Annotated in this window: 55 protein-coding genes (1 of these 55 cut by a window edge); 30 read left to right on the top strand and 25 right to left on the bottom strand. The window is 65.5% G+C overall.

The genetic code is table 11. From position 1 onward, the window contains the following. Nucleotides 1-121: 121 nt before the first annotated feature. The gene (gene ccrA / locus KTQ37_RS02245; RefSeq protein WP_218628831.1) at nt 122-1,414 is read right to left on the bottom strand and encodes a crotonyl-CoA carboxylase/reductase; all 1,293 of its coding nucleotides are present in this window, start codon (nt 1,412-1,414) and stop codon (nt 122-124) included. A 306-nt stretch (nt 1,415-1,720) separates the two neighbouring features. Here ccrA and KTQ37_RS02240 point away from each other — a divergent pair, with 306 nt between their 5' ends. The 3 genes from KTQ37_RS02240 to KTQ37_RS02230 all read left to right on the top strand — a co-directional run bounded on the left by KTQ37_RS02240 (nt 1,721) and on the right by KTQ37_RS02230 (nt 6,117). Further along, entirely contained in the window at nt 1,721-3,685 is a 1,965-nt protein-coding gene (locus tag KTQ37_RS02240; protein WP_218629003.1) for a protein meaA, read from the top strand. A gap of 159 nt (nt 3,686-3,844) precedes the next feature. Continuing rightward, on the top strand, nt 3,845-5,383 hold the full coding sequence (locus tag KTQ37_RS02235) for an ATP-dependent DNA helicase (protein WP_218628830.1): 1,539 nt from the start codon (nt 3,845-3,847) through the stop codon (nt 5,381-5,383). Nucleotides 5,384-5,385: 2 nt separating this feature from the next. Next, a complete protein-coding gene (locus KTQ37_RS02230; RefSeq protein WP_218628829.1) occupies nt 5,386-6,117 on the top strand; it encodes an SDR family oxidoreductase in 732 nt (243 codons plus the stop codon). Here the strand turns inward: KTQ37_RS02230 and KTQ37_RS02225 are convergent. The 12 genes from KTQ37_RS02225 to KTQ37_RS02170 all read right to left on the bottom strand — a co-directional run bounded on the left by KTQ37_RS02225 (nt 6,114) and on the right by KTQ37_RS02170 (nt 16,522). Continuing rightward, on the bottom strand, nt 6,114-6,872 hold the full coding sequence (locus KTQ37_RS02225) for a TIGR02186 family protein (RefSeq protein ID WP_218628828.1): 759 nt from the start codon (nt 6,870-6,872) through the stop codon (nt 6,114-6,116). The two genes, KTQ37_RS02230 and KTQ37_RS02225, sit on opposite strands and share 4 nt — an antisense overlap. Beyond that, nucleotides 6,869-7,786, bottom strand: coding sequence for a sulfite exporter TauE/SafE family protein (locus KTQ37_RS02220; protein ID WP_218628827.1), 918 nt, complete (start codon nt 7,784-7,786; stop codon nt 6,869-6,871). The genes KTQ37_RS02225 and KTQ37_RS02220 overlap by 4 nt, the downstream gene beginning before the upstream one ends. A gap of 79 nt (nt 7,787-7,865) precedes the next feature. Further along, nucleotides 7,866-8,666 (bottom strand): purine-nucleoside phosphorylase, encoded by an 801-nt coding sequence (locus tag KTQ37_RS02215; protein ID WP_218628826.1) that lies wholly within the window; start codon nt 8,664-8,666, stop codon nt 7,866-7,868. Beyond that, the gene (locus tag KTQ37_RS02210) at nt 8,650-9,618 is read right to left on the bottom strand and encodes an ABC transporter permease (protein ID WP_218628825.1); all 969 of its coding nucleotides are present in this window, start codon (nt 9,616-9,618) and stop codon (nt 8,650-8,652) included. The genes KTQ37_RS02215 and KTQ37_RS02210 overlap by 17 nt, the downstream gene beginning before the upstream one ends. Next, nucleotides 9,618-10,709, bottom strand: coding sequence for an ABC transporter permease (locus KTQ37_RS02205; RefSeq protein ID WP_218628824.1), 1,092 nt, complete (start codon nt 10,707-10,709; stop codon nt 9,618-9,620). The genes KTQ37_RS02210 and KTQ37_RS02205 overlap by 1 nt, the downstream gene beginning before the upstream one ends. Then, nucleotides 10,709-12,280 carry an ABC transporter ATP-binding protein gene (locus KTQ37_RS02200; RefSeq protein WP_218628823.1) on the bottom strand — a complete coding sequence of 524 codons (1,572 nt, stop codon included), beginning with the start codon at nt 12,278-12,280 and terminating at the stop codon, nt 10,709-10,711. Before KTQ37_RS02200 ends, KTQ37_RS02205 begins: the two co-directional genes overlap by 1 nt. Next, nucleotides 12,280-13,269 (bottom strand): BMP family lipoprotein, encoded by a 990-nt coding sequence (locus KTQ37_RS02195; RefSeq protein ID WP_218628822.1) that lies wholly within the window; start codon nt 13,267-13,269, stop codon nt 12,280-12,282. Before KTQ37_RS02195 ends, KTQ37_RS02200 begins: the two co-directional genes overlap by 1 nt. Before the next feature lie 155 nt (nt 13,270-13,424). Next, nucleotides 13,425-13,850, bottom strand: a complete 426-nt coding sequence (rimI, locus tag KTQ37_RS02190) for a ribosomal protein S18-alanine N-acetyltransferase (RefSeq protein WP_218628821.1) — start codon at nt 13,848-13,850, stop codon at nt 13,425-13,427. Continuing rightward, entirely contained in the window at nt 13,850-14,506 is a 657-nt protein-coding gene (tsaB, locus tag KTQ37_RS02185; RefSeq protein WP_218628820.1) for a tRNA (adenosine(37)-N6)-threonylcarbamoyltransferase complex dimerization subunit type 1 TsaB, read from the bottom strand. The genes rimI and tsaB overlap by 1 nt, the downstream gene beginning before the upstream one ends. Beyond that, nucleotides 14,496-15,062: a NifU family protein gene (locus KTQ37_RS02180; RefSeq protein WP_218628819.1), complete on the bottom strand. Its 567-nt coding sequence runs from the start codon at nt 15,060-15,062 to the stop codon at nt 14,496-14,498. The genes tsaB and KTQ37_RS02180 overlap by 11 nt, the downstream gene beginning before the upstream one ends. 76 nt (nt 15,063-15,138) lie before the next feature. Beyond that, nucleotides 15,139-15,594, bottom strand: a complete 456-nt coding sequence (locus KTQ37_RS02175; protein ID WP_218628818.1) for a universal stress protein — start codon at nt 15,592-15,594, stop codon at nt 15,139-15,141. A gap of 61 nt (nt 15,595-15,655) precedes the next feature. Beyond that, nucleotides 15,656-16,522 carry a branched-chain amino acid aminotransferase gene (locus KTQ37_RS02170; RefSeq protein ID WP_218628817.1) on the bottom strand — a complete coding sequence of 289 codons (867 nt, stop codon included), beginning with the start codon at nt 16,520-16,522 and terminating at the stop codon, nt 15,656-15,658. 157 nt (nt 16,523-16,679) lie between these two features. Here KTQ37_RS02170 and KTQ37_RS02165 point away from each other — a divergent pair, with 157 nt between their 5' ends. Together KTQ37_RS02165 and KTQ37_RS02160 are read left to right on the top strand one after the other, a co-directional pair. After that, complete coding sequence (locus KTQ37_RS02165) at nt 16,680-17,285, top strand: sugar transferase (protein ID WP_218628816.1); 606 nt, start codon at nt 16,680-16,682, stop codon at nt 17,283-17,285. 80 nt (nt 17,286-17,365) lie between these two features. Continuing rightward, nucleotides 17,366-18,946, top strand: coding sequence for a polysaccharide biosynthesis protein (locus KTQ37_RS02160; RefSeq protein ID WP_218628815.1), 1,581 nt, complete (start codon nt 17,366-17,368; stop codon nt 18,944-18,946). Here the strand turns inward: KTQ37_RS02160 and truA are convergent. Next, complete coding sequence (gene truA, locus KTQ37_RS02155; RefSeq protein ID WP_218628814.1) at nt 18,931-19,716, bottom strand: tRNA pseudouridine(38-40) synthase TruA; 786 nt, start codon at nt 19,714-19,716, stop codon at nt 18,931-18,933. The genes KTQ37_RS02160 and truA overlap by 16 nt on opposite strands. 116 nt (nt 19,717-19,832) lie before the next feature. Here truA and KTQ37_RS02150 point away from each other — a divergent pair, with 116 nt between their 5' ends. Both KTQ37_RS02150 and KTQ37_RS02145 read left to right on the top strand, forming a co-directional pair. Further along, complete coding sequence (locus tag KTQ37_RS02150; RefSeq protein ID WP_218628813.1) at nt 19,833-21,236, top strand: YcjX family GTP-binding protein; 1,404 nt, start codon at nt 19,833-19,835, stop codon at nt 21,234-21,236. After that, the gene (locus KTQ37_RS02145; protein ID WP_218628812.1) at nt 21,233-22,249 is read left to right on the top strand and encodes a YcjF family protein; all 1,017 of its coding nucleotides are present in this window, start codon (nt 21,233-21,235) and stop codon (nt 22,247-22,249) included. Before KTQ37_RS02150 ends, KTQ37_RS02145 begins: the two co-directional genes overlap by 4 nt. A gap of 1 nt (nt 22,250) precedes the next feature. Here KTQ37_RS02145 and KTQ37_RS02140 read toward each other — a convergent pair whose 3' ends face one another. The 4 genes from KTQ37_RS02140 to ruvC form a co-directional block, all read right to left on the bottom strand. Beyond that, nucleotides 22,251-22,658 carry a group III truncated hemoglobin gene (locus KTQ37_RS02140; protein ID WP_218628811.1) on the bottom strand — a complete coding sequence of 136 codons (408 nt, stop codon included), beginning with the start codon at nt 22,656-22,658 and terminating at the stop codon, nt 22,251-22,253. A 48-nt stretch (nt 22,659-22,706) separates the two neighbouring features. Beyond that, nucleotides 22,707-23,741: a Holliday junction branch migration DNA helicase RuvB gene (gene ruvB / locus KTQ37_RS02135; protein ID WP_218628810.1), complete on the bottom strand. Its 1,035-nt coding sequence runs from the start codon at nt 23,739-23,741 to the stop codon at nt 22,707-22,709. A gap of 85 nt (nt 23,742-23,826) precedes the next feature. Further along, nucleotides 23,827-24,495 (bottom strand): Holliday junction branch migration protein RuvA, encoded by a 669-nt coding sequence (gene ruvA / locus KTQ37_RS02130; protein ID WP_218628809.1) that lies wholly within the window; start codon nt 24,493-24,495, stop codon nt 23,827-23,829. After that, nucleotides 24,492-25,043: a crossover junction endodeoxyribonuclease RuvC gene (gene ruvC, locus KTQ37_RS02125; protein ID WP_218628808.1), complete on the bottom strand. Its 552-nt coding sequence runs from the start codon at nt 25,041-25,043 to the stop codon at nt 24,492-24,494. The genes ruvA and ruvC overlap by 4 nt, the downstream gene beginning before the upstream one ends. A gap of 319 nt (nt 25,044-25,362) precedes the next feature. Here ruvC and KTQ37_RS02120 point away from each other — a divergent pair, with 319 nt between their 5' ends. Further along, complete coding sequence (locus KTQ37_RS02120) at nt 25,363-25,551, top strand: DUF1127 domain-containing protein (protein ID WP_218628807.1); 189 nt, start codon at nt 25,363-25,365, stop codon at nt 25,549-25,551. Nucleotides 25,552-25,619: 68 nt separating this feature from the next. On the opposite strand, the gene KTQ37_RS02115 is transcribed toward KTQ37_RS02120, so the two are convergent. The 3 genes from KTQ37_RS02115 to msrA all read right to left on the bottom strand — a co-directional run bounded on the left by KTQ37_RS02115 (nt 25,620) and on the right by msrA (nt 27,628). Beyond that, a complete protein-coding gene (locus tag KTQ37_RS02115) occupies nt 25,620-25,967 on the bottom strand; it encodes a hypothetical protein (protein ID WP_218628806.1) in 348 nt (115 codons plus the stop codon). 89 nt (nt 25,968-26,056) lie between these two features. After that, on the bottom strand, nt 26,057-26,929 hold the full coding sequence (locus tag KTQ37_RS02110; protein ID WP_218628805.1) for a 50S ribosomal protein L11 methyltransferase: 873 nt from the start codon (nt 26,927-26,929) through the stop codon (nt 26,057-26,059). A gap of 63 nt (nt 26,930-26,992) precedes the next feature. Then, nucleotides 26,993-27,628, bottom strand: a complete 636-nt coding sequence (gene msrA / locus KTQ37_RS02105; protein WP_218628804.1) for a peptide-methionine (S)-S-oxide reductase MsrA — start codon at nt 27,626-27,628, stop codon at nt 26,993-26,995. Between the two features lie 120 nt (nt 27,629-27,748). Between msrA and KTQ37_RS02100 the strand changes: the two genes are divergently transcribed. Further along, nucleotides 27,749-28,810, top strand: coding sequence for a YeeE/YedE family protein (locus KTQ37_RS02100; RefSeq protein WP_218628803.1), 1,062 nt, complete (start codon nt 27,749-27,751; stop codon nt 28,808-28,810). Here the strand turns inward: KTQ37_RS02100 and KTQ37_RS02095 are convergent. Further along, nucleotides 28,807-30,996 (bottom strand): primosomal protein N', encoded by a 2,190-nt coding sequence (locus KTQ37_RS02095; protein WP_218628802.1) that lies wholly within the window; start codon nt 30,994-30,996, stop codon nt 28,807-28,809. The genes KTQ37_RS02100 and KTQ37_RS02095 overlap by 4 nt on opposite strands. Before the next feature lie 227 nt (nt 30,997-31,223). Between KTQ37_RS02095 and fsa the strand changes: the two genes are divergently transcribed. From fsa to KTQ37_RS02075, 4 genes are all read left to right on the top strand, one after another. Further along, entirely contained in the window at nt 31,224-31,877 is a 654-nt protein-coding gene (fsa, locus tag KTQ37_RS02090; protein WP_218628801.1) for a fructose-6-phosphate aldolase, read from the top strand. Between the two features lie 125 nt (nt 31,878-32,002). After that, a complete protein-coding gene (locus KTQ37_RS02085; protein ID WP_218628800.1) occupies nt 32,003-32,707 on the top strand; it encodes a DUF484 family protein in 705 nt (234 codons plus the stop codon). After that, nucleotides 32,707-33,630, top strand: a complete 924-nt coding sequence (locus KTQ37_RS02080; RefSeq protein WP_218628799.1) for a tyrosine recombinase XerC — start codon at nt 32,707-32,709, stop codon at nt 33,628-33,630. The genes KTQ37_RS02085 and KTQ37_RS02080 overlap by 1 nt, the downstream gene beginning before the upstream one ends. Nucleotides 33,631-33,672: 42 nt before the next feature. After that, a complete protein-coding gene (locus tag KTQ37_RS02075) occupies nt 33,673-34,377 on the top strand; it encodes a CDP-alcohol phosphatidyltransferase family protein (protein ID WP_218628798.1) in 705 nt (234 codons plus the stop codon). On the opposite strand, the gene KTQ37_RS02070 is transcribed toward KTQ37_RS02075, so the two are convergent. After that, nucleotides 34,364-35,200 carry a DMT family transporter gene (locus tag KTQ37_RS02070; RefSeq protein ID WP_218628797.1) on the bottom strand — a complete coding sequence of 279 codons (837 nt, stop codon included), beginning with the start codon at nt 35,198-35,200 and terminating at the stop codon, nt 34,364-34,366. The two genes, KTQ37_RS02075 and KTQ37_RS02070, sit on opposite strands and share 14 nt — an antisense overlap. A 137-nt stretch (nt 35,201-35,337) precedes the next feature. Continuing rightward, nucleotides 35,338-38,244: an isoleucine--tRNA ligase gene (gene ileS, locus KTQ37_RS02065; protein WP_218628796.1), complete on the bottom strand. Its 2,907-nt coding sequence runs from the start codon at nt 38,242-38,244 to the stop codon at nt 35,338-35,340. 375 nt (nt 38,245-38,619) lie between these two features. On the opposite strand from ileS, the gene KTQ37_RS02060 reads away from it, so the two are divergent. From KTQ37_RS02060 to KTQ37_RS01985, 16 genes are all read left to right on the top strand, one after another. Further along, nucleotides 38,620-39,261: a hypothetical protein gene (locus KTQ37_RS02060; RefSeq protein WP_375546097.1), complete on the top strand. Its 642-nt coding sequence runs from the start codon at nt 38,620-38,622 to the stop codon at nt 39,259-39,261. Then, entirely contained in the window at nt 39,258-39,659 is a 402-nt protein-coding gene (ybgC, locus tag KTQ37_RS02055; RefSeq protein WP_218628795.1) for a tol-pal system-associated acyl-CoA thioesterase, read from the top strand. The genes KTQ37_RS02060 and ybgC overlap by 4 nt, the downstream gene beginning before the upstream one ends. A 115-nt stretch (nt 39,660-39,774) precedes the next feature. After that, a complete protein-coding gene (gene tolQ / locus KTQ37_RS02050) occupies nt 39,775-40,470 on the top strand; it encodes a protein TolQ (RefSeq protein WP_218628794.1) in 696 nt (231 codons plus the stop codon). A gap of 3 nt (nt 40,471-40,473) precedes the next feature. Beyond that, the gene (locus KTQ37_RS02045; RefSeq protein ID WP_218628793.1) at nt 40,474-40,956 is read left to right on the top strand and encodes an ExbD/TolR family protein; all 483 of its coding nucleotides are present in this window, start codon (nt 40,474-40,476) and stop codon (nt 40,954-40,956) included. A gap of 22 nt (nt 40,957-40,978) precedes the next feature. After that, nucleotides 40,979-42,154, top strand: a complete 1,176-nt coding sequence (locus KTQ37_RS02040) for a cell envelope biogenesis protein TolA (RefSeq protein ID WP_218628792.1) — start codon at nt 40,979-40,981, stop codon at nt 42,152-42,154. Nucleotides 42,155-42,261: 107 nt separating this feature from the next. Then, nucleotides 42,262-43,581, top strand: coding sequence for a Tol-Pal system beta propeller repeat protein TolB (tolB, locus tag KTQ37_RS02035; RefSeq protein ID WP_236021004.1), 1,320 nt, complete (start codon nt 42,262-42,264; stop codon nt 43,579-43,581). A 62-nt stretch (nt 43,582-43,643) separates the two neighbouring features. After that, nucleotides 43,644-44,165 (top strand): peptidoglycan-associated lipoprotein Pal, encoded by a 522-nt coding sequence (gene pal, locus KTQ37_RS02030; protein WP_218628791.1) that lies wholly within the window; start codon nt 43,644-43,646, stop codon nt 44,163-44,165. A gap of 3 nt (nt 44,166-44,168) precedes the next feature. Next, entirely contained in the window at nt 44,169-45,002 is an 834-nt protein-coding gene (gene ybgF, locus KTQ37_RS02025) for a tol-pal system protein YbgF (protein ID WP_218628790.1), read from the top strand. 53 nt (nt 45,003-45,055) lie between these two features. Continuing rightward, nucleotides 45,056-46,294 (top strand): tRNA lysidine(34) synthetase TilS, encoded by a 1,239-nt coding sequence (gene tilS / locus KTQ37_RS02020; RefSeq protein WP_218628789.1) that lies wholly within the window; start codon nt 45,056-45,058, stop codon nt 46,292-46,294. Between the two features lie 77 nt (nt 46,295-46,371). Next, nucleotides 46,372-48,273, top strand: a complete 1,902-nt coding sequence (gene ftsH / locus KTQ37_RS02015) for an ATP-dependent zinc metalloprotease FtsH (RefSeq protein WP_218628788.1) — start codon at nt 46,372-46,374, stop codon at nt 48,271-48,273. A 60-nt stretch (nt 48,274-48,333) separates the two neighbouring features. Beyond that, nucleotides 48,334-49,146 carry a methyltransferase domain-containing protein gene (locus KTQ37_RS02010; protein ID WP_218628787.1) on the top strand — a complete coding sequence of 271 codons (813 nt, stop codon included), beginning with the start codon at nt 48,334-48,336 and terminating at the stop codon, nt 49,144-49,146. Nucleotides 49,147-49,212: 66 nt separating this feature from the next. Then, nucleotides 49,213-49,812, top strand: coding sequence for a hypothetical protein (locus KTQ37_RS02005; RefSeq protein ID WP_218628786.1), 600 nt, complete (start codon nt 49,213-49,215; stop codon nt 49,810-49,812). An 82-nt stretch (nt 49,813-49,894) separates the two neighbouring features. Beyond that, complete coding sequence (locus tag KTQ37_RS02000) at nt 49,895-51,562, top strand: formate--tetrahydrofolate ligase (RefSeq protein WP_218628785.1); 1,668 nt, start codon at nt 49,895-49,897, stop codon at nt 51,560-51,562. 63 nt (nt 51,563-51,625) lie between these two features. Continuing rightward, nucleotides 51,626-51,931, top strand: a complete 306-nt coding sequence (locus tag KTQ37_RS01995) for a chorismate mutase (protein ID WP_218628784.1) — start codon at nt 51,626-51,628, stop codon at nt 51,929-51,931. After that, complete coding sequence (folD, locus tag KTQ37_RS01990; protein ID WP_218628783.1) at nt 51,928-52,818, top strand: bifunctional methylenetetrahydrofolate dehydrogenase/methenyltetrahydrofolate cyclohydrolase FolD; 891 nt, start codon at nt 51,928-51,930, stop codon at nt 52,816-52,818. Before KTQ37_RS01995 ends, folD begins: the two co-directional genes overlap by 4 nt. 243 nt (nt 52,819-53,061) lie before the next feature. Beyond that, on the top strand, nt 53,062-53,754 hold the full coding sequence (locus KTQ37_RS01985) for a LytTR family DNA-binding domain-containing protein (protein WP_218628782.1): 693 nt from the start codon (nt 53,062-53,064) through the stop codon (nt 53,752-53,754). Between the two features lie 2 nt (nt 53,755-53,756). Here the strand turns inward: KTQ37_RS01985 and KTQ37_RS01980 are convergent, their stop codons facing one another. Continuing rightward, nucleotides 53,757-55,067, bottom strand: a complete 1,311-nt coding sequence (locus tag KTQ37_RS01980; RefSeq protein ID WP_218628781.1) for a P-loop NTPase family protein — start codon at nt 55,065-55,067, stop codon at nt 53,757-53,759. 139 nt (nt 55,068-55,206) lie between these two features. On the opposite strand from KTQ37_RS01980, the gene KTQ37_RS01975 reads away from it, so the two are divergent. Beyond that, nucleotides 55,207-55,575, top strand: the 5' portion of a protein-coding gene (locus KTQ37_RS01975; RefSeq protein ID WP_218628780.1) for a hypothetical protein. It continues 1,323 nt past the right edge of the window; the window shows 369 of its 1,692 coding nt (coding positions 1-369); it begins with the start codon at nt 55,207-55,209; its stop codon lies beyond the right edge, outside the window.

Below are 55,575 nucleotides of genomic sequence, written 5' to 3'. Positions count from 1 at the left end.
AAGCGGGGCAGCCCCGGATTCGGCGCTTCGGATCAGAGCGGAAAAGCACCGTCGTGCCCGCGCAAATGAAAAACCCGCGCCCTTGAGGGGCGCGGGTACTCACTGAAGACCAGGCGTAAAATCACGCCTTGGGGCCAGCCTCCAGCGCATCTTCGAAGGTCCGAAGACCGGTACGCGGCACCTGCACCAGCACAGCCATGTTGCCCGGCTTGTGCTCGTTGCGCATCATCTTCATGTGCGCTTGCGGGATCTCGTCCCAGGGGAAAACTTCCGACATGCAAGGATCAAGGCGGCGCTCAAGCATCATGCGGTTCGCCGATGCAGCCTGCTTGAGGTGGGCGAAGTGCGAACCCTGCAGGCGCTTCTGGTGCATCCACATGTAGCGCACGTCGAAGGTGCAGTTGAAGCCCGAGGTACCGGCGCAGATCACGACCATACCACCCTTCTTCACCACCAGAGCCGACACCGGGAAGGTCGCCTCGCCGGGGTGTTCGAAGACCATGTCCACGTTCACGCCCTTGCCGGTGATATCCCAGATCGCCTTGCCGAACTTGCGGGCTTCTTTCAGCCAGTCGTTATACTCGGGCGAGTTCACCTTGGGCAGCTGGCCCCAGCATTTGAAGTCTTTGCGGTTGATCACGCCCTTGGCGCCCAGCCCCATGACGAACTCGCGCTTGTCCTCTTCCGAGATCACGCCGATGGCATTGGCGCCCGCCGCGTTGATGAGCTGGATCGCATAGGAGCCAAGGCCGCCCGAGGCGCCCCAGACCAGAACGTTCTGTCCCGGCTTGAGGTCATGCGGCTCGTGACCGAAGAGCATGCGATAGGCAGTGGCCAGCGTCAGCGTGTAGCAGGCGCTTTCTTCCCAGGTCAGGTGCTTGGGACGGCGCATCAACTGTTGGGCCTGCACGCGGGTGAACTGCGCGAAGGAACCGTCATGGGTCTCGTAGCCCCAGATCCGCTGCGAGGGCGAGAACATCGGATCGCCGCCGTTGCATTCTTCGTCGTCGCCATCGTCCTGGTTACAGTGGATCACGACCTCGTCGCCCACTTTCCAGCTCTTCACCTTGTCGCCGACTTTCCACACGATGCCCGAAGCATCGGAGCCCGCGATGTGATAGGGCTGCTTGTGGCCATCGAAGGGCGAAATCGGAACCCCGAGGCCGGCCCAGACGCCGTTGTAGTTCACACCGGCGGCCATCACGAGCACGAGCACCTCGTGGCTGTCGATTTCCCAGGTCGGCACGACTTCCACCTGGAAGGATTTGTCCGGCTCGCCGTGACGCTCGCGACGGATCGACCAAGCGTACATGTTCTTCGGCACATAGCCGAGGGGCGGCATTTCGCCGATTTCGTAAAGGTCTTTTTCCGGTGCGTCGTATGGTGCGATACCGGTGTTCACGTCGAGGGCCATGAGCATCTCCTGTTTCGGTCGCCGCGCCGCAGAATCGGGCGGGGATTGCTGACCGGAATAATCTTGAGCGCGCAACAATGCAATGCCTGACGTTACGATTTTGTAATTTTGTGTCCCTTGAATATGTGGCGCTTGATGGATTCCTGCTTTGTTATAAAGCGCATATGCGATTTGCCGCCGCGGCGCAGCTTGTGCCGCGCCGCGGCGAATTGACAGGGACATATTCTTTCGCATATCAGGTTCCTGCCCGCAATTTTGTTGCGGGAACCAGAATCGACCGTGGACCCGGAGGCCGCCATGACCGAGATGACCAAACCCGCCAAGGACAAGCCCTGGCTGTTCCGTACCTATGCAGGCCATTCGACGGCGGAAAAGTCGAACGCGCTTTATCGCATGAACCTCTCGAAGGGGCAGACCGGCCTCTCGGTTGCGTTCGATCTGCCGACGCAGACGGGCTACGATTCGGACCATGTTCTCTCGCGCGGCGAAGTCGGCAAGGTGGGCGTTCCGGTTTGCCATCTGGGCGATATGCGCGCGCTGTTCGATCAGATTCCGCTGGAACAGATGAACACGTCGATGACGATCAACGCGACCGCACCCTGGCTGCTGTCGCTCTATATCGCCGTGGCCGAGGAGCAGGGCGCCGATGTCTCGCGACTGCAAGGCACGGTGCAGAACGATCTGGTCAAGGAGTACCTCTCGCGCGGCACTTACATCTGCCCGCCCAAGCCCTCGCTGGCCATGATCACCGACGTGGCCGCCTATACCGCCGAGCAGCTGCCGAAATGGAACCCGATGAACGTGTGTTCCTACCACCTGCAAGAGGCCGGTGCCACGCCCGAGCAGGAACTGGCCTTCGCGCTGGCGACCGGCATCGCGGTGCTCGACGACCTCAAGAAGAAAGTCCCGGCCGAGGGTTTCCCCGCGATGGTCGGCCGCATCTCGTTCTTCGTGAACGCGGGCATCCGCTTCGTGACCGAGCTGTGCAAGATGCGCGCCTTCACCGAGCTGTGGGACGAGATCTGCCTTGAGCGTTACGGCATCGAGGAAGAGAAATACCGCCGCTTCCGCTACGGCGTGCAGGTGAACTCGCTCGGCCTGACCGAGCAGCAGCCGGAAAACAACGTCTATCGCATCCTGATCGAGATGCTTGCCGTGACGCTTTCCAAGAACGCCCGCGCCCGCGCCGTGCAACTGCCCGCCTGGAACGAGGCCCTTGGCCTGCCGCGCCCGTGGGATCAGCAGTGGTCGCTGCGTATGCAGCAGATCATGGCCTATGAGACCGACCTGCTGGAATATGGCGATCTGTTCGATGGCAACCCCGCCGTGACCGCCAAGGTCGAGGATCTCAAGGCTGGCGCCCGCGCCGAGCTGGAGACGCTCGATTCCATGGGCGGCGCGATTGCGGCCATCGACTACATGAAGGGCCGTCTGGTCGAATCGAACGCCGAGCGGATCAACCGCATCGAGGCGAACGAAACCATCGTCGTCGGCGTGAACCGCTGGACCGAGGCCGAGCCCTCGCCGCTGACCGCGGGTGATGGCGGCATCATGGTTGTCGATCCGGCTGTCGAGACCGATCAGGTTTCCCGCCTCCAGCAGTGGCGCAATGGCCGAGACGCCGAGGCCGTCGCCAAGGCCATCGCGCAGCTCTCGGCTGATGCGAAAGCGGGCAAGAACATCATGCCCGCCTCGATCGCCGCGGCAAAAGCGGGCGTGACCACGGGCGAATGGGCCGGCGTGATGCGCGCGGTCCACGGCGAATACCGCGGCCCGACCGGTGTGTCGCGCTCGCCCTCGAACAAGACCGAGGGGCTGGACGACATCCGCGATGCGGTGGATGCGGTCTCGACGCAGCTTGGCCGCCGCCTGAAGTTCCTTGTGGGCAAGCCGGGCCTCGACGGGCATTCGAACGGCGCCGAGCAGATCGCCTTCCGCGCCCGGGATTGCGGCATGGATATCACCTACGAAGGTATCCGCATGACGCCCGAGCAGATCGTTGCGCGCGCGCTCGAGGATGATGCGCATGTCGTCGGTCTCTCGATCCTGTCGGGGTCGCACCTGCCGCTGATCGAGGAACTGATGGAGCGCATGCGCACCGCGGGCCTGAGCCACGTGCCGGTGGTTGTCGGCGGGATCATCCCCGACGAGGACGCGCTCAAGCTGAAATCCTACGGCGTCGCGCGGGTCTATACGCCCAAGGACTTCGAACTAAACCGCATCATGATGGATATCGTCGCGCTGGCCACCCCGGCCTCCGTCGCGGCCTGACCCCAGGCCGGGGGCTTCGCGCCCCCGGACCCCCGCGAGGTATTTGAACCAAGAAGAAACGCCGCCTTTCTTCTTGGCAAAAATACCTTCGCCGAAGGCATCCGCACCCGCCGATTTCGAGCCTTTCGGAGGGCGCGCCTGCCCTGTAAGGTCGCGCGCATGACGACCGCAGCGATCACTTTTTCCGACGATCAGGCTGAGGCCTGGGATGCCGTGGCCGAGGCGCTTGCTGCGGCTGGCGTTGACCTTGTCGAGGGGAGCCTTGCTCCGGATGGTGGCGGCAACCGGGTGTTGTCGGTGATCGGCAAGGCGGGCTCGGGAAAGACGATGCTGCTTGCCGCGCTTTACAAGGCGCTGGACGAGGCGGGCGTTGAGATCGTCTCGGGCGATTTCGAGGGCAAGCGGCGGAAGGAACGGCGGACGCTGGCAATTTTGGCGCCGACGAACAAGGCGGCCTCGGTTTTGCGCTCGCGCGGGGTGCCGGCGACGACGATCCACCGCATTCTCTATACGCCGGTCTATGACCCCGAATATGAGCGCATCGCTGAATGGCTTGCAGGGCAGGGCGAGCGGCCGAACCTTGATCTGTTGCGCATCGACGGGCTGACGGATGAGGCGCTTGATCGGGCCAAGGCCTTCTACGATCTGCACAAGTCTGTGCCGGGCGCGCTGGCGGCGGCGGGGTTGCGCGGGTCTGACTTCATCCAGGGCTGGAAGCGGCGCGAAGAGGGGCTCGATATTGGCTTCGTCGATGAGGCTTCGATGCTGGACGAGCGTCAGTTCGACGATCTGCGCGAGATTTTCCCGACACTCGTTTTGTTTGGCGATCCGGCGCAGCTCGCGCCGGTGAACCAGTCGGGCCATATGTGTTTCGAACGGCTGCCCGAGCCGAGCAAGCATGTGCTCCACCGCATCCACCGCCAGACCGAAGACAACCCGATCCTTGATCTCGCCCATGCCTTGGCCGACGAGAACCTGACCTTCGAGGCTTTCGAGCGGATGATCTCGCAGACCGCCGCGCGTGATCCGCGCGTCGTCTGGGCCGAGCGGGTCGAGAGTGATCTGATGGCGCGCAGCCCGGTTTTGGTCTGGCGTAACGCGACGCGCATTCGTCTGATCAACGCGTTCCGCGCCGCGCATAATGCCCCGGCGGATGCGCTTTTGCCCGGAGAGCCGCTGATCTGCGACGGGATCGAGCTGCCGCTCAAGCATCGCAAGAAGCGCATTGACCTTGAAGCGCGCGGCCTGATCAAGGGCGCACAGGTGATCTACCTTGGCCCCGGCAAGAAGACCGGCTTTTCGCGTCTGCACGTGTTGGGGGCCGAAGACCCGCGCCTTTCGGCGGCTTCGATCATCAAGATCGAACTGCCGGACGAGGAGGAGCCCTTCATCCCCTATGCCGCGCGGATGGGGGCCGCGTTCCTGCATGGGGCGGCGGTGACGATCCATAAGGCGCAGGGCAGTCAGTGGCCTGATGTGCAGGTCTTTGCCCCCGATATCTATGCGGCCTACCGCGCCGGTCGGACCGAGGCGGGCATTCCGCTGTGGAAGCGTCTGGCCTATGTCGCCATCACGCGGGCCGAGCATCGGCTATTGTGGGTAACGCGTGCGCGGCTGGCGCGGCCCTCGGGGCCGCTGTCGATCGAGGATCTGCCCTCGGGGCCCGCGCCCCTTCGGCTGGAACGCGAGGAGGTGTGAGCATGCCGGTGATGATCGTGACGGGGGCGAGTGCCGGGATCGGTCGCGCGGTTGCCGAGGCCGCGTTGCACGAAGGTTGGCAGGTCGCCTGCCTTGCGCGGCGGATTGAGCCGCTCGAAGATGTGGCTGCCCTTGGCGATGGGCTGGCGCTGGTCTGTGATGTCGCCGATCCCGTGGCCGTCGAGGCAGCCTTTGCCGCGACGGTGGCGCGGTTCGGACGCATCGATGTGCTCTTTAACAATGCCGGCGTCTTTCCCAAGGGCGCGCTGATCGACGAGATGGATCTGGCGGATTGGGACAGGGCGGTTTCAGTCAACCTCAACGGGATGATCTATTGCGCGCGGGCGGCCTTTGCACAGATGCGCGCCCAGTCCCCGCAGGGCGGGCGGATCATCAACAATGGCTCGATTGCGGGGCAGGTGCCGCGTCCGCGTTCGCTGGCCTATACGGTGACCAAGCACGCGATCAACGGGCTGACCAAGCAGCTTGCGCTGGACGGGCGCGGCTTTGATATCGCGGCGGGGCAGATCGACGTGGGCAATGCGCGCACCGAGCTTGCCGCGCGGATGGAGGCCGGGGTGCTTCAGGCCGACGGTTCGGTGCGCAGCGAGCCGATGATGGACGCGCGCGACGTCGCTAAGGCGGTGCTGCACATGGCCAGCCTGCCGCCGGGGGCCAATGTGCTGAATATGACGGTCATGGCGACGGAAATGCCCTTCGTCGGGCGGGGCTAGTTGCGGATCATCCGGAAGATCTCGGAGGCGGCCCAACCTGCCAGCACGGCAAGTGAGAGCGACAGCAACCCGTAAAGCGCCGCGTGTTCCTGCGAGAGGACGTAGAGCCAACGCTCCAGCCCGACACGGCGCACATAGATCGCGGCGCGGTGGCTGTCGACGATCTGCCCGCCGCGGGTCAGGAAGATGCGGGTCTTGTAGTCGCCCTCGATCAGGTTCGCGGGCAGCTTGAAATCGGCACGGAAAAGCGTGTTCTCGACCACCGTCACGGCGCCCTCATCCAGCCGGTAAAGCCCTTCCTTCTCGCGGATGCGCAAGAGCGCCTCGGTGAAGGGACGGGCGTCGGAAACCTCGATCGGCCCCGAGAAGGCGCGCACCGCAAGCGGGATGGTAATGCGGTGGGTGACGTCGGCAATCGGGTCGAGAATCCAGACCAAGCGGCCCGAGGTGGCGATGGCGTAATAGCTGGGCGCTGCCCCGATCCCGACCGACTCGGTGTTCACCCATATCCCCATCTCGCGCGATTTGCGGCGCACCGTCACCGGGCCAACCGGGCCTTCGAGCGTCACGATGACGCCAAGCTGCGCGCCCTCGGGTTCCGGCTCGGCGCGTTTCACCGCCCCATAGATCAGGATCTCGGAGCCGTCGAATGAGGTGGTGATGCTGATGCTGTCCTGGCTGAGGCCGGCCACGACCTCTTCGGCGCGGGCCGGGACTGTGCAAAGCGCAAGGATGAGAAGCAGCCAGCGGATCATGCCTTGCCCCCCATAGAAAGGGTGAACAGATCGGCCGGGCGGATCAGCAGATCCAGCCCCAGCTTGACCGCCACCGCGATGACCAGAAGCGCCAGCAGGATGCGCAACTGCTCGGCCTTGAGGCGCCCGCCGAGACGCGAGCCGAACTGCGCGCCGACGACCCCGCCAAGGATCAGCAAGAGCGCCAGCATCACATCGACCGACTGGTTCGTGATGGCGTGCATCAGTGTGGTGAAGGCCGATACGAACAGGATTTGAAACAGCGAGGTGCCGATCACGACCTTCGTGGGCATCCCCAGAAGGTAGATCATAGCGGGGACCATGATGAATCCGCCGCCCACGCCCATGATCGCGGCGAGAATACCGACCAGCACCCCAACCAGCATCGGCGGAATGACCGAGATATATAGCCCCGAGGAGCGGAACTTGAACTTCAGCGGCAGGTTATGCACCCAGGTGTGCTGATGGCGCTTGCCGCGTTTCGCTCCACTCCTGGCGCGGCGCATGGCGCGCAACGACTCCTGGAACATCAGAAGGCCGATCGAGCCGAGAAACACGACGTAGGACAGTTGCACCACAAGGTCGATCTGGCCAAGCCGGGAGAGCAGGTTGAAGACGTAAACACCAAAACCCGAGCCGATCAGGCCGCCGACCAGTAACACAAGGCCCATTGGCACATCGACCGCCTTGCGCTTGAACTGCGCCAGCACGCCCGAGACCGAAGACGCCACGACCTGATTGGCGCCGGTGGCCACCGCGACGGTGGGGGGAATACCGATGAAAAACAGAAGTGGCGTGATCAGGAACCCGCCGCCCACACCGAACAGCCCCGACAGAAGCCCGACCATTCCACCCAATCCCAAAAGGAGAAAGGCATTGACCGATACCTCGGCGATGGGGAGGTAAATCTGCATGGGCAGTCCGACAGGATTGGGATTTCAGTCTTGCCCCGCAGTGTGGGCGGTGTCAAACAACTTGCCCCTGCGATATCCGCTAAAGGCTGCGCAGATATCGTCGCAAGACCCGCTCCAGTTTCGCCGCGCCCAAGGGGGCCATCGCCTTGGTGTGCTCGTGGCTGATATTCTCGGCAGAAAGCCCCGCACCCATGTTGGTGATCACCGAGACCGCCGCCGCGCGCAGCCCCAGGAAACGCGCCAGGATGATCTCGGGGACCGTCGACATTCCGACCGCATCGGCGCCCAGTATCCGGGCAGCGCGGATCTCTGCCGGGGTCTCGAACGAGGGGCCGGAGAACCAGCAATAGACCCCTTCGGGCAGGGCCACGCCCTCGGCCTCGGCTGCGGCACGCAGGCCCGCGCGTATTTCCGTATCATGCGCGTCGGTCATCGGCACGAAGCGTGCATCGGTCGGCTCGCCGATCAGGGGGTTGGCGCCTGCAAAGGCGATATGGTCGCTCAGCAGCATCAGATCGCCCATCGGGATATCCGGCCGCAGGCTGCCCGCTGCATTGGTCAGCAAAAGGCTCTCGCAGCCAAGCTCTTTCAGAAGCTCAAGTGGCAGGCGCATCTCGGCTGGGTTGCCATGTTCGTAGTAATGCACCCGCCCGCCGAAAACGGCGACCCGCACGCCTTCGAGCGTGCCGATCACCAGCTTGGGGTTGTGTCCCGACACTCCGGCATGGGGAAAGCCCGGCAGATCGGCATAGGGGATCGCGACGCCCTCGATCTCTTCAGCCAGATGGCCAAGGCCCGACCCCAGGATCAGGCCGAACCGAGGTGCCTCTGTCCCCGCGCGGGCCTGTACAATGGCCGCAAGCTCAGCGCTCTTTGACATAGGGTTGTCCTCCTGCTCGGGGCGGGATGGCGCGTCCGACGACGCCCGCCAGAACGATGACGGTCAGGATATAGGGCAACGCGTCCAGCGCGGGGACCGGGATGGCGAGGCCGAAGCTGCGCTCGATCACGTCGGGGCGCAGGGCAAGCGCCTGCAGGAAGCCAAAGAGCAGCGTGGCCCAAAGCGCATACCACGGCCGCCACTTGGCAAAGATCAGCGCGGCAAGCGCGATATAGCCCCGGCCTGCAGTCATCTCGCGTCCGAAGCCCGCTTGCAGGCCGGTCGCCATATATGCGCCCGCAAGGCCGCACAGCAGCCCCGTGATCGCAACGGCGGTGTAGCGCAACCGGATGACCGAGACACCCGCGGTATCGACGGATTCCGGGTTTTCCCCCACCGCGCGCAGACGCAGGCCGAAGCGCGTACGGAAAAGCACCCACCAGGTGATCGGCACGGCCAGTAGCGCCGCATAGACCAGCGCCGAATGGCCGGAGAGCACATCGGCATAGAATGGCCCGACGAAGGGCACTGCCTTGATCGCCTCGGCGAAGGGCAATTCGATCGGGTTGAAGCGCGCCGCGCCCGACAGCGGCGGCGTACGCCCGCCCTGTCCGAAAAGCGACTGCGCGATCAGCACCGTCGCGCCAGAGGCCACGAAGTTCAGCGCCACACCCGAGATCAGCTGGTTGCCGCGGAAGGTGATCGAGGCCACGCCATGGATCGCCGCCAGCATCATCGAGGCGCCGATCCCCGCCATGAGGCCGATCCAGACCGACCCGCTCAGTGCGGCCGCCGCGCCCGAGGCCATGCCGGCGATCAGCATCTTGCCTTCAAGGCCGATGTCGAAAATCCCGGCCCGCTCTGAAAACAAGCCAGCCAGACAGGCCAGCAGAAGCGGCGTCGCCAGACGCAGGGTCGAGTCGAGAATCTGTAGAAGCGTTGCGTAATCCATCACGCAGCCTCCTTCGCCTTGGCGCGGAAAAAGACGCCCAGCATCATCCGCACCATGTTGTCGAGCGCGCCGGTGAACAGGATCACAAGGCCCTGCAATAGCAGCCGCAGCTCGATCGGGATGGTGGTCCAGAGGCCCATCTCGGCGCCGCCTTGGTAGAGGAAGCCGAACAAAAGCGCCGCGAGGAACACGCCGATCGGGTGGTTGCGCCCCATCAGCGCGACCGCGATGCCGATGAAACCCGCACCCTCGGCCGAGTTTTGCAGCAGGCGCTCGGCCTCGCCCATGACGTTGTTGATCGCCATCATGCCCGCAAGCCCGCCCGAGATCAGCATCGAGACCACGATCATCCGCGTGGGCGAGATGCCCGCGTAAAGCGCGGCGGGCTCTGACTTGCCATAGGCGCGGATCTGGTAGCCAAGGCGCGTGCGCCACAGCAGCAGCCAAACACCCCAACATGCTGCCAGCGCCACGAAGAAGGTCACGTTGGCGGGCACGTTTTTCGAGAAGAAGAGGCTCAGGCCCGGGATCTCGCCAAAGGTCGGCAGCTTGGCGCCTGCCGGGAAGCGTGCGGTGGCCGGGTCCATCTGGCCTGCAGGGCGCAGCACCTCGACCAGCAGATAGACGATCAGCGCGGCCGCGATGTAGTTGAACATGATCGTCGTGATGACGATGTGGCTGCCGCGCTTGGCGGCAAGATAGGCCGGAATGGCGGCCCAGGCGGCGCCAAAAAGGCCTGCGCCGATCATCGCGGCGGGCAGTGCGATGGTCCAATGCGGCCAGGGCAGCGCGAGGCACACCAGCGCCACGCCAAGCCCGCCGATCTGCGCCTGCCCCTCGCCGCCGATATTGAACTGCCCGGCGTGATAGGCGACCGAAACAGCAAGCCCCGTGAAGATGAACGAGGTCGCATAGTAGAGCGTGTAACCCCAGCCATAGGCCGAGCCGAGCGCCCCCGTCACCATGACCTTAACGGCCTCGACCGGGTCGCCGCCGATGGCCAGAATGACCAGCGCCGAAATCGCCGCCGCCATCAGCAGCGAGATCAGCGGCACCAGAACCACATCGGCCCAACGCGGAAGTTTGTCCATCACGCGGCCTCCCCGGAGCCGGTCACGCCAGCCATCATCAGGCCCAGTTCTCGCTCATTAGTCTCGGCGGGCAGGCGCTCGCCCATGATGCGCCCGTCGAACATCACCGCGATGCGGTCCGAGAGCGACATGATCTCGTCCAACTCGACCGAGACCAGAAGCACCGCCTTGCCCGCGTCGCGCAGCTCGACGATGCGCTTGTGGATGAACTCGATCGCGCCGATATCGACGCCGCGCGTGGGCTGTCCCACCAGAAGCAGGTCGGGATTACGCTCGATCTCGCGCGCGAGCACGATCTTTTGCTGGTTCCCGCCCGAGAAGCTTTTGGCGGGCAGGGACGGGATCGGCGGGCGCACGTCGAAATGCTCCATCGCGCCCTCGGTCTTTTCCACGATGCCCGCGTTGTCCATGATCAGCGCGTTCTTCTGATATTCCGGAGCGTTGTGATAGCCGAAGATCATGTTCTCCCAGGCAGCGAAATCCAGCACGAGGCCGTGGTGGTGGCGGTCCTCGGGCACATGGGCGATGCCGCGTGCGCGGCGTGACTGGCCGTCGGAGTGCTTGCCGGTCAGGTCGATCTCCTGCCCGTTGATCTTCACGCTTCCGGTGGCGCGGCAATAGCCGCCGAGCACCTGCAACAACTCGGACTGACCGTTTCCGGAGACGCCCGCGATGCCGAGAATCTCACCCGCTCGGATCGTCAGGCCGATGCCCTTGATGCGTTCGACCTTGTCCGCATCGACCACGCGGAGGTTCTCGACCTCAAGTACCGTCGCGCCGGGGTTGGCGGGGCCTTTGGGGACATGCAGCAAGACCTTGCGGCCCACCATCAGCTCGGCCAGTTGCTCGGGGCTGGTTTCGGCGGTCTTCACCGTCGCGGTCATCTCGCCGCGGCGCATCACGCTGACCGTGTCGGTGATCTCCATGATCTCGCGCAGCTTGTGGGTGATCAGGATGATCGTCTTGCCCTGCGCGCGCAGATTGTCGAGGATGCGAAAGAGGTGGTCGGCCTCGGCGGGGGTCAGCACCCCGGTCGGCTCGTCCAGAATCAAGATATCGGCCTGGCGATACAGCGCCTTGAGGATCTCGACGCGCTGCTGATGGCCGACGGAGAGCTCCTCGATCCGCGCATCAGGATCGACGTCAAGCTCATATTCCTCGGCCAGATGCTTGAGGGTCTCGCGCGCCTTGGACAGCGAGGGGCGCAGCAGCGCGCCCTCCTCGACGCCCAGGATGATGTTCTCAAGCACCGTGAAATTCTGCACCAGCTTGAAATGCTGGAAGACCATGCCGATGCCAGCGCGGATCGCGGCCTGGCTGTCGGGGATCTGGGTGGGGCGGCCATGGATGATGATCTCGCCCGCGTCGGCCTTGTAGAAGCCGTAAAGGATCGACATCAGCGTGGACTTGCCTGCGCCGTTCTCACCGATGATGCCATGGATCGTGCCGGGCATGACCCGGATCGAGATGTCCTTGTTCGCCTGCACGGAACCGAAGGCTTTCGAGATCCCGCGCAACTCGATGGCGGGGGCGGCAGTTTCCTGCCGCCCCGTATCTTGTGCCGGGTTCATTATTCCACCGGGCAGGTGTTGTCCGACATGTAGTCGTGGACGGTGATCTCACCCGCCTTGATCTTGTCGGCGGCGGCGTCCACGGCGGCTTTCATCTCATCCGAGACCAGCGCGGCGTTGTTGTCGTCCAGCGCATAGCCCACGCCATCGACCTTGAGATCCATCACATGGATGCCCGTCTCGATCGCCTCGCCCGCCTTGAAGGCGTCATAGACCGCGTTGTCCACGCGCTTGAGCATCGAGGTCAGCACCTTGCCCGGATGCAGGTGGTTCTGGTTGCGGTCCACGCCAATGCCGAGGATACCTTCGTCTGCGGCGGTCTGCAGGACGCCGATGCCCGAGCCCCCGGCCGCGTGATAAATTACGTCAGCACCTTGCGAGATTTGTGCTTTTGCAAGTTCGGACCCCTTCACCGTGTCGCTCCAAGCTGTGGGCGTAGTGCCGACCATGTTCTGGATGACCTTCGCATCGGGGTTCACGGCCTTCACGCCCTGCACGTAGCCGCAGGCGAATTTGCGGATCAGCGGGATGTCCATGCCGCCGATGAAGCCCACGGTGCCGGTCTTCGAGGCCTGTGCCGCCATCATGCCGACGAGATAGGAGCCCTGCTCCTCGGTAAAGACGACCGAGCGCACGTTGGGCTGATCGACGACCATGTCGATGATGGCGAATTTGGTGTTGGGATAGTCCGGCGCCACGGTGTTCAGCACGTCACCGAAGGCGAAGCCGGTCATGACGATCGGGTTCGCGCCTGACTCGGCCAGACGACGCAGGGCCTGCTCGCGCTGAGCCTCGGACTGCATCTCGAGTTCCTTGTACGAGCCGCCGGCCTCATCGGCCCATTTCTTGGCGCCGCCATAGGCTGCCTCGTTGAAGGATTTGTCGAATTTACCGCCCAGATCGTAGATCAGCGCCGGATCGGCCAGAGCTGCACCGGAGCACAGCGCCAGCGCCGCAGCCGCGCCAAGAAACTTGTTCATAAGGGTCATGGGTCACTCCCGGTCGAGGTTGCGCATTCCTTCGCGGAATGCTGTTGGCGGGCACAAAGCCCGCAGACCACCCGAATTAGGGCTCAGCTTTCCGGGCCGGTCAAGCGCGATTTTCGCCTGCCGCCACAAGACTTGAGAGAGTTTTGAGTGTTTGGTCAAACACCGGGCCTATCGGGCGCCCATGTCATGATCACCGCGTCGATATGACACCCCTCGGGGGTGCGGTAGTAGCCCTTGCGGCGCCCCGATTCTGTCCAGCCCGCCTGCGCATAAAGCGCCCGCGCGGGGGCGTTCTCGGCTGAGACCTCAAGAAAGGCGGCATCCGCGCCGCGTTGGGTTGCGGTCTCGGCGAAGCGCTCCACCAGTTTGCGGCCGGTGCCGTGGCGCCGGGCCTCGGGGGCGACGGCAAGGGTCAGAAGCTCGGCCTCGCCCGCGATTACGCGGCCCAGCACGAAGCCCTCGGGTTCGGTCAGCAGAAAGCAAAAGCGTGATGCCAGAAGTTCGACAAACTCCGCGTCGCTCCAAGGGCGCGGGGTGGTGAAGCAGCGGGCATGCAGCGTGGCGAGTTCGGCGGGGGTCATCAGTCGAGGATCACCGGCGGCGGGTCCGAAGGCGGGGCCGCATCGGCGGCGCGCATATACAGCGGCGCGGGCCGGGGCGCGGCGGCGCCGCTGGCCAGCCGCGCAGCGGCGATCCGGGCGATGGCTTCGGCAATCGGATACTGCGCGGCCCCCAATACCGTGGCTCCCGTCGCCTCGGCGACGTGCGCGGCGGCATCGCCGATCACCGCTGTGGCGGGGGCGGCGAGACCTTCGAGCGGCTCAAGCGCCGGGGCGGATGTCGCCGCGCCGTCGAGAAAACCTTGCAGGTAGATCTTGCCCTGGCGGGCATCAAGTGCGACCAGCACCGGGCCTCCGGTGCCCAGCACCTCGCTGTCGAACCGCGACACGCCATGGGCCGGAATGCCAAGCGATAGCGCAAGCCCGCGCGCGGCGGCGACCGAGATTCGCACGCCGGTGAAGTTACCCGGCCCGACACCCACGCCGATCGCGTCCAGATCGCGCCAGCTCACACCCGCCTCGGCCAGCAGTTCCTCGATCAGGGGCATCAGCCGTTCGGCCTGGCCGCGGCCCATGTCCTCGCTGCGCTGCGCGATGCAGCGTTCGCCCCGCAACAAAGCGGCCGCGCAATGCGCGGCCGATGTGTCGAAGCCGAGGACGAGTGCGTCAGACGGCAACGGGGCGCACCTCGGTCACCTCGGGGATGTAATGGCGCAGCAGGTTCTCGATGCCCATCTTCAGTGTGAGCGTCGAAGAGGGGCAGCCTGCGCAGGCGCCCTGCATGTGCAGGTAGACCACACCGCGTTCGAAACCGTGGAAGGTAATGTCGCCACCGTCTTGCGCAACGGCCGGACGCACGCGCGTGTCGAGTAGTTCCTTGATCTGCATGACGATGGCGGCATCGGGGCCTTCGTCATGATCGGCATGGCCGCCTGCAGCAGGGCCATCGCCCTCCATCACGGGGGCGCCGGACTGGAAATGCTCCATGATCGCGCCGAGGATCGCAGGTTTGGCATGATCCCATTCGGTCGCGCCGTCCTTCGTCACGGTGACGAAGTCCGAGCCGAAGAACACGCCGGTCACGCCCGGCACCGCGAAGATACGACGCGCCAGCGGGGACTTTGTCGCCGCCTCGGCAGTAGGGAAGTCGGCGGTGCCTGCCTCAAGCACGGTCTGTCCGGGCAGGAACTTCAGCGTGGCGGGGTTCGGGGTGGTTTCGGTCTGAATGAACATCTGCGCCTCCTTTGGGCTTGCCAGTGATATGCGCATTCCGAGCGAAGAGGTCAAGTTTTCAGGCTGTCGCAGGGGCTCAGGTAATCTCTTCGAGCCGTTCCTTGGACATGTCGCCCGGCACCACCGTCAGCGGACAGGGCAGCGAGCCCGAGCTGCGGCTGAGTTGCGTCACCAGCGGACCGGGGCCGGACTTGTCGGTGCCCGCTCCCAGCACAAGCACGCCGATCTCGGGGTCTTGCCGGATTACGTCGAGGATCTCGATGGCCGGTTCGCCCTCGCGAATGACCAGTTCAGGGTTCACCCCCTGCTTTGCGCGCATCCATTTTGCGAAGACCTCGAAATGCGCCTCGATCCTCTCGCGGGCCTCGTCGCGCATGATCTCGGCGACGCCAATCCAGTGCTGGTATTCCTCGGGCGGGATCACCGAGAGGATGATCACCCCGCCGCCCGTATGGGCAGCCCGCATCGCGGCATAACGCATGGCGTTGAGGCATTCGCGCGTATCGTCGAGCACCACCAGAAACTTGCGCATGTGATCTCCTCTTGGCTGGGCAGATCATCGCCCGCGCCGGGGTCTTTGGCAACTGCGCCTATCAGAGTGGGCAGGAGGCCGCCCAGTCCATGTAGATCTCGCGGGCCTTGCGGGTTAGCGGGCCATGGGCATAGCGCATGTCGTCGAAAGCGACGGCGGGGGTGACCTTGGCAAAGTTGCCCGTCAGGAAGACCTCATCCGCCTCGCGGAAATCATCGAGCGTCAGCACCGTTTCATGCACCACATAGCCTGCGGCGCGCAGGTTCTCCATGTGGCGCTTGCGGGTGAGGCCGGCAAGGAAGGTGCCGTTTGGGATGGGGGTGAAGAACTCGCCATCCTTAACCATCCAGACGTTGGCGGTGGCGGTTTCGGCCACGTTACCCATGGCGTCCTGCACCAGTGCGTTGCCATAGCCCTTGCGCTTGGCCTCGACCAGCATCCGCGCGTTGTTGGGGTAAAGGCAGCCCGCCTTCGCGTTGCACACATTGTCGGCCAGCACGGGGCGGCGGAACTGCGTGGTGGTCAGCGTGGTGGTCGCGTCGGGCGCGGGCATCGGCACCTCTTCGAGGCAGAGCGCAAAGCCCGTCACGCCCTGCGCCGGGGCGACGCCCAGATCCGAGCCATCGATCGCCCAGTACATCGGGCGGATATAGACGGCGGCATCCTTGCTGTATCTGCGCAGCCCCTCTCGGGCAATCGCGACCATGTCGGCGGCTTCCACCGTGGGCGTGATCATCAGCGCCTCGGCCGAGCGGTTGACGCGTGCGCAATGGGCCTCAAGGTCAGGCACGAGGCCGTCGAACAGCCGCGCGCCGTCGAAGACAGAGCTACCCTGCCAGATGCCGTGATCAGCCGCGCGCATGACGGGCACGTCGCCCTCGTGCCACTGGCCTTCGAAATAGGTGCGGATGTTCTTGCCGAAAGACATTTGGGCCTCCTTGTCGCGCGGCGATCTAAGCACCGTGGGCGGGCAAGGTCCAGAACGGGGATTGTATCGGTGTCAAATCACTCGGGCCGGGCAAGGGTTTCTCAATCAATGGGTGTCTCAATGGCGGAAGAATCGTCACCCGAGATGGGGAGCTGCCATGACCCTAGAAAAACGCCTGTTTGACCTGAGCCTTGCCCTTCTGCTCTTGCCGTTTCTGGCCGTTGCGATGCTGGCCGTGTGCGCGCTGGTCGCCCTGGTCGAGGGCAGGCCGATCTTGCACCGGTCCGAGCGGATGAAATCCGTGGGCGAGAGTTTCACACTCTGGAAGGTCCGCACGATGCGGGTGGTCGCGGAAGATGGCGGTGTCTCGGGCGGGCACAAGGCGGCGCGCGTGACTCGCACGGGGCGCTTTCTGCGCCGAACGCGCCTGGATGAGCTGCCGCAGATCTGGAACATTCTGCGCGGCGATCTGAGCTTTGTCGGCCCGCGCCCGCCGCTGCGCGAGTATGTGGAGCGGTATCCGCAGGTCTACGCCCGGGTGCTGCGAACGCGACCGGGTGTAACCGGGCTTGCCTCGTTGCGCTACCACCGGCAAGAGGAGCGGCTGCTTGGCCGCTGTGCGACCCCCGAAGAGGCGGACCGCATCTATTGTCGACGCTGTATCCCCGCCAAGGCGCGGCTTGATCTGTTCTATCAGCGCCATGCCTCGGTCTGGCTCGACCTGACGCTGATCGGGCAAACCGCGCTGCGCGTGATCCGATAGGCGTTAATCGGAACTTTACCCTGCGCCGCAAGCATCGACGAGGCATGGGCGCGTGATTCCGGAGCGGATGGCGGGACAGAATGATCAAGCAGTTTCTCAAGGTGTCGGCGCCGCGACCGCAGGGTGCGGCGGGTCTGGGCAAGGTGCTCCTGTCATGGTTCGGCCGACTGCACGCTGTCCGCAAGCGGAGCATGACGCGCGTTGCGATCTACGGCACGGGTCGGGCGGGACGCGTCCTGGCCGAGGCGCTGAAGGCGCGCCCCAATACATCGGTCGTCGCGTTTCTGGACGACGATCCGGAACTGCACGGTGCCACGCTGAACGGGGTGCAGGTTTGTGCGCCGACCCGGCTGGATCGGCTGATTGCCGCGCGCAGGATCGACCGGATCATCATCGCGATGCCGTTCATGTCTGCGGTGGAGCAAGGTGCTCTCCGGCGCAGGCTCGCAGGGTTTGGCGTCGAGGTGCACTGCATGCCGCCGCTGCCGGACATGGCGCTGGACGGCTCCGATCGGCCCTTTTCAACCGACGATCTGCTCGGGCGGCCGGTCGTGGATGACTGCCTGCCGATGGGCGCCGAGGCTTACCGGTCGCGCGCGATCCTGATCACGGGCGGCGGGGGCACCATCGGCTCGGAACTGTGCAGGCAGATCGTTCAGTGCGGCCCCGCGAAACTCGTTCTGCTCGACCTGTCCGAGGCCGCGCTCTACCGGATCGCGAAAGATCTGCGCCCTCTGGCCGACACCTTCGGGGTCGAACTTGTCCCTGTGCTCGGCTCGGTGCTGGATGCGCCGCATATCGCGAACATCCTTACCCGGCACGGGGTCGAGATCGTGCTGCACGCCGCCGCCTACAAACACGTGCCGATCGTCGAGGAGAACGCGCGCGTGGGGCTCGCGAACAACGCGCTTGGCACGGCGGTTGTAGCGCGGGCCGCGCGGGCCGCGGGGGTGGCGCGGTTCGTGCTGGTCTCGTCCGACAAGGCGGTGCGCCCCGGCAGCCTGATGGGTGCCTCGAAGCGGTTCGCCGAACTGGTCGTGCAGGACCTTGCCGCACGCGAGGGAGGGACCGTTTTCTCGATCGTGCGGTTTGGCAATGTGTTGGGCTCGTCTGGTTCGGTCGTGCCGCTGTTTCAGGAGCAGATCGCGCGCGGCGGGCCGCTGACGCTGACCGATGAACGCGCGACGCGCTATTTCATGACTATCCCCGAGGCCGCGCGGCTGGTGCTGACCGCCGGAGCGCTGGCGGAGGGCGGCGAGGTGTTCGTTCTCGATATGGGCGCGCCGGTCCGTATTGGAGAGTTGGCGCGCCGGATGATCCGGGGTGCGGGTTATTCGGTGCGCGACGCCTCCAACCCCGATGGCGAACTCGAGATCCGCGTCACCGGTCTGCGGCCCGGCGAGAAACTGCACGAAGAACTGATGGTCCGTTCGGGCGCGCAACTGACCGCCCATCCCAAGATCATTCGTGTGCGCGAGGATCACCTGTCCGAACTGGAGATGGCCGCTGCGCTGCGCGATCTGCGCAATGCGATGGAGAATGCCGCCGATGCCGCGATGATCGAGGTCATCCGCCGCTCCGTCCGCGATTACGTCCCCCAGGGACAGCCGAACGCCCCAAGCCCCGTGGCTCTCGCGCGACCCTATTATCCGGGGGAATGAGCGGGCTCGAACGGGTCGCTCGGATAGCCAACCCCGCACAGGTAGAGTCCTTGCGGCGGGCAAACCGGGCCACAGGCCGCGCGGTCCCGCGCCAGCAACGCCTCGCGCACCTGCACGGGCGCCCAGGCCCCGGCGCCCACACGCTCCAGCGTGCCGACGATTGAGCGCACCTGATTATGCAGGAAGCTGCGGGCGCGCAGGTGGAAGCGGTATTCGCGCCCATGCGGGATCTCGATTTCCTCGATGCGGATCTCGTCGAGCGTCTTTACCGGGCTTGCCGCCTGGCAGATCGAGCTGCGGAAGGTTGTGAAATCGTGATGCCCGACAAGATGTGCGGCGCCGTCGCGCATCGCCTGCACATCGAGCGGATTGAGCACCTGCCACACCAACCCGCGATCATGCGTTGCCGGTGCACGGCGCTGCATCAGTCGGAACAGGTAGCGCCGCTCGATCGCTGAGAAGCGGGCATGAAAGTCCTCCTCCACACGCGCACACGCCAGGATCGAGACCGGCGCGGGTTTCAGGTGAAAGTTCAGCGCCTCGGACAGGCGAAAGGGATCCCAGTCTTTCGCCAGATCCACCGTGGCCACCTGGGCGGTCGCGTGCACCCCGGCATCGGTGCGCCCCGCCGCCGCGATCGTGTGCGCGCCCGGTTCAAGACGCGCAAGCGCTGCCTCCACCGCGCCCTGCACCGAGGGCTGGTCTGCCTGCCGTTGCCAGCCGGCGAACGGGCCTCCGTCATACTCGATCTTGAACGCGTATCTGGGCATGGATTGGCCTTAGCCCGCGCGCTCGGGGCTGACAATCCCCTTCGGCCCGCAGCGCCCTCTAACAAAAACGCTGCGGCCCGCCTATCTTGGGGGGAAGGCAACACAAGGGCATTGCATTGGGCATTTCCGATATTGCAGACGGGCTTGGGCGCCGGATCGAGGGGCTGGGCGCCTCGGTCTCCGAGGGGCTGTTCGAGCCGGTGATCCGTCTTGGGGTCACGGGGCTGTCGCGCGCGGGCAAGACGGTGTTCATCACCTCGCTGGTCGCGAACCTGCTGGACAGGGGGCGGATGCCCGCGCTGGTGGGCGCGTCGAATATTCGGGCGGCGTTCTTGCAACCGCAGCCCGACGACACCGTTCCTCGCTTCGATTATGAGCGCTACCTCAGTGCACTGACCGGTCCCGCGCCGCACTGGCCCGAGGGCACCCGCGCGGTTTCCGAATTGCGGCTGAGCTTTCGTGTCGCGCCGACGGGCCTGCTTGGCGGGCTGCGCGGGCTGCGCACGGTGCATCTCGACATCGTCGATTACCCCGGCGAATGGCTGCTCGATCTCGGGCTGATGGAGAAAAGCTATGCCCAGTGGTCCGAAGGCGTTCTGGCGCGCATCGGTGCGCGGCCGGGGGCCGCGGCGTTCGAGGCGGCGCTTGCGGCTGCCGATCTGACCGCGCGCTTCGACGAACCTGCCGCCAAGGCGCTGGCCGAGGCCTTCACTGCGCATCTTCACGCCGCGCGCGAGGCTGGATTTTCCGACTGCTCGCCGGGGCGCTTCCTGCTGCCGGGCGAGATGGCGGGCTCGCCCGTTCTGACCTTCGCGCCGATCCCGCCCGGCGAGTATCCGCGCGGCTCTCTGGGGCATGAGATGGCGCGCCGCTATGCCGCCTACAAATCGCAGGTGGTCAAACCATTCTTTCGCGATCATTTCGCACGGATCGACCGGCAGGTGGTGCTGGTGGATGTGCTGGGCGCCATTCATGCGGGCCCCGCCGCGCTGGAGGATCTGCGCCAGTCGATGGCCTCGATCCTGCAAGCCTTCAGGCCGGGGACGGCGGGGTTTCTTGCCTCGCTTCTGGGCGGGCGCCGGGTGGAGCGCATCTTGTTCGCCGCCACCAAGGCCGACCATCTGCACCACAGCCAGCACGCCCGGCTGACGGCGATCACCGGCGCGCTCTTGCGTGAAGCCAAGGATCGCGCCGATTTCGCGGGCGCAAAGACGCAGGCCCTTTCGATTGCTGCCCTGCGCACGACGACCGAGGAATCGATTGCGCATGACGGGGTTGAATTGCCCGCCGTGCGCGGGCGTCTGGCGGATGGCCGCTCGGTCGCGCTTTATCCGGGCGAGTTGCCGCTCGACCCGGCGCAGCTTCTGGCCCCGGCACGCGACGGGGCGCGGCACTGGCTGGGCGCGGATTATTCGATCATGGCCTTCGCCCCTGCCGCGGTCAGCCTGCGTCCGGGCGAAGGGCCGCCGCATATCCGGCTCGACCGGGCCGCCGAATTTCTGATCGGGGACAAGCTATGACCCAAAAACCGGTGATGATCGAGATCGACACGCCTGCGCCCTCGCCCGCCGAGGCGCCTGCAGTCAGCGATCTGCCGCAGCCGGGCGAGGCGCCGCTCCAAGGCCGCGCGATGCAGATTGCCGCGCGTCTGGCGGCGCGTCCGCCCTCGCGCCTCGCGCGGTTCTTTTGGCGCGCGACCGGCGCCTTGGTGGCCTTCCTTGCCTCGGTCGCGGCCTGGCGCTTTGTCGAGGGGATGTTCACCGCCAATCCGATCCTGGGTTGGGTGGCCAGCGTGCTCTTTGCCGCCTTCATCCTTGCCGCGCTGCTGGTGGGGCTACGCGAATTGTCGGCCTTCGCTCGGCTGAAGCGTCTTGATCGTGTTCACCGTGAGGTGCAGGAAGCCGCGCAGTCCGACGATCTGGGCCGCGCGCGCAAGGTTGTTACGCATCTCAGCGCGCTTTACGCCGCCCGCCCCGAGATGGACTGGCCGCGCGCCAATCTGGCCGAGCGCGCGCCCGAGCAGATCGACACCGACACTTTGCTGGTGCTGGCCGAGACCGAGCTGATGACGCCCCTCGACGCCGCTGCGCGCCTTGAGATCGAGGCCGCGGCGCGCACCGTGGCCACGGTGACGGCGCTGGTGCCCTTGGCGCTGGCCGATGTGTTCACGGCGCTTAGCGCCAACCTGCGGATGATCCGCCGCATTGCCGAGATCTACGGCGGGCGCGCCGGCAGTTTGGGTAGTTTGCGGCTGGCGCGGACCGTGATGACGCATCTGGTCGCCACCGGCGCGGTTGCCGCCGGGGATGACCTGATCGAGACCGTCACCGGCGGGCATCTTTTCTCGAAGCTCTCGCGCCGCTTTGGCGAGGGGGTCGTGAACGGCGCGCTGACCGCGCGGGTCGGCGTGGCCGCGATCGAGGTGTGCCGTCCGATGCCGTTCCGGGTGCTGCAAAAGCCGCGCGTCGCGAACCTGACGCGGCGTGCGCTGACCGGGCTTTTCGGCAAGTCAAAATCGGCCGAGGCCGAATGATCTAGCGCAGGGTCGGGACGATCCCGCTAGGGCGGCCGATATCCTCGACGCCCATGCGCAGGCCCTGACCGATGCGATGCGCCAACGCCGACCAGCCTGCCGCGGCCTGCGGTGAGAGCGTCTCATTCAGAACCTCGTCGAAGGCCGCGAGCCACTGCGGGAAATGCGCGGCCTCGACATTCTGCGCGCGGCGATGCGCGATCATGGGTGAGCCTTCGTACCCGGGCTGGAACAGGATCGCGCCTTTCCAGAAGCGGGCGATCTTGGCCTCATGCGCGGGCCAATCCTCGACATGGGCGGCAAAGATCGGCGCAAGGACCGGATGCACCCGCACACGGGCATAGAACCGGGCGACGACAAGGTCGATCTCGGCTTCGGTGATCTCGAAACGGGGCGGAATTCCACTCATGCAATCGGGATAGGGCCGGGCGCGGGCGCGAGCAAGCGGCGTATTGTCTCAGCCGTCGAAAAGGTTGCCCTGCGGTGCGCCCGGTTGGATCGGGGCGGCAAGGCCAAGGTGGTGCCAGGCGCGCTGGCCCAGCATCCGGCCGCGCGGTGTGCGCTGGATCAGGCCTTGCTGGAGCAAGAAGGGCTCGATCACCTCTTCGATGGCATCGCGGCTTTCCGAGAGCGCGGCCGAGAGGGTTTCGACCCCGACCGGCCCGCCGCCGTAATGCTCGGCCATCAGCATCATGTAGCGCCGGTCGGCGCCGTCGAGGCCGAGGTGATCGACGCCAAGGCGGGTCAGCGCGCGATCCGCGATCTTCTGCGTCAGGCGGCCATCGCCCTCGACCAGCGCGAAATCGACAACGCGGCGCAGCAGACGCCCGGCGATGCGCGGCGTGCCACGGGCGCGGCGGGCGATCTCGCGCGTGCCCTCGGGATCGGAGGGGATGCCAAGCAGTCGTGCGCCGCGAGTGACGATCTGGTCAAGCTCGTCCTCGGTGTAGAACTGGAGCCGGGTCGGGATGCCGAAGCGGTCGCGCAACGGGGTGGTGAGCAGCCCGAGGCGGGTGGTGGCGCCGACGAGGGTGAAAGGTTGCAGCTCGATCCGCACGGTGCGCGCGGCGGGGCCTTCGCCGATCACGAGGTCAAGCTCGAAGTCTTCCATCGCGGGGTAGAGCACCTCTTCGACCGCCGGGTTGAGGCGGTGGATCTCATCGATGAAAAGGACGTCGCGGGTTTCGAGGTTGGTGAGGATCGCGGCGAGATCGCCTGCTTTCGCGAGCACCGGCCCCGAGGTCATCTTGAAGTTCACGCCCAACTCGCGCGCCATGATCTGCGCGAGCGTGGTCTTGCCCAGGCCCGGCGGGCCGTGGAACAGCGTGTGATCCATCGCCTGACCCCGCATCCGCGCACTTTCGATGAAGACGCGCAGGTTGGCCCGGGCCTCGGCCTGACCCACGAATTCCTCGAGCGTCTGCGGGCGCAGGGCGCGGTCGGCGTCATCGGGGAGGCGTTCGGGGCGGAGGGTCGGGTCGGGTTCGGTCATGGTTCAGTTATGCGCTTTCGGGCGGTGGGGGCAAGCGGGGGCGCTGCCCCCTGCACCCCCGAGGTATTTGGGCCAAGAAGAAGGGCTAGTCCTTGGGGGCAAGCAGGCGAAGGGCGGTGCGGATCAGTTTCGCGGTGTCGGTCGCGTCGGGGTGGTCGCTGGCCTCGGCCACGGCGCTGGCAGCTTCGGAGGGGTTGTAGCCGAGGTTGGTCAGCGCGCTGAGCGCCTCGGCGGTGAAATTGGCCTTGGGGGTTGCGGCGGGCGCGGGGCGGGTGCGCGGTTTGGGCGCGGCTTCGATGACGTCATCCGAGGGCGCGGCATCGACGGTGAGCGTGCCGCCCATGGCCATGACGGTAGGGGCCTTGTCCTTGAGCTCCATCACGACGCGCTGCGCGAGTTTCGGACCGACGCCGGGGGCGGCCTTGATCGCGCTCCAGTCGCCAAGCGCGATGGCGCGGCCGACGCCCTCGGCGCCGAGGGTGCCGAGGATCGCGAGCGAGGCCTTGGCGCCGATCCCCTGTACCGAGGTCAGCAGGCGATGCCATTCCTTCTCGATCAAGGTGGGGAAGCCGAAGAGTTGCAGCAGATCCTCGCGCACGAGCAGGTCGGTGTAGAGCGCGCAGGCCTCACCCACCGGGGGAAGGGAGGAGGCGGTGCGGGAGGAGACATGGACGATATAACCCACGCCGCGCACGTCGATCAGCACGTGATCCATCGCGCGGTGGAGGATGGTTCCCGCGATACGGCCGATCATGAGCGCGCCCTCCGGATGCGGGCCTGATCTGCGCTGACGGCCAATGCGCTACGACCCAGCATCGCGGCATTGGCGCGTTGGGATGATTGCAGATGATGCGCGTGGCAAATGGCGATGGCGAGCGCGTCGGCGGCGTCCGGCCCGTCGAACTGAACGCCGGGAAGCTGGTGGCGGACCATGTGTTGAACCTGCGTCTTGTCGGCATGGCCGACGCCGACAACCGCCTTTTTCACGGCGTTCGGAGCGTATTCGCCGACCGCCAGCCCGGCCTGCGCCGGGACCAGAAGCGCGATGCCGCGTGCCTGTCCGAGTTTGAGCGTCGCGACCGCGTCCTTGTTGACGAAGGTCTGCTCGACCGCCGCGGCGTCGGGGGTGTAGCGCGCGATCACTTCGGTCAGTTCCGCGTGAAGGACAACCAGTCTGAGCGCGAGTTCATCGCCTGCCGAATGGATGGTGCCATTGGCGATATGACTGAGTCGCGAGCCCGCCATCTCGATCACACCCCAGCCCAGGTTGCGTAGCCCCGGGTCGATTCCGATTACGCGCATCCGTTCCTGCCCTGCTCGTGTTGCCTTTTTTCAACGGTTAGCACGAAAAGTGAACATCGCAAAGCCGGAAGCGCCGGAGGGGTTAAATGCGCAGATTTTGCTGCGGTGCGGCGAAATGCGCGAAGGCAGGGGGGATGGCGCTACGAAATGACCAGCTTTCGGGCAATTTAACGGAGCGGCGAGAAGGGTGGTTTTGCCATGCGATTTTCGCATGGCGGGACTGCTTTGGCGTGAGTTGTGTTTGCAGATGGCCCCAACTATCTGCCCGGTCAGAAGGGCAATGCCCAAAGATCACGCAGTATATGAACAGGAAACGAAAATGTCCGCCGCTGACACCACTCTCCTCTCGGTCCGCAATACCCATGCCGGCTTCGTCTCGAAGATGATCAACTCGGTGCTGGCCTGGAACGACGCCCGCGTTACCCGCAACGCCCTGTCGCGCCTGACCGACCGTGAGCTTGCCGATATCGGTCTGACCCGCTTCGACATCGATCGCGTGGCCGGCTGATCATGGATCAAAACGAGTAGGGCCGCGCAGTCCAGACTGCGCGGCCCTTTGCTTTGTCGCGGAGCGCATCAGCGTATCAGAGGACGCAACACATCCGCTACGAGCCGTGTCGCCGGCTCGACCTTCAGGACCCAGGCACCAAGTTTCTCAAACTGATTGCCGGCGGTCAGGGACGCGACCCGCTCGCCGTAAACATCCTCGCCCAGTGATGCCAGCAGCGACCCCTTGAGCAGGAGCGCGGCCAGAAACAGAAGCGAGAATCCCCGCCACGGAATGGCGCGGCGCGCCTTCTTGCGGTGGGTATCAAAATAGGTGCGGCCCAAGGCGCCGTCGGCCTCGAACGCACCGCCGGCCGCATGTATCTGGTCGATACGGGCCAGCCGGCTTTGAAAATTCTCTATTTTGCTATCAGTCATCTTCGCCACCCTGAGGTAAAGCGGAGCCACGGAACCAGTACAGACAAGTATGCGCCGGTTCCGCTTGTTTTTCGATAAAAACTTGGCTGTTACTGTTTCCGCTGCATGACCAGTGTGGTCCAGTCGCCGTGTTCGTTGCGGGATGCGAGGGTAAATCCTTCCGCTACGTAAGCGGCGATAACGTCGTCGGCCTGCTCGTGCAGGATGCCCGAGAGGATGACGTGACCCGATTCGGCGCAATATTTGCCCATATCCGGCGCCAATGCGATCAGAGGTGCCTTCAGAATATTGGCAAAAATAAGGTCGAAGGGCGCGTTTTCCTTCAGGCGGGGATGTTCGAATCCCGCGGCCTCAAGGCAGACGACCTGGCCGGACATCCCGTTGGCCTCGACATTGGCGGCGGCGGTCTCGACCGCGACCGGGTCGATGTCCGAGGCAAGCACCGTTTCGGGCCAGAGCTTCGCGGCCGCCATGGCCAGAACGGCGGTGCCGCAGCCGATATCGGCCACATTGCGCGCGCGCAGCCCCTCGCGTTCCAGCCGGTCAAGGGCGCTCAGGCAGCCAAGGGTGGTGCCGTGATGGCCGGTGCCAAAGGCCATCGCGGCCTCGATCAAAAGCGGGATCGAGCCCTCGGGCACCTTGTCGGCGTCATGGCTGCCGTAGACGAAGAAGCGCCCGGCGACGACGGGGGCCAGTTCGCGACGGACATGGGCGACCCAGTCGATGTCGGGCAGTTCCGAGATCGCGAAGGGCGCGGCCGTGTGCGACATGGCCAGCAACGCCAGCGCGACGTCATCGGGGCGCTCAAGGAAATAGGCGCCCACTTCCCAACGGTCCGAGCCATCCTCGATCTCGAACACGCCAACGCCATAGGGCGCGGGGTCCAACTCTTCGACCAGTTCGGCCAGGGCCTCGGCGCTGTCGCGGTCGGCGAGGGTGGTGAAGGCGGTGAAGGTGGTCATGTCGGCTCCTGATCTGCTTGCCCCGCTTTGGCGCAGTCGGCCGCGCGGGTCAAGCGCGGCGGCTCAGGCGGACAGGCCGATGGGGCACGAGACCCCGGTGCCGCCGATCCCGCAATAGCCCTGCGGGTTCTTCGCGAGGTATTGCTGATGGAAATCCTCGGCGTAGTAGAAGGCGGGGGCGGGCAGGATTTCGGTGGTGATCGCGCCGTAACCGGCCGAGGCCAGCCGCTGCGCATAGGCCACGCGCGAGGCCTCGGCCGCCGCCGCCTGTTCGGGCGTATAGGCGTAGATGCCCGAGCGATACTGAGTGCCGCTGTCGTTGCCCTGGCGCATCCCCTGCGTCGGGTCGTGGTTTTCCCAGAAAGTGCGCAGCAGGTCATCGTAGCTGATCACGGCGGGGTCGAAAATGACGCGCACGACCTCGTTATGGCCGGTCATACCGGTGCAGAGCTCGCGGTAGGTCGGGTTCGGGGTGATCCCCCCGGCGTAGCCCACCATCGTCAGCCAAACCCCCTTCAGCTGCCAGAACTTGCGTTCGACGCCCCAGAAGCAACCCATGCCGAACATCGCCTCGGCCATGCCTTCGGGCACGGGCGCGCGCAGGTCGCGTTGCCACAGGAAGTGCGGCTCGGCCAGGGGCATGGGCGTGTCACGGCCCGGCAGGGCCTCATTCGGGGAGGGCAGGCGGCTGAGTTTCATCGCGATCTCCTTTGCGCCGAAGATAGGCGTGCACGCGCCCATGTCCAGAGCCGCCTGATTCAGATCAAGGCGTGGTGCGGGCGAAGATGGCATGGCCGAATTGCGGGGAGGGAGGAGTCCATGGATATCGTTGCACTAATCGAGCGGATCGGCGAGGCGCCTACGGCGGCGCTGTTTGGTCTGATCACCGGCATCATCTTTGGCGTGGCCGCACAGCGGTCGAACTTCTGCCTGCGCGCCGCCACGGTCGAGTTTGCCCGCGGCAAGCTGGGGCCCAAGGTATCGGTCTGGCTGCTGACCTTCTCGACCGCGGTCGTCTGGGTGCAGGGCGCACAGATGCTTGGCCTGTTCCGCGCGGCGGATTCGCGCGTCATGTCGGTGCCCGGCAGCTGGTCGGGCGCGATCATCGGCGGGCTGTTGTTCGGCGCGGGGATGGTGATGGCGCGCGGCTGCTCGGGGCGGCTTCTGGTGCTCGCCTCTACGGGCAACCTGCGTTCGGTCGTGTCGGGGCTGATCTTCGCCGTCGTCGCGCAGATGAGCCTCAAGGGCATTCTGGCGCCGTTCCGCGACAAGCTGGCTGGCCTTTGGATTACCGGGGCCGAGAATGTCTCGGTCCTTGATCTGCTGCGCATACCGGATTGGAGCGGGTTTGCCTTTGGCCTCGCCGTCGCGGTGCTGGCGCTTTACCTGTCGGTTCGCAACGGGATCGGCCCCAAGATTCTCATCTTCGCCTCGGGCGTGGGCTTTGCCGTCGCTGTTGGCTGGGTGCTGACCTGGCAGCTTGCACAGGTCGCGTTCGAGCCCGTCGCGGTGACCTCGGCCACCTTCTCGGGGCCGTCGGCCAATACGCTGATGTTCTTCCTCGATCGAAATGCCGTCTTCGAGTTCGACGTGGGCCTCGTGCCGGGCGTGGTCCTTGGCGCCCTGATCAGCTCGGTCCTCACGCGCGAGTTCAGTTGGCAGGCGTTCGACAGCGTTCCGGTGATGCGCCGCTCGATGATCGGTGCGGTGCTGATGGGGTTTGGCGCGATGCTGGCCGGGGGCTGTGCCATCGGCAATGGTGTCACGGGTGGTTCGGTCTTTGCGGGCACCGCGTGGCTGGCGCTCTTTTGCATGTGGATCGGCGCGGTCGTAACCGACTTCCTGCTCGATCAGCGTGCTCCGGCGGCGCAGACGGCCTAAAGGAAGCTCTGCGGGTCGATGTCGATGGCCAGACGCACCGCGTTCGGCACCTTGACCTGGCGCAGCCAGGTCCGCAGCGCCGCCTGAAGCGGCGCGCCCTTGTCGGCCTTGACCAACATCCGCACCCGGTGGCGCCCCCGTACCCGCGCGATGGGCGCCGGGGCCGGGCCGAATAGCTGCGCCCCGACCCGGCGCAGCGGCTCGGTGCGTCGTGCCAGTTCGTTGCCGATCTCGAAGAGCGGTTGCAGTTCCGGCCCCGACAGGATGATCCCCGCCATGCGCCCGTAAGGCGGAACACCCTGCGCGCGGCGCTCGGCGGCCTCGGCTTTCCAGAACGCCTCTTCGTCGCCCGACAGGATCGCGCGGATGACCGGATGCTCGGGCTGGTAGCTTTGCAGCAGCGCCACGCCCGGCCGTTCGGCCCGGCCCGCGCGTCCTGCCACCTGCCGCATAAGCTGGAAGGTACGTTCCGCCGCGCGCAGGTCCGATCCTTGCAGGCCAAGGTCTGCGTCGATCACGCCAACCAAAGTGAGCTTCGGGAAGTTGTGCCCCTTGGCCACGATCTGCGTGCCGATGATGATGTCGGCGGCGCCCTCGGCGATTTCGGCGATGGTCTCCTTCAGCGCCCGCGCGGTGCTGAACAGGTCGGATGACAGGACCGCGACGCGAGCCTTGGGGAATCGCTCCGCCACTTCTTCGGCCAGACGCTCGACGCCCGGGCCGACGGGGGCCAGCTTGCCTTCGACCCCACAAGCAGGGCAGGCGGCGGGGATCGGCCTGCTCTCACCGCATTGGTGGCACACGAGACGGTTGAGGAAGCGGTGCTCGACCATCCGCGCATCGCAATGGTCGCAGCCGATCTGATGCCCGCAGGCGCGGCAAATGGTAACCGGCGCATAGCCACGCCGGTTGAGGAACAGCATCGCCTGCTCCCCGCGCGAGATCCGGTCGAGCACCGCGCCGACCAGCGTGGGTGAAATCCAGTGGACGGATTCGATCGGTTCCTCGCGCATGTCGATGGCGTGCATCTGCGGCAGTTCCGAGGCCCCGAACCGGGAATGCAGATCAATTCGCGCATATTTGCCCGCCTCCGCATTGGCCCAGCTTTCCAGCGAGGGCGTCGCCGAGGCCAGCACCACCTGCGCATCGCAAAACGAGGCGCGCAGCACGGACATGTCGCGGGCGTTGTAAAGAACCCCCTCCTCCTGCTTATAGGAGGTGTCGTGCTCCTCATCGACGACGATCAGCCCGAGGTCGCGAAACGGCAGGAACAATGCCGAACGTGCGCCGACGACCAGTTGCACATCGCCCTGCGCCGCCATACGCCAGAGCCGCCGCCGCTCGGCCTGCGTCACGCCCGAATGCCACTCGCCCGGTCGCGCACCAAAACGGGCCTCAACCCGCGCGAGGAATTCGGCGCTAAGCGCGATTTCGGGAAGCAGAACCAGCGCCTGGCGCCCCTGCCGCAAGCATTCCGCGACGGCTTCGAGATACACCTCGGTCTTGCCCGATCCGGTGACGCCCTTGAGCAGCGTAACGCCGAAAGCGCCCGCCCCGGCGCGCAACTGATCTGCCGCGCGGCCCTGATCCTCGGAGAGGGTCTTGCCGGGCAGATCTGCATCAAGGCGGGGGAAGGGCAGATCGCGCGGCTGCTCGGCCTCTTCGACGGCGCCGCTTTTAACGAGGCCCTTCACCACCTGCGGTGTGACCCCGGCGAGTTGCGCCAACTCGCTCAGGTAGAACCCGGCACCACCGTGATCGTGCAGGACCTTGAGTACCTTGGCGCGGGCCTCCGTCTCGCGTTCGGGTACGCCCGAGCCAAGCCGATAGATCCGGCGCGATCCGGGCGGCTCGAACAGCCCCGGCGTTCGCGTGGCCAGCCGCAGCATCGCCGGGCGAGAGGTCATGGTGTATTCGCCCATCCGCAGCAGAAAGCTCCGCAACTCGTCGCGCATCGGCGGCACATCGAGCACCCGCGCAACAGGGCGCAGCTTGGCCAAATCGAAGCGCCCGTCGCCCGCGCCCCAAACGACACCAACGACCCGCCGCGGCCCTAATGGAACCTCGACAAAGGCTCCGAGGAAGCATCCACCCTCGGGCGCAAGATAATCGAGCGGCCGCCCGATCGGTTCGGCGGTCAGAACCGAGATGCGCGCCCCTTCGGCGAACCAGCTCTCATCCGGCATGCGTCACGCCCTTAAACTTCTTGCCTCCGGCGGGGATATTTCCGCCACGTTGAAGGGTGTGCGCTGCAGCCCCCTCTTCAATGTGGCCAAAGTATCCCGGGGGGAGAGGCCGCGAGGCCTCAGGGGGGCAGCGCCCCCCTCGCGCGGCTGGCCCATTGCCGATTCCACTCTGGGCAAGGGCGCGGGTTTGCGCTATCAGGCGCGCAAATGCTGCTCTGGAGGCCATAATGAAATTCTTCGTCGATACTGCCGATGTCGCCGCCATCAAGGAACTCAACGACCTTGGTATGGTGGATGGCGTGACCACCAACCCGTCGCTGATCCTGAAGTCGGGCCGCGACATTCTCGAAGTGACCAAGGAGATCTGCGACATGGTCTCGGGGCCGGTTTCGGCCGAGGTCGTGGCTACCGAAGCCAAGGACATGATCGTCGAGGGTCTGAAGCTGGCCAAGATCGCCTCCAATATCGCGATCAAGGTTCCGCTGACCTGGGATGGTCTGACCGCCTGCAAGGCTTTCGCATCCGAAGGCCATATGGTCAACGTCACGCTGTGCTTCTCGGCGGCGCAGGCGATCCTGGCCGCCAAGGCGGGCGCAACCTTCATCTCGCCCTTCATCGGGCGTCTGGACGATATCAACCTCGACGGGCTGGAACTGATCGAGGACATCCGCACGATCTACGACAACTACGACTTCAAGACCGAGATCCTCGCGGCCTCGATCCGTTCGGTCAACCATATCTCGGATTGTGCCAAGATCGGCGCCGACGTGATCACCGCGCCGCCCGCGGTCATCAAGGCCATGGCGAACCACGTGCTGACCGACAAGGGCCTCGACCAGTTCCTCAAGGACTGGGCCAAGACCGGTCAGAAAATCGTCTGATCCAGATAGGACGGCCCGCCACACCGGCGGGCCGTTTTCGTTTCCGGGGGCATTTTCCACCTGATTTTTCACGGCGCTCGTGTAAGGTGGCAAAAAAGCGAACCTTGGAAAACAAAGGGACAGGCATGAGCGACCCGGCACTGGCCGATGTATTGCGCGAAAAGATCATCTCGGATCCCGAGGTCATCCTTGAGGATCGGGATCTGATGCGCGCGCTGATCGCCGCGAACGAGCGCGCGATGGGCGCCAATATCGTGGATCTGCGCGGCATTGCGATGCAGCGCCTCGAAGAGCGGCTCGACCGCCTCGAGGATACCCACCGCTCGGTCATCGCGGCGGCCTATGAGAACCTTGCGGGCACCACACAGATCCACCGCGCGGTGCTGAAGCTGCTCGATCCAACCGATTTCGAAGCCTTCCTGAACGTGCTGCATAGCGATGTGGCCGAGATCCTGCGGCTCGATTCCATCCGGCTTGTGCTGGAGACGATGCAGACCCAGCACGACCCGGTTCTCCGCAGCCTGGGCGAGGTGTTGCGCGTGGCCGAGCCCGGTTTCATCGACACCTATATGACCGCCGGGCGCGGCGGGCAGTTGCGCCCCGTGGTGCTGCGCCAGACCCTGCCCGAGGCGGCCGCCGTCTATGGTGAGGCCGCCGAGTGGATCCGCTCCGAGGCGCTGATGCGGCTTGATTTTGGGCCGGGGCGTCTGCCGGGGCTGCTGGTCATGGGCGCGCAGGATCCGCAGCAGTTCAAGCCCTCGCAGGGGACCGATCTTTTGGGCTTTTTCGCGGGCGCGTTCGAGCGGGCAATGCGCCGCTGGCTGGCCTGATGGGCATCGGCTTTTCGCCGGCGGCGGGCGATGCGCTGCTGGCGTGGCTTGACCATCTGCGCGCGCTCGACGGCGCCTCGGCCAATACGCTGAGCGCCTATCGCAGCGATGTCGCGGGGTTTCTGAGCTTCCTGCACGAGCATCACGGCGAAAGCCTCGGGCTGGCGCGGCTGGCGACCATTACGCAACCCGATATGCGCGCCTGGATGGCGCATGAGCGGGGCCGGGGCCTTTCGGCGCGGTCGCTGGCGCGAGCGCTCTCCTCGGTCAAAAACTTCATGCGCTGGCTTGCCGAGCGGGAGGGTTTTGACCCGACCCATGTGTTGGCCGCCCGCGCACCGAAATACACCCGCAAGCTGCCGCGACCCCTGACCGAAGAGGCCGCGCGGGCGGTGATCGAGCAGGTCGATCTGCAAGCGAGCGAGCCCTGGATCGCTGCGCGCGACGCCGCCGTGGTCACGCTGCTTTACGGCTGCGGGCTGCGGGTATCCGAGGCGCTTGGCTTGACCGGCGAGGCCCATCCTCTGCCCGAGGTCCTGCGCATTCGCGGCAAGGGCGACAAGGAGCGTCTGGTACCCGTGCTTCCCGCCGCGCGGGCGGCGGTGGCGGCCTATGTCGCCAGCTGCCCCTATCCGCCCACGCCCGGCGGGGCACTGTTTCGCGGTGCCCGCGGCGGGCCGCTCAGCCGCCGTCTGATCGCCCGCGCGATGGAGCGTGCGCGCATGTCTCTGGGGCTGCCCGCGACGGCTACGCCTCATGCGCTGCGCCATTCCTTCGCAACGCATCTGCTCTCGGCCGGGGGGGATCTGCGGGCGATCCAAGAACTGCTTGGCCATGCAAGCCTCTCGACTACCCAGATATACACCGCCGTCGATGCCACGCGGATCATGGAGGTTTACCGCGCAGCGCATCCGCGCGCATGATCTGCGGTTGAGGTCGGGGGCGCTTTTTGGCTAGAGAGGCACATGGATATTCGTGTCAAAGCCCTTTCAGTGCATCTTCTGACCGCCACAGGCGCGGTGCTGTCGATGCTGGCCATGCTTGCCGCAGTCGAGGAGAAGTGGAGCCTGATGTTCCTCTGGCTCGTCGCGGCGCTTTTCGTGGACGGGATCGATGGGCCGCTGGCGCGACGCTATGACGTCAAGCGCAACTGGCCGATCTATGACGGCGTGCTGATGGACCTGATCATCGACTACCTCACCTATGTCTTCATTCCGGCCTATGCGCTCTTCAAATCGGGCTTGCTGCCGGGCTGGACCGGCTGGCTGGCGATCATCGCGATCACCTATGCAAGCGTCATCTACTTTGCCGATACGCGCATGAAGACGAAGGATAATTCCTTCTCGGGCTTCCCGGCGTGCTGGAACATGGTGGTGCTGGTGCTGTTTGCGCTCAAGCCCGGCTACTGGATCACCCTTGGCGTGGTACTGGCGCTGGCGTTGGCGATGTTCTTTCCGCTGAAGTTCATCCATCCGACCCGGACCGAGCGCTGGCGGGCCCTTTCGCTGCCCATGGCGCTGGCCTGGACGATCTTTGCGGGTTGGGCCGCCTGGGTCGATTTCCATCCGCAAAGCTGGGCGCATTGGGGGTTGGTGGCGACTTCGGTCTATCTGCTTGCGGCGGGTATCGCGCAGCAGATCATCCCCGCGCGCCCGGTCAAAGCCGCGTAAGCATCACCCCGGCGACGATCAGGCCCGCCGCCAAGCCTTTCTTGGCGTTCATCTTCTCGCCGAAGATCAGCCAGCCCATGAGCATGGCAAAGAGGATCGAGGTCTCGCGCAGCACCGCCACGAGCGCGATGGGCGCCACCGTCATCGCCCAGATCGAGATCGCATAGGCGCCGTAGGAGGCAACGGCCCCGAGGCCCGCCCGCATCCAGTCGCGCGCGGGCACGTTCAGATCGCGCAAGCCCCGGCGCGAGAGCATGAGCGCGGCAAACCCCAGCCCGCCGCCGATCATCAGCCAGCCGGTATAGCCCACCGCATCGCCCGCGACCCGCGCACCCATGCCGTCGACCAGCGTGTAGGTCGCCGTGGCACAGGCCGAGCCGAGCGCGAAGGGCAGCAGGCGCCGGCTCTCGCCGTCGGTGAAGACGCCGCGCGCCATCAGCAGGATACCTGCGCCCAGAACGGCGATGCCCGCGTAGCCCGTGGGCTCGATATGGTCGAGCGCGAAAGCCGCCGAGACGATCGCGACCAGCATCGGCGCCGTCCCCCGCGCGATCGGATAGACGCGGCTCAGGTCGCCCTGCTCATAGGCATGGGCGAGGAAGAACTTGTAGGCGAAATGCACGAAGCCCGCGCCGATGATCCAGGGCCAGGCGGCGGGGATCGGCAGGGGGCGCGCAATGACAATGACGATGCCCACGACAACTTCGGCCAGCGACAGCAGCACCATCGCATGGATCTTCGAGCCGCCCAGACGGATCAGCGCGTTCCACAGCGCATGCAGGAAGGCTGCGGCGAGCACCGCGAAGAGAATAGGCAGGCTCATCGCGGGGCGACCGTGTGGCTGTCATGAAACTGTCACATGGCTACCCGTGACGCGACCGTCCGGCAAGCAGTGAATTGTACCGACAGCAATGGGAAAGGGCGCCCGGAGGCGCCCTTTCTTCGCATTGGTAGCGGCGATCAGCCCAGGGCGTCAGCGCAGCGCTTGCAGGTCTGGGCATGGCCGTGGCTGCCGACATCGGGCAGGATCTTCCAGCACCGCTGGCACTTCTCGCCGTCCGCCTCTTCAAAGACGACCGCGACACCCGGAACCTCGGGCAGGCGGAAAGCCTCGTTCGGGGCGGGGTCGGTGGTGATCTCAAGCCCCGAGGTGATGCACAGATCGGCGAAGTTGACCGATTTCAGCGCGGCGGCCAGTGCGGCATCCTCGACATGGACAACGGGCGCTGCCTCAAGCGAGGCACCGATGACCTTGGCGGTGCGCTGCACCTCAAGCGCGGCGGTCACCGCGCGGCGGGCGCGGCGGATGCCGTCCCATTTCGCGGCCAGCGGCTCGTCGCGCCAGTCGGCCGGGGTCGCGGCGAAGTCCTCAAGGTGGATCGAGCTGTCATCGCCCGGGAAGCGCGAAAGCCACACGTCTTCCATGGTGAAGGGCAGCATCGGCGCCAGCCAGCGGGTCAGGCGGTGGAACAGCAGGTCGAGCACCGTGCGCGCCGCGCGGCGACGGGTCGCCCAATGCGGGTCGCAGTAAAGCGCGTCCTTGCGAATGTCGAAGTAGAAGGCCGACAGGTCCACCGTGCAGAAGTTGAACAGCGCCTGGAACACGCCCGAGAAGTCATAGGCGTCATAGCCCCTGCGCACGGTGTGATCGAGTTCGGCCAGACGGTGCAGCACCCAGCGTTCCAGCTCGGGCATTTCCTCGACCGGCAGACGCTCGGCATCGGTGAAGCCGTCAAGGTTGCCGAGCATGAAGCGCAGCGTATTGCGCAGGCGACGGTAGCTGTCGGCCACGCCCTTGAGGATCTCTTTGCCGATGCGCAGATCGACCGTGTAGTCGGATTGCGCGACCCAAAGGCGCAGGATGTCTGCGCCGTATTCCTTGATGACATCGGCAGGCGCCACGGTATTGCCGAGCGATTTGGACATCTTCATGCCCTTCTCGTCCAGCGTGAAGCCATGGGTCAGCACGCCGCGATAGGGCGCGCGGCCCTTGGTGGCGCAGGCTTGCAGCATGGAGGAATGGAACCAGCCGCGGTGTTGGTCGGTGCCTTCAAGGTAGAGGTCCGCAATGCCGTCCGCGGTGCCATCCTCGCGGTCGCGCAGCACGAAGGCATGGGTAGAGCCGCTATCGAACCACACGTCGAGCACGTCGAAGACCTGCTCGTATTCGTCGGCATTCACGACATTGCCCAGAACCTGCTCCTTGAAGCCGGGCTTGTACCAGACGTCGGCCCCCTCGGCCTCGAACGCGGCCTTGATGCGCGCGTTGACGTCGTCATTGCGCAGCAGGAAGTCCGGGTCGGTCGGGCGCGCGCCCTTCTTGGTGAAGCAGGTCAGCGGCACGCCCCAGGCGCGCTGGCGCGACAGAACCCAATCGGGGCGGGCCTCGATCATCGAGTAAAGCCGGTTGCGGCCCGTCGGCGGGGTCCATTTCACCAGCTGGTCGATCGAGGTCAGCGCGCGGGAGCGGATCGTGTCGCCATACTCACCCATGCCGTCCTCGAGCTTGTAGTCGATGGCGGCGAACCATTGCGGCGTGTTGCGATAGATCAGCGGTGCCTTCGAGCGCCACGAATGCGGGTAGGAGTGCTTGAGCTTGCCCTTGGCCAAGAGCGCGCCCGCATAGGCCAGCTGCTTGATGTTCGACACGTTCGCCGGGCCTTCCTTGCCGTCGGGCAGCACGATGGCCTGACCCGCGAACAGCGGCAGATCCTTGCGGTAGCTGCCGTCGGGCTCGACGTTATAGGTCATCGGCAGGCCGAACTTGAGGCCAAGCTGATAGTCGTCATCACCATGCGAGGGCGCGGTATGCACGAAGCCCGTGCCCGCGTCGTCGGTGACGTGATCGCCGGGCAGCATCGGCACGGGGTAATCCCACTCGCCCTTGCCATCCTCGACCCCGTGATAGGGGTGCTGGAGGATGACGCCCTCGAACTCGCTCACGTTCACGTCGCGGATGCGGCGATACATCGAGCTGTCGAGTTTGGCTGCGGTCATCACCTGTTCGGCCAGCGCATCGGCCAGCACGAGATACTCGCCGATGACGGCGGTCGATTGCTCGGGGCGGCCGGTGACCTCGTAAAGGCCGTAGGCGATGCCGGGGCCGTAAGCCACCGCGCGGTTTTGCGGGATCGTCCACGGGGTGGTGGTCCAGATGACCACTTTCGCACCATCGAGGCCCGAGACCGGCTTGAACCGCACCCAGATCGTGTGGCTGGTGTGGTCGTGATATTCGACCTCGGCCTCGGCCAGCGCAGTCTTCTCGACAGGCGACCACATGACGGGTTTCGATCCCTGGTAGAGCGCGCCGTTCATGAGCAGCTTCATGAACTCATCCGCGATCACGGCCTCGGCGTGGTAGTCCATCGTCAGATAGGGCTTGTCCCACTTGCCGGTGATGCCGAGGCGTTTGAACTCGTCGCGCTGGATGTCGATCCAGCCCTCGGCGAACTTGCGGCACTCCTGGCGGAAATCGACGACATCCACGGCGTCCTTGTCGAGACCCTTGGCGCGATACTGCTCCTCGATCTTCCATTCGATCGGCAGGCCGTGGCAGTCCCAGCCCGGCACATAGCGCGAGTCCTTGCCCATCATCTGCTGCGAGCGGACGATGAAATCCTTGAGGATCTTGTTCAGCGCGTGGCCGATATGCAGATGGCCGTTGGCATAGGGCGGGCCGTCATGCAGCACGAAAGGCGGGCGGTCACCCGCCTTGGCGCGCAGCGTGTCGTAGATGCCGATCCGGGCCCAACGCTCCAGCCACTCGGGTTCGCGCTGCGGCAGGCCCGCGCGCATCGGGAAATCGGTTTCGGGCAGAAAGACGGTGTCGCGGTAATCGACGGTATTCTCGGGCGTATCGGCGCACATAGATCGGTAGTCCCTGGCTTAAGGATTGGGCGCGCGGCCCGCGCCCCTGGGCTTTGCTCACATCTCCCGGCCACCCTGACGCGTCAGAGCGCCGGGCCGGTAATTCGATGGATGTGCAAGAGCCGGGTCATGGCGGCCTTATAGGCGGGCCTCGGGCGCGCGGCAAGCGGGGAAAGGGGGCGCTGCCCCCTCGCGGCAAGGCCGCTCACCCCCGAGGTATTTGTGCCAAGAAGAAATGGGAGGCTCTTTCGGCTTTGCCCAAATATCCCGGGGGGTGAGCCCGGAACGGGCGAGGGGGGCTGGCCCCCCTTTCCCGGCCCTTCACCCCGGCGCGGCGATGGCATAGGGTGGGGCGACGTTACTCTGGGGGAGAAGATGACCGACCAGCCTTCCATGCCCGGCGCCGATGAAATCGCGGCACTTTTCACGCGTTCGACGGGCGAATACCTGTTTGCGCGTTGGGGGCGACCGATCGTTCCGGTGGTGTTCGGGGTCGACGCGGCGACTCTGGCTACGGTAAAGGGCGCGGTCGAGGCTGTGGTGGTTCTTGCCGGGCACAAGATGGCCGAGACTGACCCGGAACTGGGTGCCAATCTGATGGTGTTCTTCTTCCGCGACTGGCAGGAACTGCTCGAGGTGCCCAATCTCGATCACATGATCGACGGGTTGCAGGATCTGGTGGCGCGGCTCGACGATCAGGGGGCGAACCAGTACCGCGTGTTCCGCTTCGATCCCGAGGGCGCGATCCGGGCGTGTTTCAGTTTCGTGCGCATGGATGCGGCGCTTGATGAGGTGCCGGCCGAGACGATTGCACTCAGCCAGGCGGTGCAGATGATGCTGCTTTGGTCCGATCAGGCCTTTGCCGAGCGTTCGCCCTTGGCCGTGGCGCGGGGCGTGACGGTGCTTCGCCCCGATATTGCCGCTGTGATCAGGGCCGCCTACGATCCGGTCATGCCTGCCGTTGCGCAGGACATGAGCCACGCCCTGCGGCTGGCCGCGCGGGTGGGTGGCGCATGAGCTTCGAATTCCCCCTGCGTGTCTATTACGAGGACACGGACCTTGCCGGGATCGTCTATTACGCCAACTACCTGCGCTTTATCGAGCGCGGGCGGACCGAATGGGTGCGTGCGCTCGGGGTCGATCAGGGCGCGCTGAAGCGCGATCATGGGATCGTTTTCGCCGTGCGCCGGGTCGAGGCCGATTACCTGAGGCCCGCGAAGTTCGACGATGAGCTTGTCGTGAGCACCGCGCTGGTGGCGGAAACCGGGGCGCGGATCGTTGTGGATCAGGCCGTCTGGCGCGGCGAGGAGAAGCTGTTCTCCGCCACGGTGACCATCGTCTGTCTGGGCGAAAGCGGTGCGCCGCAGCGTTTGCCGCCCGATGTCCGGCGAAAGTTCGCCCCTGCGGTGCACTGAAGCGCCGATTGCTACAGCGAAATAACGTGCTTGTTATGGCGCCCCCCCTGAACCTCGGTTAGAATCGCTGCTAACAGAGCCGCAAAACGTGGCCACAACCGGCGAGCAGTGACAGATGGAAACCGAAGCCCTCAATATGGCGCAGCAGATGGACTTTTCCCTGCTGGCCCTTTTCGCCCGTGCATCGCTGACCGTGAAGCTGGTGATGTTGATGCTGACGGTCGCCAGTTTCTGGTCCTGGTCGATCATCATCCGCAAGTTCATCACCTACCGCGCCTCGCGGCAGGAGGCGGATGCCTTCGACCGCGCCTTCTGGTCGGGCGAGCCGCTCGATGAGCTGTTTGACCAGATCGGGCCGACCCCGGACGGCCCGAGCCAGCGCATCTTCGCCGCAGGCATGCTTGAGTGGCGTCGCAGCCACCGCCAGGATGGCGAATTGATCGCGGGCGCACAGGCACGGATCGACCGCTCGATGGATGTGGCCATCGCCAAAGAGACCGAGGCGCTGAACTCGGGCCTGCCGTTCCTTGCGACCGTCGGCTCGACCGCGCCCTTCGTGGGTCTGTTCGGCACGGTCTGGGGTATCAAGGTTGCTTTCGAGGAGATCGCGATCTCGCAGAATACCTCGCTTGCGGTTGTGGCGCCGGGGATCTCCGAGGCGCTGGTCGCCACCGCGCTTGGTCTTCTGGCCGCTATCCCCGCAGTGATCTTCTACAACAAGCTGTCGTCGGATGCCGACAAGATCGCCTCGGGCTACGAAGCCTTCGCGGACGAATTCGCCACCATCCTGTCGCGCCAGCTGGACGCCTGAGCGATGGGCGCGGGGGTCATCAAACGTGGCGGAGGCGGCGGGCGCAAGCGCCGGGGCAAGCATTCCAAACATGCCGCGATGAGCGAGATCAACGTCACGCCGATGGTGGACGTGATGCTTGTGCTGCTGATCATCTTCATGGTCGCCGCGCCGATGATGACGGTCGGCGTGCCGCTTGAGCTGCCCAAGACCGCCGCCAAGGCGGTGCCGACCGAGCAGGAAGAGCCGCTGACCATTTCGCTGCAACTCGACGGGACGGTGTCGATGATGAATACGCCCGTGCCCGAGACCGAGCTGGTGGATCGGCTGCGCGCCGTTGCGCAGGAGCGCGACAGCGACAAGGTCTTTCTGCGTGCCGATGGCGGGATCGAATATGCCCGCGTGGTGCAGGTCATGGGGGCGCTCAACGCGGGCGGGTTCAGCAATATCGTGCTCGTGACGGATACGGGCGGTCCGGGCCTGACCGGGACGCAGGCCGGAAACTGAGGCCGAGGTAGCGCGGATGCGCATGGATAGGGCAGACAAGATCGGCACGGGCGTTTCGGCGGTGCTCCACCTCGGAGTCATCGCCTGGGTGCTTTTGGGCGGCTCGTGGTTCAAGCCCAAGCCCTCGGAGCCGGTCGTGATGCAGGAGGTTTCGGTGATTTCCGAGGCCGAGTTCTCGGCCATGGTCGCGGCCGCGCCCAAGGCGTCGGAGACGCCGGTGGCCGAGATGCCCGCGCAACCGCAGCCCCAGCCGGTCGAACAGCCCGCGCCCGAAGAGGCCCCCGCGCCCGAGCCGCAGCCCCAGCCGATGCCCGAACCCGTGGCCGAGCCCGAGCCGCAGCCCGATCTGTCGGATCTGGAGCCGGTGGAGCCCGCAGAGGTCACCGAGGTGCCGCCGAGCATGATGCCGCCGGTCGAGGTGCCGCAGGACACGACGACGCCCGATTTTTCGACGCGCCCCGTGCCCAAGCCTGCACCGCGCGTCGCGCCGAAGCCCGCCGAGGCGCCCGCGCCCGACGCCAAGGTATCTGAACTGGCCGAGCCTGAGACCCGTCCCGAGGAATCGGCCGAACCCGAGCAGGCGGTCGAAGAGCCTCAGCAGGAAGCCGCGCCCCCCGAGGCCACGACCGAGATCGTGACCGAGGCGACCGAGACCGAGGAGAAGGCCAGGACATCGGCTCCGTTGAGCACTCCACGTCCGCGTGCCAAGCCCGCGAAACCCGCGCCTGCGCCCACTGAAACTGCCGCGGCCAAGCCTGCCGCGACCGCCCCTTCAGAGGCCAAGCCCGCGACCGATGCGGTCAATGACGCGCTGGCCGAAGCGATGGCCGAGGAAAGCCAGGGCACGGGTGGCACCGGCCGCGCGGCCTCTGGCCCGCCCGTCACCGCGGGCGAGAAAGAGGCGCTGATCGTCGATGTGAAGGCCTGCTGGAACGTTGGCGCGCTGAGCAGCGAGGCGCTGCGCACCACGGTCACCCTGCGCGTTGCGATGAACCCCGATGGTAAGCCGGACATCCGCTCGATCGAGATGGTGGGCTACGAGGGCGGCTCGGACGCCGCCGCGCGGCAGGCCTACGAGGCCGGGCGGCGCGCCATCGTGCGCTGCGGCTCGGACGGGTTCCCGCTGCCCGCGGAGAAATACGATCACTGGCGCGAGATCGAGATCGTCTTCAACCCCGAGAAGATGAGGATGAAATGATCCAAGCGTCTTTTGGGCAGATTTTCGCGGCCGTTCAGGCGGATGTGATGCGCCGCGATGCAGAAACAGGTTACAAGGGGCCAAGGCCCGAACGAGGAATAGCGAGTATGATGCGGATTGCACTTGCGGCGCTGGCCGCGCTGATGATCGGCCCCGCGATGGCGCAGGCCCAGCAGGGGCCGCTGCGGATCGAGATTACCGATGGCGTGATCGAGCCGCTGCCCTATGCGCTGCCGACCTTCGTCGCCGAGACCGGCGATGCAGGCCAGATGGCCAGCGATATCACCCGTGTGATCGCCGCCGACCTGAGCGGCACGGGCCTCTTCCGCGAAATTCCCGAAAGCGCGCATATCCAGCGCTTCGGCGCCTTCGACATGCCGGTCAGCTACCCTGACTGGCAGGCGATCAACGCGCAGGCCCTGATCGTGGGCGGCGTGTCGATGCAGGGCGGCAAGGTCGTGGTCAAGTTCCGCCTGTTCGACATCTATTCCGGCCAGCAACTGGGCGATGGCCAGCAGCTGGCGGCCTCGCCCGCCAGCTGGCGGCGCCTGGCGCATAAGGTCGCCGACGTGATCTACAGCCGCGTGACCGGCGAGAGCGGCTATTTCGACAGCCGCGTCGTGTTCGTTTCGGAAACCGGCCCCAAGGATGCGCGCCAAAAGCGGCTGGCCGTGGCCGATTACGACGGTGCGAATATCCAGTACCTGACGGATTCAAGCACCATCGTGCTGGCGCCTCGCTTCTCGCCCGATGGCGGCCGCGTGCTCTATACAACCTTTGAAACCGGCTTCCCGCGCATCAAGATGCTCGACACCCGCAACGTCGCGGCCACGCTGCTGCCCGAGATTCCCGGCACGATGACCTTCGCGCCGCGCTTCTCGCCCGATGGCGGTTCGATCGTTTATTCGATGGAGCAGGGCGGCAATACCGACCTGTGGACCATGGGCGTGAACGGCGGCTCCCCCTCGCGACTGACCAACAGCCCCGCGATCGAGACCGCGCCCTCCTACAGCCCGGATGGCTCGCGCATCGTGTTTGAGAGCGACCGTTCGGGCACGCAGCAGCTTTACATCATGTCGGCGGGCGGCGGTGAGCCCACGCGGATCTCGTTCGGCGAGGGGCGCTATGGTACCCCGGTCTGGAGCCCGCGCGGCGATCTGATCGCCTTTACCAAACAGCACGCGGGCCGCTTCCACATCGGCGTGATGCGCACCGACGGCTCGGAAGAGCGGCTGCTGACGGCCTCGTTCCTCGATGAGGGTCCGACCTGGTCGCCCAATGGCCGCGTGATCATGTTTACCCGCGAAAGCCCCGGCGCCGCGGGTGGCGCGCAGCTTTTCTCGGTGGATATCTCGGGACGGAACCTCAAGAAGGTTGACGGTGTCGGCGCGGCATCGGACCCGGCCTGGTCGCCCCTTCTGCCCTGATTCACAAGGCGGTATGAACCTGATAACATCGCCCGAAACGGGCAAACCAAAGGCGGTAACATATGACTTTCGCACCCAAGGCAGTGCTTCTTCTGGCAGTTCTGGGCCTCGCGGCCTGTAATAACCCCGACAAATACGGCGCGGGCAACGGCGTCGTCGATCCGGGCGGCATGTATGGCGACAACGGCGTCTCGCAGGGGTCGATCAACGATCCGAACTCGCCCGCCTATTTCAACCAGGCGATTGGCGACAAGGTTCTGTTCCAGGTCGATCAGTCGACGATCAACCCCGAGGCCCGCACCATCCTGACCGGTCAGGCGCAGTGGCTGGTGAACCACCCGCAATATGCCGCGATCATCGAAGGCCACGCCGACGAGCAGGGCACCCGCGAATACAACCTCGCACTGGGCGCGCGCCGCGCCAGCGCGGTGCAGGAGTTCCTGATTTCGCAGGGCGTTGCCGGCAACCGTCTGCGCACCGTCTCCTACGGCAAGGAGCGTCCGCTGGCCGTCTGCTCGACCGAGGATTGTTACGCTCAGAACCGTCGCGCGGTCACCGTGATCTCGCTCGGCGCGGGGAGCTGATAGATGCGGCGGGTGCTGATGGCAGGCGCTATGGCGCTGGCGCTGGTGGCGCCCGCCCATGCGCAGGACGCGCAAACCCTGGCCGATATCCGCGCCCAGCTGGCGCAGCTGTCGGGTGACCTGCAGGGGCTGCGCGCGCAGCTTGTGTCGGGTGGCGCGCAGGGGATCCAGCAGGCGGGCGGCGCCAGCGCGCTGGAACGCATGAACGCGATGGAGGCGCAGCTCTCGCAGCTGACCTCGCGCACGGAAGAGCTGGAGAACCGCATCAACCGGGTCGTCACCGACGGCACGAACCGCGTGGGCGATCTGGAGTTCCGGCTGTGCGAACTGGAAGCGGGCTGCGATATCTCGGCCCTTGGCCAGACCCAGCCGCTTGGTGGTGCGGGGGCTTCGGCCAATCCGGTGACGGCGCCTGCGCCCTCGGGCACTCCGGCGCCTGCGGGCGCATCGCTGGCGATGAACGAACAGGCTGATTTCGACCGGGCCAAGGGGGTGCTCGGTCAGGGTGACTTTCGCGGCGCCGCTGACCTCTTTGCGACCTTTGCCGAAACCTACCCGGGCGGGCCACTGACCGCCGATGCGATGTATCTGCGCGGCGATGCGCTGAAACAGGCGGGCGATACGGCGGGGGCGGCGCGCGCCTGGCTCGATGGCTTCTCGGCCGCGCCGAACGGGCCGCGCGCGGGCGACAACCTGTTGGGTCTGGGTGTCTCGCTTGGGGATCTGGGCCAGAAGGTCGAGGCCTGCGCGACGCTGGCCGAGGTGCCGATCCGCTTCCCCGGCAGCCCTGCCGCGGCGCAAGCGAGCTCGGCCATGACCGGCTTCGGGTGTCAGTGACCGGGTTCGAGGAGCGCGCAGTCCAGCGTCTCGCGGAAGCTGAGGCGGGGAAAATGACGCCCGAGGATGCCTGGCTCTATCAATGGGCGGATGCGGCGATCACGCCGCATCCGCGTTTTTCTGCCGACACGATCGGGGTTGCGGTCTCGGGCGGTTCGGATTCGATGGCGACATTGCTGCTGCTGGCAGACGCGCATCCGGTCGAGGCAGTCACCGTCGATCACGGATTGCGCCCCGAGGCCGCGGATGAGGCCCGCTTTGTCGCGCAGGTCTGCGCGGAACGGGGCATTCCCCATAGGATCCTGCGCTGGCAGGGGCCGGAAGGCAGCGGAAACCTGATGGATCAGGCCCGGCGCGCCCGGTTTCAGCTGATTGGCGCTTGGGCGCAAACGCGCGGCATCGCGCAGGTGGCGCTTGGTCACACGCGCGACGATCAGGCCGAAACCTTCCTGATGCGGCTTGCGCGCGAGGCAGGATTGGAGGGGCTCTCGGGGATGCGCGCACGTTTTGAGGCCGAGGGCATCCTTTGGCTGCGGCCGTTCCTGCTGGTCGGCAGGGACGATCTGCGAGGCTATCTGTCGCGCCAGGGGATCGGCTGGATCGAGGATTCGAGCAACGAGAATGAGCGCTTCGACAGGGTGAAGGCGCGCAAGGCGTTGCGAGCACTGCGACCTCTGGGGATCACCTCGGAGAAATTGAGCAATGTCGTGAGCCACCTCGCCGTGGCCGAAAGCGCGCTGGTTCTTGAGGTGCACGACTACGCGCGCCGCCATGTGGCCGAGGCGGGCGGCGATCTGCTGATCGCGGCCGAACCGTTCCGGCGCGCTCCTCACGAAATCCAACGGCGCCTGATCGTGGCGGCGCTGAGATGGGTCTCGGGGGCGGATTACGCGCCGCGCGCCCGGAAGGTTGCGGATTTCCTGATCGACTGGCGCGAGCGCCCCGACCGCACCCTGCACGGCTGCCGCATCCGGGTCAGCGATGCCGAGATCCGCATCACGCGCGAGGCCCGGGCGGTGGCCGGGCTGCGCGTTCCGGTCGGCACTCCATGGGACCGCTGGCGGCTTGAGGGACCCGCCGCCGAGGGGCAGGAGATCGCCGCCCTTGGCGCGCAGGGGCTGAAACTGTGTCCGAACTGGCGCGAAAGCGCCCTGCCGCGCGTCTCGCTTCTGGCCTCGCCCGCTGTCTGGCAGGGCGAGAGGCTGGTTTCAGCGCCACTTGCGGGGCTTGAGAGTGGCTGGAAAGCGCGGATTGTCTGCGGCTCTTTCCACTCTTCGCTATTCAGGCGTTGAACCTGCCCGCGTAATCCCTATTTTCATCGCAACGGCTTCGGGCTTGCCCGCGGCCTGAATAACTTTGGAGGTCCCCCTTGGGCAACGCGCGCAATCTCGCCTTCTGGGCAGTGCTGTTCCTGCTGATCCTGGCACTGTTCAACCTGTTTGGCGATGGCCAGAGCACGATGAACTCAAAGCAGGTCGCCTATTCCGACTTCATTGCGCAGGTCGAGAAGGGCGATGTGAAGAGCGTTCAGATCGACGGCGAGGATGTGCGCTACCAGATCGGTGACGGATCGGCCTTTACCACCGTCAAGCCGTTCGCGGACGAGATCGCCGAGCGCCTGATCGACAAGGGCATCCAGGTGCGCGTCGTCAAGCAGGAGCAGTCGGGCTTCATGTCGCTTCTGGGCGTGTGGCTGCCCTTCATCGTGCTGATCGGCGTGTGGGTCTTCTTCATGAACCGCATGCAGGGCGGCGGCAAGGGCGGCGCCATGGGCTTTGGCAAGTCGAAAGCGAAGCTGTTGACCGAAAAGCAGGGCCGCGTGACCTTTGACGATGTGGCCGGCATCGACGAGGCCAAGGAAGAGCTTGAGGAGATCGTCGAGTTCCTGCGCAACCCGCAGAAATTCAGCCGTCTCGGCGGCAAGATCCCGAAGGGCGCGCTGCTGGTCGGCCCGCCCGGCACGGGTAAGACGCTGCTTGCGCGCGCCATCGCGGGCGAGGCGGGCGTGCCCTTCTTCACCATCTCGGGTTCGGATTTCGTCGAGATGTTCGTCGGCGTGGGCGCATCCCGTGTGCGCGACATGTTCGAGCAAGCCAAGAAAAACGCGCCCTGTATCGTCTTCATCGACGAAATCGACGCCGTTGGCCGTGCCCGTGGTGTCGGCATCGGCGGCGGCAATGACGAGCGCGAACAGACGCTGAACCAGCTTCTGGTCGAGATGGACGGTTTCGAGGCGAACGAAGGGATCATCATCGTTGCGGCCACCAACCGCAAGGACGTGCTGGATCCGGCGCTGCTACGCCCGGGCCGCTTCGACCGTCAGATCCACGTGCCGAACCCCGATATCAAGGGGCGCGAAAAGATCCTCTCGGTTCATGCCCGCAAGGTTCCGACCGGGCCGGACGTCGATCTGCGCGTGATCGCACGCGGTACGCCGGGCTTCTCGGGGGCGGATCTGGCCAACCTGGTGAACGAGGCCGCGCTGATGGCCGCGCGCATCGGACGCCGCTTCGTGACGATGGAAGATTTCGAGAACGCCAAGGACAAGGTGATGCTGGGGGTCGAGCGGCGCTCGATGGTGCTGACGCCCGAGCAGAAGGAAATGACCGCCTATCACGAGGCCGGTCACGCCGTGGTCGGCATGAAGCTGCCCAAGTGCGATCCGGTCTACAAGGCCACGATTATCCCGCGCGGTCAGGCGCTTGGCATGGTCGTGTCGCTGCCCGAGATGGACAAGCTGAACTACCATAAGGACGAGGCCAAGCAGAAGATCGCCATGACCATGGCGGGCAAGGCGGCCGAGATCCTGAAATGGGGCGAGGATCACGTGTCGAACGGCCCGGCGGGCGACATCATGCAGGCTTCGGCCATTGCCCGCGCCATGGTGATGCGGTGGGGCATGTCCGACAAGGTCGGCAATATCGACTACTCCGAGGCGCATGAGGGCTATTCTGGCAATACCGGCGGCTTCTCGGTCTCTACCAAGACCAAGGAGCTGATCGAGGACGAGGTGCGCGGCCTGATTGAAGAGGGTTATCAGGAGGCGCGCCGCATCCTTGAGGACAACATCGACGAATGGGAGCGTCTAGCACAGGGCCTGCTCGAATATGAGACCCTGACCGGCGATGAGATCAAGAAAGTCATGGCCGGCGAGGCGATCCACGGCGACGATGACGACGACACGCCGACGGGCAGCCTGCCTTCGGTGACCGCCGTTCCCAAGACCAAGCCCGCCAAGGGCGGCGATACGGCACCTGAGCCCTCGGTCTGAGGGTGGCATTCGCCGGGGGCGCAAGGCGCGGCCCCGGCGCTTACGTTTCTGGGGGCAGAGATGGCCAAGGCAATCGCAGGCCGGAAGGATGGGGACTGGAACCCCGAGTTCTACGCGCGCTATCGCGGGCTACGCCTGCGCCCCGCGCTCGATCTGCTGGCGCGGGTGGGGGATCTGCCCAAGGGCAAGGTGGTTGACCTCGGTTGTGGCGCGGGCGCTGCCGGCCCCGCACTGGCCGCGCGTTTCGCCGACCGCAAGATCGTCGGCGTGGACAACTCGCCCGCGATGCTGTCCGAGGCGGCGGCAACGGGCGCCTACAAGCGTTGCGATCTGGCCGATGCCGCACAATGGGCGCCCAAGAAGCCCGCCGCACTGATCTTTTCAAACGCGCTTTTGCACTGGCTGCCCGACCACGACGCGCTGTTCCCGCGTCTGGCCGGGTTCCTGGCGCCCGGCGGTGTGCTGGCGGTGCAGATGCCACGGCAATACGGCGCGCCCTCGCATCGCTTCTTGCGGGAATTCGCGCAGGAAATGTTCCCTGACCGCTTCGACTTTACCGGCTGGACCGCCCCGGTGGCGGAGCCTGCGCATTACGCGCGGCTGCTGGCCCCTCTGGGAACGGTCGATGTCTGGCAGACCGACTATATCCAGCGCCTCGATCCGCTGCCTGATGCCCATCCGGTCCGCCGCTTCACCGAGGCCACCGCGATGCGCCCCTATATCGAGAAGCTGTCCGAGGCCGAACTGGCGGCCTTCACCCTGCGCTACGAGGCTGCGCTGGAAGCGGCCTATCCCGCCGAGCCCGACGGCTCGGTCCTGTTCCCGTTCCGGCGGGTTTTCATGGTGCTCGAGCTTGGCGCCGACACGGAATAGAGATTAACTACAGATATTTAGGGCGCCCTAGTAGGGCGCCATCGCTGGCAAGGAGTCCCGGAGGCAATGACAAATCGGATGGCGAGTTTTTTGTTGTTCTGGGTTCTCGTGCTTGTTTTCGCACATTGGCTGATTTGGGGCGACGTGGGGACGCTGGCCTCCGAGGACGGACCGCTTGAAATTACGGCGATGCTCTTGCTGGCGATCGGCTCGGTCCTGTCGCTTTACCTGATCCCCTCGGCGTTGCTTCTGCGCTACCTATTCGTTCCCTATGTCTTTTTTCAGCTCGCGCTGCGTGAAGCGCCTGTGGAGGTTTGGATCTTTGACGAACGTGTTCTGTCCGCTGATTTCTACCGTGAGGCGGGCGTATCGCCGGCATCGGTTGTCGGCGCGGCCTACGCGGCGGTTGCGCTGTGGTCCGTAGTCGCTGTTCTGCTCTGGGGCAGTCAGGCGGCATGGCGCGGGGCGCGCGAGCGCGCCCCGTGGTTCGGGTACTTCGTTCTGGGAGGTATTCTTGCCGTGGCTGGGCAACTAGCCGAGGAACTGATGCCTCTGGCAGGGAGCGAAGGGTCGCGTTTCGCGTTGCAAGTGCTGGAGGAGAGCGCCGAACTAGCCTTTGCGTTTCTTCTGACCCTATCGATGGTCTCGGCCTGGCGAGACGCGTAGACGATTTCCGCCCCGAATGGTCGGTTCTGGGTTTCTCTTTGGCGCAGCGGCGCGATAGGGTCGCGTCAAGAGGAGAGACCCGATGGAAAGCGACATTGAAATCGCCCGTGCGGCGAAAAAGAAACCCATCCCCGAGATCGGTGCGAAACTGGGGATTCCGGCCGAGGCACTGATCCCCTATGGCCGCGACAAGGCCAAGGTGGACGCGGCATTCATCGCGGGCCTCTCCGAGCGCCCGATGGGCAAGCTGATCCTTGTCACCGCGATCAACCCGACGCCTGCGGGCGAGGGTAAGACCACGACCACGGTCGGCTTGGGCGATGCGCTGTCGCGGATCGGCCAGCGCGCGGCGATCTGTATCCGCGAGGCCTCGCTTGGTCCGAACTTCGGCATGAAGGGTGGGGCTGCGGGCGGCGGCTATGCGCAGATCGTGCCGATGGAGGACATGAACCTCCATTTCACGGGCGATTTTCATGCGATTACGGCGGCACATAACCTGCTCGCCGCGATGATCGACAACCACATCTACTGGGGCAACAGCCTTGAGATCGACGAGCGCCGCGTGACCTGGAAACGGGTCATGGATATGAACGACCGCGCGCTGCGCGATGTCGTCGTGGGGCTTGGCGGCGTGTCGAACGGCTTCCTGCGCCAGACGGGTTTTGACATCACCGTGGCCTCCGAGGTCATGGCCTGCCTGTGCCTGTCGCGCGATCTCGAAGATCTGCAAGAGCGCCTTGGCCGCATGGTTGTGGCCTATCGCCGCGACCGCAGCCCGATCACCTGTCGCGATATCGGCGCGGACGGGGCGATGGTGGTGCTGCTCAAGGAGGCGATGCAGCCCAACCTCGTGCAGACGCTCGAACACACGCCCGCCTTCGTGCATGGCGGGCCGTTCGCCAATATCGCGCATGGCTGCAACTCGGTCATGGCAACCTCGACGGCGCTGCGGCTGGCGGACTACGTGGTGACCGAGGCGGGCTTTGGCGCCGATCTGGGGGCCGAGAAGTTCTTTGACATCAAGTGCCGCAAGGCCGGGCTGACGCCTGCGGCGGCGGTCATCGTGGCCACGATCCGCGCGCTGAAGATGAATGGCGGCATCACCAAGGAAAACCTCGGCGCGGAGAACGTGGCCGCCGTGACCAAGGGCTGCGCCAACCTTGGTCGCCATATCGCCAATACCAAGGGCTTCGGTGTGCCGGTCGTGGTGGCGATCAACCATTTCTCTACCGATACCGCCGCCGAGATCGAGGCCGTGCGCGCCTATGTCGCGGGGCAGGGCTGCGAGGCGATCGAGTGTCGCCACTGGGCCGAGGGGGGCGCCGGGGCGGAGGATCTGGCGCGCAAGGTCGTGCAGATGGCCGAGGGCGGTAGCGCCTTCGCGCCGCTTTACCCCGAGGACATGAGCCTGTGGGACAAGATCGACACGATCGCGCGCCGCATCTACCACGCTGGCGATGTGATCGCCGACAAGGCGGTGCGCGACCAGTTGCGCCAGTGGGAGGCCGCAGGCCACGGTAAGCTGCCGATCTGCATGGCCAAGACGCAATACTCGTTCAGTTCGGACCCGGCGCTGCGCGGTGCGCCCTCGGGGCATACGCTGCCCATCCGAGAGGTGCGCCTGTCGGCGGGCGCGGGGTTCGTGGTGGTGATCTGCGGCGAGATCATGACGATGCCGGGCCTTCCGCGCCATCCGGCGGCAGAGAACATCCGGCTGAATGCGGAAGGGGAGATCGAGGGCCTCTTCTGAGGCGCGGGGTTGAGGCGGGCGGCGCGCTGCGCTAGGGAGCATGTGACCCAAGCGGAGGCACCCATGAAAGAGCCCGCAACACTCAGCACGATGGAAGAACTGCGCGTCGAGATCGACGCGCTGGACCGGCAACTGATCGCGTTGCTGGCGCATCGCACACGGCTTGTGGCCCGCGCGGCCGAGATCAAGCAGGTGGTGGGTTTGCCCGCACGAATCCCGGAGCGGGTCGAGGACGTAGTGGCCAAGGTGCGGGCGCGCGCTGCCGAGGCCGGTGTCGATGATGGGCTGGCGGAACGGCTCTGGCGCGACATGATCGAGCATTTCATCGCGCAGGAAGAACGGGTTCTGGGAAAAGGGGACGGGCAATGAGTGCCACGATCATCGACGGGAAGGCCTTTGCGGCGGGCGTGCGCGCGCAGGTGGCAGAGCAGGTTGCGCGGCTGAAAGAGGTTCACGGGATTACGCCGGGCCTCGCGGTGGTTCTGGTGGGCGAAGACCCGGCCTCCGAGGTCTATGTGCGCAACAAGGGCAAGCAGACCGTCGAGGTCGGCATGAACAGCTTCGAGCACAAGCTGCCTGCCGAGACCTCCGAGGAAGAGCTGCTGGCGCTGATCGACCGTCTGAACAAGAGCCCGGCGGTGCATGGCATCCTCGTGCAACTGCCGCTGCCGGGGCATCTGAACTCGGACCTGGTGATCAATTCGATCGACCCGGCCAAGGACGTGGACGGGTTCCACATCTCGAACGTGGGCCTGCTGGGGACCGGGCAAAAGGCCATGGTGCCCTGCACGCCGCTTGGCTGTCTGATGATGCTGCGCGATCACCTCGGCAGCCTCTCGGGGCTGAATGCGGTTGTCGTGGGGCGCTCGAACATCGTCGGCAAGCCGATGGCGCAACTGCTTCTGGGCGACAGCTGCACGGTCACCATCGCGCATAGCCGCACCAAGGATCTGGCGGCGGTGTGCCGCGGCGCCGATATCCTTGTGGCCGCGGTGGGCCGCCCCGAGATGATCCCCGGCGACTGGGTCAAGCCCGGTGCGACGGTGATCGACGTGGGCATCAACCGCATCGAGCGCGACGGCAAGACCAAGCTTGTGGGCGATGTCGATTTCGCCAGCGCGGCGGCTGTCGCCGGTGCGATCACCCCGGTTCCGGGTGGCGTCGGGCCGATGACGATCGCCTGCCTGCTGGCCAATACGCTCACCGCCTGCTGCCGTGCCAATGGCTTGCCCGAGCCTGAAGGTTTGACTGCCTGATCAAAAACGTGTCTGCGCGGGTGTGCGGGAAGCCACAGCGCGCAGAAAATATCTCGACAATCGTAGGTTGACCTCACGTTTGCCGCTTTGCGGCATTGCACGAAAATCTCGGGTTGGTTAGCAAGCCTGAGTGTGTCGTGCAGTTTGGGTCGGGTTATGACCTCGTGGATGTTTTCTTATAAGAGAGCGCTCTGCTCCCCGGCTTTTCCGGTGGCTTGGGCTGCGCTTTCGATTTTCTTGGTGTTGAGCGGTCCTTTCGGGACCGGGGCTGCGCTATCGCTTGGCGCACGCGCCGTTTTCTGGCCGCTGATTGTTGGCGTCGGCATCCTGGTTGGCGTGGCGATACGGCTTTACGTGACGCGGGCCATGGGGATCCGCGCAGTCTGGCGCGTGGCGCTGAATATTGCGGGCCTGGCGACACTGGTTCTGAGCCCGCTGGCCTGGGCCTTGCAATCGTGGCTGACGGATGCGCCCGGTGCCGCTCCGCAACAGCCCGCGCTGATCGCGCTCTATGTCTTCGTCGCCTCGCTGACCACGACCGCGCTGCGCCATGCCTTCCGTGTGCGCCCAAAGCGCCGGGCCGTCTTCGCACCGCGGCCGGAACCTCCTGCCGAACCGCCGCGCCTCCTGCAACGTCTCGCGCCTGAACAGCATGCGCCTATTCTGCGGATGCAGGTCCGTGATCACTATGTTGATGTTGTCACCGAGGCGGGCACGCACAGCCTTCTCATGCGATTTGCCGACGCCATCAGCGAACTGGAGGAAGCCGACGGTTTGCGGGTGCATCGCTCGCACTGGGTGTCGGGGGGCGCAGTCTCGGGGCTGAGGCGTGACAAGGGGCGCTTGCGCCTTGTCACGCAGGATGGGACAGAGGTGCCGGTCTCGAAAACCTATCAGGACGATGTGATCGCGCGCTGGGGCGACGCCGCCGAATAGGCTTAGTGGACGATCGCTTCCTCGCGCACGAACATGTTCGACCAGGCGCGGTCGATCAGTTCGGGCGTCATCTGATAGGGGATGCCCTCGAACTCGCAGATCGAGATCATCTGATCGACCAGGAAGACCGGCTGATAGTTCGCATAAATATTGTCGATCGTCGGGTATTTCACCTTCAGCAGGTGTAGAAGCGCGTTCTCATCCAGCGGCATGCGCTTCTTCTTCGCCACCAGCGAGAAGATCTTGAGGAAGTCGGCCTGGTTCGGCCCGTCGATCTTGATCTTGAAGAAGATCCGGCGCAGCGCGGCCTTGTCGAAGATCTCGTTGGGGTGGAAGTTGGTCGAGAAGATCACGAGCGTGTCGAAGGGCACCTCAAACTTCTCGCCCGATTGCAGCGCTAGGATGTCGCGGCTTTCTTCCAGCGGCACGATCCAGCGGTTGACCAGCTTCTGCGGCGGCTCGGCCTGACGACCAAGGTCGTCCACGATGAAGACCCCGCCCGAGGATTTCAGCTGCAAGGGTGCGGTATAGGTGCGCGCCGTGGGGTTGTAGGTCAGGTCGAGCATGTCGAGCGACAGTTCGCCCCCGGTGATCACGGTCGGGCGGTCGCACAGCACATAGCGCGTGTCGAACCGGTTCGAAGAACGGCGCAGCGAGTTCGGGTCTTCCACCGACTCGGTCGCGGCGGCATGAACGATCGGGTCATAGACGGTGATCACCTGGCCCGCGTATTCGATGGCGCGCGGGATGTAGATCTTGTCGCCAAGCGCGTCGCGAATACCGTTCGAGATCGAGGATTTCCCGTTGCCGGGCGGGCCATACATCAGGATCGAGCGCCCCGAGGAGACCGCCGGGCCAAGCTGGTCGATCAGTGTCGGCGGCAGGATCAGGTGCCCCATGGCGCCGGTCAGCTGATCGCGCGTCAGTTGGATATTTCGGATCGACTGGCGCTTGACCTGTTCGCGATACATATCGAGCGGGACGGGCAGGGCGCCGTAGTATTCCGACTGCGACAGCGCGTCGAGCGCGCGCGCCTTGCCCGAGTCGGTCAACTGAAAGCCCATCTCATTGCCCGAGTTGGCGTGGAGCGTGCCTGTAGCCTCGACCAGCCGCTGGCTGCGGCACATGTCGATCAGTTCCTGCGTCAGCGTCGGCGGCAGGCAGATCTGGCGCGAGATCAACGTGACCGTATCGGTATTGGTGCGGAACATCGTCTTGAGCAGCATGTCGCGCATCATGACCGGGTTCAGCCCGGTCTCCTGCAGCGATTTGGGCGGCACAGGGGCTACGACATTCGAAGCCATCATATTCATTCGCGTCTCCGTCTGCTGCGGTCCTGACTTTGCCGTTCAGCGGCCCCATCGAGGGCGCAATTGTCCCCTATTGGGATTCACTCGGGCAGGATGCGCGGTTAATGTGGCCAAAAATGGGAAAAAACGCGGAGAGGCTGGGATGTCGGGTGTGAAACAGGCGTCGCTGAAGCGGCTGGCACTGGTCGTGGGTGCGGTGGCGCTGATGCTGGCGGTCCTGCCTTTCGTGAAGGGCGCTCTGGTGCTGCGGATGCATGAGGGTGACGCGCTCCACCTAAGCGACATTGTGCTGCGCATGGCGATGCAAGGGCAGGTGCCGCACCTCGATTTCATGACGCCCATCGGCATTCTGGCGGTCTGGCCCATTGCCTTTTTCGCCAAGCTTGGCCTTGGGCTGGGGCACGCGTTCTTTGCCGCGCAGGCGCTGGTTGCCGCGCTGTTGCTCGGACCCGTGCTGTGGGTAGCGCGCTCACGCTTTCCGGGTCGTTTCGCGCTGCTCTATGCGGTCTAT

The organism is Sedimentimonas flavescens (genome assembly GCF_019264375.1).
In the GTDB taxonomy this organism is placed as follows: domain Bacteria; phylum Pseudomonadota; class Alphaproteobacteria; order Rhodobacterales; family Rhodobacteraceae; genus Rhodobacter; species Rhodobacter flavescens.
Note: the sequence above shows the minus strand (reverse complement) of the source record. Positions and strands in the feature narration are given on the sequence as shown.

Bases quoted from the DNA above. Each gene is read 5' to 3' on its own strand.
- KTQ37_RS02075 (WP_218628798.1), top strand. From the start codon at position 33,673: ATGGATATTCGTGTCAAAGCCCTTTCAGTGCATCTTCTGACCGCCACA.
- truA (WP_218628814.1), bottom strand. From the start codon at position 19,716: ATGCCCAGATACGCGTTCAAGATCGAGTATGACGGAGGCCCGTTCGCC.
- KTQ37_RS02195 (WP_218628822.1), bottom strand. From the start codon at position 13,269: ATGACCCTTATGAACAAGTTTCTTGGCGCGGCTGCGGCGCTGGCGCTG.
- KTQ37_RS02160 (WP_218628815.1), top strand. From the start codon at position 17,366: ATGATCAAGCAGTTTCTCAAGGTGTCGGCGCCGCGACCGCAGGGTGCG.
- KTQ37_RS02230 (WP_218628829.1), top strand. From the start codon at position 5,386: ATGCCGGTGATGATCGTGACGGGGGCGAGTGCCGGGATCGGTCGCGCG.
- pal (WP_218628791.1), top strand. From the start codon at position 43,644: ATGACTTTCGCACCCAAGGCAGTGCTTCTTCTGGCAGTTCTGGGCCTC.
- fsa (WP_218628801.1), top strand. From the start codon at position 31,224: ATGAAATTCTTCGTCGATACTGCCGATGTCGCCGCCATCAAGGAACTC.
- KTQ37_RS02110 (WP_218628805.1), bottom strand. From the start codon at position 26,929: ATGACCACCTTCACCGCCTTCACCACCCTCGCCGACCGCGACAGCGCC.
- KTQ37_RS02010 (WP_218628787.1), top strand. From the start codon at position 48,334: ATGGCCAAGGCAATCGCAGGCCGGAAGGATGGGGACTGGAACCCCGAG.
- ccrA (WP_218628831.1), bottom strand. From the start codon at position 1,414: ATGGCCCTCGACGTGAACACCGGTATCGCACCATACGACGCACCGGAA.
- KTQ37_RS02205 (WP_218628824.1), bottom strand. From the start codon at position 10,709: ATGGACAAACTTCCGCGTTGGGCCGATGTGGTTCTGGTGCCGCTGATC.
- KTQ37_RS02175 (WP_218628818.1), bottom strand. From the start codon at position 15,594: ATGCGCAAGTTTCTGGTGGTGCTCGACGATACGCGCGAATGCCTCAAC.
- KTQ37_RS02180 (WP_218628819.1), bottom strand. From the start codon at position 15,062: ATGTTCATTCAGACCGAAACCACCCCGAACCCCGCCACGCTGAAGTTC.
- KTQ37_RS02225 (WP_218628828.1), bottom strand. From the start codon at position 6,872: ATGATCCGCTGGCTGCTTCTCATCCTTGCGCTTTGCACAGTCCCGGCC.
- KTQ37_RS02235 (WP_218628830.1), top strand. From the start codon at position 3,845: ATGACGACCGCAGCGATCACTTTTTCCGACGATCAGGCTGAGGCCTGG.
- ruvA (WP_218628809.1), bottom strand. From the start codon at position 24,495: ATGATCGGCCGTATCGCGGGAACCATCCTCCACCGCGCGATGGATCAC.
- KTQ37_RS02165 (WP_218628816.1), top strand. From the start codon at position 16,680: ATGACCCTAGAAAAACGCCTGTTTGACCTGAGCCTTGCCCTTCTGCTC.
- tilS (WP_218628789.1), top strand. From the start codon at position 45,056: ATGACGCCCGAGGATGCCTGGCTCTATCAATGGGCGGATGCGGCGATC.
- ruvC (WP_218628808.1), bottom strand. From the start codon at position 25,043: ATGCGCGTAATCGGAATCGACCCGGGGCTACGCAACCTGGGCTGGGGT.
- KTQ37_RS02200 (WP_218628823.1), bottom strand. From the start codon at position 12,280: ATGAACCCGGCACAAGATACGGGGCGGCAGGAAACTGCCGCCCCCGCC.
- KTQ37_RS02240 (WP_218629003.1), top strand. From the start codon at position 1,721: ATGACCAAACCCGCCAAGGACAAGCCCTGGCTGTTCCGTACCTATGCA.
- ybgC (WP_218628795.1), top strand. From the start codon at position 39,258: ATGAGCTTCGAATTCCCCCTGCGTGTCTATTACGAGGACACGGACCTT.
- rimI (WP_218628821.1), bottom strand. From the start codon at position 13,850: ATGACCCCCGCCGAACTCGCCACGCTGCATGCCCGCTGCTTCACCACC.
- msrA (WP_218628804.1), bottom strand. From the start codon at position 27,628: ATGAAACTCAGCCGCCTGCCCTCCCCGAATGAGGCCCTGCCGGGCCGT.
- KTQ37_RS02085 (WP_218628800.1), top strand. From the start codon at position 32,003: ATGAGCGACCCGGCACTGGCCGATGTATTGCGCGAAAAGATCATCTCG.
- KTQ37_RS02070 (WP_218628797.1), bottom strand. From the start codon at position 35,200: ATGAGCCTGCCTATTCTCTTCGCGGTGCTCGCCGCAGCCTTCCTGCAT.
- KTQ37_RS02045 (WP_218628793.1), top strand. From the start codon at position 40,474: ATGGGCGCGGGGGTCATCAAACGTGGCGGAGGCGGCGGGCGCAAGCGC.
- KTQ37_RS01980 (WP_218628781.1), bottom strand. From the start codon at position 55,067: ATGAATATGATGGCTTCGAATGTCGTAGCCCCTGTGCCGCCCAAATCG.
- KTQ37_RS02220 (WP_218628827.1), bottom strand. From the start codon at position 7,786: ATGCAGATTTACCTCCCCATCGCCGAGGTATCGGTCAATGCCTTTCTC.
- KTQ37_RS02115 (WP_218628806.1), bottom strand. From the start codon at position 25,967: ATGACTGATAGCAAAATAGAGAATTTTCAAAGCCGGCTGGCCCGTATC.
- KTQ37_RS02120 (WP_218628807.1), top strand. From the start codon at position 25,363: ATGTCCGCCGCTGACACCACTCTCCTCTCGGTCCGCAATACCCATGCC.
- folD (WP_218628783.1), top strand. From the start codon at position 51,928: ATGAGTGCCACGATCATCGACGGGAAGGCCTTTGCGGCGGGCGTGCGC.
- KTQ37_RS02095 (WP_218628802.1), bottom strand. From the start codon at position 30,996: ATGCCGGATGAGAGCTGGTTCGCCGAAGGGGCGCGCATCTCGGTTCTG.
- KTQ37_RS02140 (WP_218628811.1), bottom strand. From the start codon at position 22,658: ATGAGTGGAATTCCGCCCCGTTTCGAGATCACCGAAGCCGAGATCGAC.
- KTQ37_RS02060 (WP_375546097.1), top strand. From the start codon at position 38,620: ATGACCGACCAGCCTTCCATGCCCGGCGCCGATGAAATCGCGGCACTT.
- KTQ37_RS02145 (WP_218628812.1), top strand. From the start codon at position 21,233: ATGACCCAAAAACCGGTGATGATCGAGATCGACACGCCTGCGCCCTCG.
- tolB (WP_236021004.1), top strand. From the start codon at position 42,262: ATGATGCGGATTGCACTTGCGGCGCTGGCCGCGCTGATGATCGGCCCC.
- KTQ37_RS02100 (WP_218628803.1), top strand. From the start codon at position 27,749: ATGGATATCGTTGCACTAATCGAGCGGATCGGCGAGGCGCCTACGGCG.
- KTQ37_RS01995 (WP_218628784.1), top strand. From the start codon at position 51,626: ATGAAAGAGCCCGCAACACTCAGCACGATGGAAGAACTGCGCGTCGAG.
- KTQ37_RS02005 (WP_218628786.1), top strand. From the start codon at position 49,213: ATGACAAATCGGATGGCGAGTTTTTTGTTGTTCTGGGTTCTCGTGCTT.
- ileS (WP_218628796.1), bottom strand. From the start codon at position 38,244: ATGTGCGCCGATACGCCCGAGAATACCGTCGATTACCGCGACACCGTC.
- KTQ37_RS02040 (WP_218628792.1), top strand. From the start codon at position 40,979: ATGGATAGGGCAGACAAGATCGGCACGGGCGTTTCGGCGGTGCTCCAC.
- KTQ37_RS02210 (WP_218628825.1), bottom strand. From the start codon at position 9,618: ATGGATTACGCAACGCTTCTACAGATTCTCGACTCGACCCTGCGTCTG.
- KTQ37_RS02080 (WP_218628799.1), top strand. From the start codon at position 32,707: ATGGGCATCGGCTTTTCGCCGGCGGCGGGCGATGCGCTGCTGGCGTGG.
- KTQ37_RS02215 (WP_218628826.1), bottom strand. From the start codon at position 8,666: ATGTCAAAGAGCGCTGAGCTTGCGGCCATTGTACAGGCCCGCGCGGGG.
- ybgF (WP_218628790.1), top strand. From the start codon at position 44,169: ATGCGGCGGGTGCTGATGGCAGGCGCTATGGCGCTGGCGCTGGTGGCG.
- ruvB (WP_218628810.1), bottom strand. From the start codon at position 23,741: ATGACCGAACCCGACCCGACCCTCCGCCCCGAACGCCTCCCCGATGAC.
- KTQ37_RS02000 (WP_218628785.1), top strand. From the start codon at position 49,895: ATGGAAAGCGACATTGAAATCGCCCGTGCGGCGAAAAAGAAACCCATC.
- KTQ37_RS02170 (WP_218628817.1), bottom strand. From the start codon at position 16,522: ATGTCTTTCGGCAAGAACATCCGCACCTATTTCGAAGGCCAGTGGCAC.
- tolQ (WP_218628794.1), top strand. From the start codon at position 39,775: ATGGAAACCGAAGCCCTCAATATGGCGCAGCAGATGGACTTTTCCCTG.